Genomic DNA, 54,232 nt, shown 5'->3' on the forward strand with positions numbered 1-54,232 from the left:
ATCTCAACCCGATCGAGATGGCCTTCGCCAAGCTCAAGGCGCACCTGCGAGCCGCCCAGGCACGAACCTTCGACGCCCTCTGGAGGGCCGTCGGAAACATCTGCGAACTCTTCTCGCCAGCCGAATGCCGAAACTTCTTCAAACACGCAGGATATGCGTATGATTAACCGTCCGATGCTCTAAACGAAATCGAACGCGTCGACATCGACCAGCCCCTTATCCGTGATCTTCAGATGCGGGATCACCGGCAAGGTCAGGAAGGCGACCTGCAGGAATGGCTCCGCCAACACGACGCCGAGCCCCTTGGCCGCTGCACGCAGCCCCTCCAGCCCGTGGCGCACTGCCTCGAAGGGCTGGTCGCTCATCAGCCCGGCCACGGGCAGCGCGAGTTCCGCGACGACCTTGCCGCTTGAGGCGACGGTAAAACCGCCGCCGGTCGCGATCAGCCGGTTCGCCGCCGCAGCCATCGAGGCCTCGTCGACGCCGACCACGCAGAGATTGTGGCTGTCATGGCCGACTGAGGAGGCGATCGCGCCGTGCTTCATCCCGAAGCCATTGACGAAGCCGGTCGCGATGCCGCCGGTTCTGCCATGGCGCTCGATCACGCTGACCTTGACGGCGTCCTGCGCGAGATCGGGCAGCGCCTCGCCATCGCGAGAGGGCAGGGCCATGCTCAATCGCTCTGTGATGATGCGGCCGTGAACCACGCCGATCACCGGCGTCTCACCCTCGCGAGCCTTTGCTCTGAAGTCCGCCGACGTCAGAGCCCGGCTTTTGACGCTGCCGAGCCCGACCGGCGCGATCTCCTGCCTGTCGGCGAACAGGGCGTCGCCGACCAGCCTGCCGCCGGCGAAGACCGCTTTGGGCCTGCAGGTCGTGAGATCGTCAAGCAGCACGATATCGGCGCGTTTGCCCGGCCCGATGAAGCCGCGATCGAACAGGCCGAAATTCCGCGCGGCCGACAGCGTGGCGACGCGGTAGGTCGCCAATACATCCGCGCCATGGGCGATGGCCGTGCGGATCATGTAATCGAGATGGCCTTCCTCGGCGATGTCGAGCGGGTTGCGATCGTCGGTGCAGAAGGCGAGGAACGGCGAGGCATCGCGCGAAATCAGCGGGATCAGCGCATGCAGATCCTTCGAGACCGAGCCTTCGCGGATCAGGATTGCCATGCCCTTGGCGAGTTTTTCGCGGGCCTCGTCTTCGGTTGTGGTCTCGTGGTCGGTGCGGATACCGGCGGCGAGATAACCGTTCAGATCCATGCCCCGCACCAGCGGCGCATGACCGTCGATATGGCGATGCGAGAAGGCTTCTAGCTTGGCGAGACAGCCTGGGTCGCGGTTCAGCACGCCGGGAAAATTCATGAACTCCGCCAGCCCGATCACCTTGGGGTGATGCATCAGCGCGACAAGATCGGCGGCTTCGAGCGCCGCGCCATTCGTTTCCAGATGCGTCGCCGGCACGCAGCTCGAAAGCTGGACGCGCAGATCCATTCGCATCGCCTCGGCGCAGCGGAGGAAATAGGCGATACCCTCGACGCCAAGCACATTGGCGATCTCATGGGGATCGCAGATCGCTGTTGTGACGCCATGGGGCAGCACGCAACGCTCGAATTCGAGCGGCGTCACCAGCGAGGACTCGACGTGGAGATGGGTGTCGATGAAGCCCGGAACGGCGATCAGCCCGGCCGCGTCGAACTCGACCTTGCCCGCGTAGCGGCCATGCGTGCCGACGATGGTATCGCCGCAGAGCGCGATATCGGTCTCGATGAGCGCGCCGGTGACGAGATCGAACAGCCTCGCGCCGCGTATGACGAGGTCGGCCGGCTCGTCGCCGCGCCCCTGCGCGATGCGGCGGGCGATGGTGGCGGCGTCGATCATTGCGTTGACTCCGTTCGGTTGAGAGTCGAATCGTGCACGTAGCCCAGAGAATTGTCGACGTGTTGGTCCACCTCGAACAATCTGCGGCGTCGTCCCGGGCAAGCGGCGCAGCCGCGCCGACCCGGGACCCATTCCAGACCATTTGCCGGCATACCGCCGCGTCGCCATTGTCCCGCTCCATGTCGAGCAGCGTTCCGGAATGGGTCCCGGGTCTACGCTGCGCTTCGCCCGGGACGAATTCGCGCTATATTGCAACGATGTGGATCTATCTTCTCGCGAGCAAACGGGGCGGCACGCTCTATGTCGGCGTGACCAATTCGCTGTCTCGACGCGTTGCCGAACACCGGGAGGGGCGCGGGTCGGAGTTTGCCGATCGCCACGGCGCGCTTCGACTCGTTTATGCAGAGAGCTTCGACGATCCCGATGAAGCTATCGCGCAGGAAAAGCGCATCAAGCATTGGCGCAGGCAATGGAAAATCGAGCTGATCGAACGCGCCAACCCCGACTGGAATGATCTATATCCGACGACGCATCTCGACTGAGCGAAAAAAATCCGGAGCCCGCGCATGAAACTCACCTGGTTCGGCCATTCCGCCTATCGCATCGATTATGACGGGGCGTCGCTGCTGATCGATCCCTTCTTTACCGGAAATCCGGCGTTCGAGGGCGATATCGCGGCGATTTCGCAGGGCGTCAGCCATATCGTCGTCACCCACGGCCATGGCGACCATGTCGGCGACACGCTCGCCATCGCCGAAGCGACCGGTGCGACGGTGGTCACCAACTATGATCTCGCCATGCACCTGGCCGCGAAGGGCCTGAAGAGCTTCCAGCCGATGAACACGGGCGGCAGCATCGATCTCGGCCCGTTCAGCGTCGCGCTGGTCCGTGCCGATCATTCGGCCGGCATGGGCGAGGGCGGCGTCAACGTCCCGGTCGGCAACGCCAATGGCGCGATCGTCAAGGCCAGGGGCGAAAAGACGCTCTGGCACATGGGCGACACCGACATCTTCTCCGACATGGCGCTGATCAGCGAGATCCATGACGTCGAGATCTGCATCTGTCCGATCGGCGACCGCTTCACCATGGGCGGAAAGACCGCCGCGCTGGCGATGACGCGCTTCGTCAAGCCGGCCATCGCGATCCCCTGCCATTACGGCACCTTCCCGATCATCGACCAGAACGCCGACGCCTTCGTCGCCGGTCTCGCGGGCAGCCAGATCAAGGCTCTTGTCCCGGCGAAGGGCGAGGCCGTCACCCTTTGATGAGAAGTCATTGCTGACTTGCCCGTTTGCCCGCGCTATAGCGCGGGCAAATCAATTTTCAGGAGCCCGCCATGTCGGTCGATCTCGCCACCGTCAAGCGCGTCGCGCATCTCGCGCGCATCTCCGTTCCGGAGGCGGACCTGCCCAGGCTGCAAGGTGAGCTCAACGCCATCCTCGGCTTCGTCGAGCAGTTGAATGAGGTCGATGTCGATGGTGTCGAGCCGATGACCTCGGTGACGCCGATGGCGATGACGCAGCGGGCCGACATCGTCGACGACGGCGAGATCGCCGATCGCATCGTCGCCAACGCGCCGGCCTCAGAGGACAACTACTTCATGGTGCCGAAGGTGATCGAGTGAGCGGTTGAAGCGCTCATTCGACCGCCTCGGACGCAGCAAACGCGATCCGGGGTCTTCGCCCGTATGCAGAACCGGAATTCTCCCGTGACCGATCTCACCAGCCTGACCCTGACCGAAGCCCGCGACGGGCTGAAGGCCAAGACGTTCTCCTCGACGGAGATCACCAAGGCCCATATCGCCGCCGTCGAGAAGGCGCGCGCGCTCAACGCCTATATCCTTGAGACGCCTGAGCATGCGCTGAAGCAGGCCGAGGCCTCCGATGCGAAACTGGCGAAAGGCGAGGGCGGTCCGCTCGAGGGCCTGCCGCTGGGCATCAAGGACCTGTTCGCCACGAAGGGTATTCGCACCACGGCCTGCTCGAAAATCCTTGGCAATTTCGTGCCGCCTTACGAGTCGACGGTGTCGGGCCAGCTCTGGCGCGACGGTGCGGTCATGCTCGGCAAGCTCAACAATGACGAGTTCGCCATGGGCTCGTCGAACGAGACCTCGGCCTTCGGCAACGTCGTCAATCCGTGGCGCAGGACAGGCTCCAATGTCGGGGCGGGGGGAACGGGTTCGGTCGAGGGCAACCACCTCGTGCCCGGTGGCTCGTCTGGCGGATCGGCCTCGGCTGTCGCCGCGGGCTTGTGCCTCGCCGCGACCGCGACCGATACCGGCGGCTCGATCCGCCAGCCCGCCGCCTTCACCGGCACGGTGGGCATCAAGCCGACTTATGGCCGCTGCTCGCGCTGGGGTATCGTCGCCTTCGCCTCCTCGCTCGACCAGGCCGGGCCGATCGGCAAGACGGTGCGCGACTGCGCCGCGATGCTGCGCTCGATGGCGGGCCACGATCCCAAGGATACCACCTCCGTCGACATGGCGGTGCCGGACTACGAGAAGGCCGTCGGCCGCTCGGTCAAGGGCATGAAGATCGGCATCCCGAAAGAATACCGGCTCGACGGGCTCAATGCCGAGATCGAGACGCTCTGGCAGCAGGGGATCGCCTGGCTGAAGGCGGCCGGGGCCGAGATCGTCGATATCTCGCTGCCGCACACGAAATACGCCCTGCCGGCCTACTATATCGTCGCGCCGGCCGAGGCCTCGTCCAATCTCGCTCGCTATGACGGCGTCCGCTACGGCCTGCGCGAGCAGGGCCGCGATATCGTCGAGATGTATGAGAGGACCCGCGCCGAAGGTTTTGGCGCAGAGGTCAAGCGCCGCATCATGATCGGCACCTATGTGCTCTCGGCCGGCTATTACGACGCCTATTATCTCAAGGCGCAGAAGGTCCGCACCCTGATCAAGCGCGATTTCGACGAGGCCTATGCGGCCGGCATAGACGCCGTGCTGACGCCTGCGACGCCATCGGCCGCCTTCGGCATCGGCGAGAAGGGCTCGGCCGATCCTGTCGAGATGTATCTCAACGACATCTTCACGGTGACGGTGAACATGGCCGGCCTGCCGGGCATCGCCGTGCCGGCCGGGCTGGATGCGCAGGGGCTGCCGCTCGGCCTGCAACTGATTGGCCGGCCCTTCGACGAGGAGACACTGTTTGCGCTCGGGCAGGTCATCGAGGACGCGGCTGGACGCTTCAAGGTCGGTGAGCGCTGGTGGGGCTGACTGGCCGCAACGCAGTCGCGGCCCGGTGATGATCGTCAGCCGCGCTCTGGGTTGGGCCTGTCTGACGTTCCTGTGCTGGGCTCTCGCGGCCGTCGCGGCGTTGCTGGTCGTTCTGGTGATCGTTCAGCATCTGCGTGGTGACGACGCGGCGCAGCCGATGGTGCATCTGGCTGCCGGCGCGATTTCACTGGGTCTGGCCTGGCTTTGTCGCGCGCTGGCGACGCGCCTGATCTAGCGCACTCAATCGCCTCCGCCGCCACCGCAGCCGCCACCCCCGCTATCTCCTCCACCACCGCTGTCGCCGCCGCCATCGCTGCTGCTGCTGTCCGAACTGCTGCTGTCGCTAAGACCGTCGGTGCCGCCATCATAGCTGCTGCTCGAGAAATCGCCGCCGCATTGCGAGCCGGCGTCGCCATTGCGCCTGAGCGCCGCGCAATTGGGGTAGTAGCGATAGCCGCCGGGGATGTTCAGCTTGACGTCGAGCGCGAAGAGCAGAGGCAGCCGCGAGGGCAGATGCGGGTTGATGCTGTCCTCGCGGCAGCAATACCGCCAGATGCGTCGCAGGCCGGAATTGTCCTTCTTGGCTCCCTCCGCCAGCACGACGGCCGGCGTATGGTGCAGGAAGCTGCCGAACGCCTCCTTGCAGAACTCCTGATAGGCTCGGGTGTAGAGGATGAACTCGTGCCAGAGGTCGTCTGCGGCCTGCGAGGGCATCGCGACATAGCGCTGGCCGCAGTTGAGATAGGCCAGGAAGAACTGGCGCAAGGCCTGCGCGACGAGCGCCGTCTCCTTGCGGGTGAAGCCCTTGTGATGGGCCGCCAGTTTGTCGAGCAGGCCTGGCGGCCATGTGTAGCGGCGGATGTATTCGGCGCGCTTCATCCGGCGATAGGCCGGCAGGATCACCAACGCGCCGACGAGGCAGCCGGCGAGCGCCAGGCCGAGAACGACCGAAAGCAATCCCGTCATGAAAACCCCTCCGAAACGGTTGGCCGTCGCGGAGGGATCAGATCACGGGTGCGTGGCCGACGCATCCCCGTGCGGTATGGGTTCGGGCTTCTTCTTTTCAAATAGCCCGGCGAGCCAGCGCACCATCACATAGAACACCGGGGTGAAGATCAGGCCAAACAGCGTCACGCCGATCATGCCCGAGAACACCGCGACGCCGAGCACCTGGCGCATCTCCGCACCGGCGCCGATCGAGATCGTCAGCGGCAGCACGCCGAGAATGAAGGCGAGCGAGGTCATCAGGATCGGCCGCAGCCGGGTCTTTGCCGCTGCAATCGCAGCCTCGCGCCGGGTCATGCCCTCGTCCTCGGCCTGCTTGGCGAACTCGACGATCAGGATCGCGTTCTTCGCGGCGAGGCCGACCAGCACGACGAGGCCGATATCGACCAGCACGTTGCGGTCAAAACCCTTGTAGCCGACGCCGATCATCGCCGCGAGAATACACATCGGCACGATCAGGATGACCGCGAGCGGCAGGGTCCAGCTTTCGTAGAGCGCCGCCAGCAGCAGGAAGACGAACACTACGGCAAGGCCGAAGGCGATGACCGCCGTGTTGCCGGCGAGCTTCTCCTGCAGAGCGATCTCGGTCCATTCGAACCCGAACCCGGCTGGCAGCACCTCGCTCGCGATCTTCTCCACCGCCGCGATGCCCTGACCGGTCGAGTAGCCGCGTGCCATCGACATCTGCACCTCGGCTGCGGGGTAGAGATTGTAGCGCGGCACGCGATAGGCGCCGGTCGTGTCGGAGAAGGTCGCGACGGAGCCGATCGGCACCATCTCGCCGTCGGCATTGCGTGTCTTCAGGGCCGCGACGTCGCGAATGTCGATCCGATAAGGATTATCGGCCTGCGCCGTCACCCGGAAGGTGCGGCCGAGGATGTTGAAATCGTTGACATAGGCCGAACCCATATAGACCGAGAGCGTCTCGAACACCCGGGTCACCGGCACGCCGAGCATTTCGGCCTTGGTCCGATCGATATCGGCGTAGATCTGCGGCGTCTTGGTCGAGAACAGGGTGAAGGGTTGCTGGATGCCGGGAGAGCGCGCGGCGGTGCCAGCCACGGCCCAGGTCGCGCCTTCGAGCGCCGGCAAGCCGCGCCCGCTGCGATCCTGGACATAACCTTTCAGACCGCCGCCGGTGCCGATGCCGGGAACGGCCGGAGGCTCGATCACCAGGGCGAAGGCTTCGCTGATCTGGAAAAGCTGACCACGCAGGTCCGCCAGCAGGCCCTGCGTCGTGAGGCCGGCCTTGGCCCGTTCCTTGAAGTCGGAGAGTGTGACGAACATCACGCCGGCATTGGGCGCCAGAGTGAAAGTCGCCCCGTCAAGGCCGGCGAAGGCGACGATGTGAGCGACGCCGGGCCGTTTCAGGAGCATGTCCGTCGCGCGGCGCATGACCTCGTCGGTTCGCGGCAGGGACGAGCCTGCCGGCAACTGCACGACGGCGATGAAGTAGCCTCGGTCGAGCTGAGGGACCAGACCCGTTGGGATCGAGGCGAGGCGCTGGCCCGCGATCGCGATCAGGGCGGCATAGACCAGCAGCATCAATACGCTGACGCGGATCAGGCGCGAAGTGGCCGCGCCGTAACCGCGCGAGAGCCAGTCGAAGACCTTGTTGAAATATTTGAAGAACCAGCGCAGCGGCGCGCCGAGCGCCGCGAAGAAGCCCTTGGGCTTCTCATGGCTGTGAGGCTTCAGCAGGATCGCCGAGAGCGCCGGCGACAGCGTCAGCGAGACGAAGCAGGAGATGATGGTCGAGGCCGCGATCGTCACGGCGAACTGCTGGTAGAACGTGCCCTGCAGGCCGGTGATGAAGGCGGTCGGAATGAACACCGCGCACAGCACGAGCGCGATCGCGAGCAGGGCGCCGCCGACTTCGTCCATCGTCTTGTGCGCCGCGTCCTTGGCGTTCATGCCCTGCGCCAGATAGCGTTCGACGTTCTCGACCACGACGATCGCGTCATCGACCACGATGCCGATGGCCAGCACCAGTGCGAGCAGCGAGATCGTATTGAAGGAAATCCCGACCGCGCTCATGACGAGGAAGGTGCCGACCAGCGAAACCGGAATCGCGATGATCGGGATAATTGCGGCCCGCCAGGTCTGCAGGAACAGGATGACGACGATGACGACGAGCACGACCGCCTCAAGCAGCGTCTGCACGACGGCGGAGACGGATTCCGCGATGAACTCCGTCGGGTTGTAGACGATCGTATGTTCGACGCCGGACGGGAAATCTTTCGACAGCGTCTGCATCGTCTTGATCAGCGTCTCGGCGGTCGTCAGCGCGTTCGAGCCGGGGCGCTGGAAGACGGCGATCGCGACCGCCTCCTTGTTGTCGAGATAGGAGTTGGACAGATAATCCTGCGCGCCGAGTTCGACTCGGGCGATATCGCGGACACGGACCGTGCCGCCACCCACATCCGAACGGACCACGATGTTGTAGAACTCGTCGATGCTGGTCAGGCGGCCGAGCGTGTTGACGGAAAGCTGGAACGCGCCATCCGATTTCGCGGGCGGCTGATTGATTGCGCCGGCTGCGACCTGCACGTTGGCGGCGCGGATCGCGGTGACGACATCGCCAGCCGTCAGGTTCCGCGCGGCGACCTTGGCCGGGTCGAGCCAGACGCGCATCGAATAGTCGCGTGCGCCGAAAACCTGGACGTTGCCGACGCCGTCGACGCGCGTCAGCACGTCCTTCACGTTGAGCGTCGTGTAGTTCGAGACGTATTGCTGGTCGCGCGAGCCGTCTCGCGACAGCATGTGGATGACCATCAGAAAGTCCGGCGAGGCCTTGCGGACCTGCAGGCCGAGCGTCCGCACATCCTGCGGCAGGCGCGGCTCGGCTGCCGAAACGCGGTTCTGCACCAGCACCTGCGCCTGGTCGACATCCGTGCCGGCCTTGAACACGACGTTGATCGTGACGCGCCCGTCGCCGGTCGACTGCGACGAAATATAGAGCATGTCGTCAACGCCGTTGACCTCCTGCTCGATCGGGGCTGCGACGGTCGAGGCGACGACTTCCGCGGAGGCGCCCGGATAGGTCGCGCTGATCGTCACGGTCGGCGGCGCGATCTCGGGATATTCGGCGATCGGCAGACCGCGCTGCGCGATCGCGCCGGCGATCGTCAGCAGGATCGAGAGAACGGTCGCGAAGATCGGTCGGTCGATGAAGAAATGGGCAAAGCGAAACATGATTGGGTCCTGGCCGGGAGGGCAGGGCGAACGGATAATACCGTCCGCATCCGTTGATGAAAGTGTGGGCTGTCAGGGCCTCGTCAGTTGGTCGTGGCGACCTTGATCTCGCCGGGCTGCGGCGTGACGGTCGCGCCGGGCCGCACCATCGGGCTGGCGAGCCCGTTGATGATGACCTTGTCGTCCTTCGTCAGCCCGCTGGTGATGACGCGAAGGCCCTCGGTGATCTGGCCGAGCGTGACCGGCTTGGGCACGACCTTGTTGTCGGCGCCCACCGTCAGCACGATCTTGCTGGCCTGGTCGGAGACGATCACGGCGTCGGGGACGAGAAGCGCATCGACCTCGCCGGCATAGAGACGCAGCCGCCCGAATGTGCCCGGCGTCAGGAACTGGTCCTTGTTGGCGAACACGGCGCGACCGCGGATCGTGCCGGAGCGGGCATTTAGCGCGTTGTCGACGAAGTCGATCTTGCCCCGGCGCTTCCACTCGCGCTCGTCGGAGAGCCGGACTTCGGCAGGGCTGCCTTCTTCCCGGTTGGTGACCTTGCGCAGGTCGCCGGTCAGGCGCGAATAGCGCAGATAATCGGCTTCCGAGGCGTCGAAGACGAAGTTGATCGGATCGACCGCGACGATGGTCGTCAGCAGCGTCGCGCCCGACTGGCCGCCGGCGATCAGGTTGCCGGGGTCGACGCGCCGGTTCGAGATGCGGCCCGCCAGCGGGGCGCGCACCTGCGTCCATTCCAGATTGAGCTCGGCGGTCTTCAGATTGGCGTCGGCGCCCTGCTGCTGGCCGATCGCGCTGTTGAGGTTGGCGCGGCGCTGGTCGATGTCGCGGGCCGTGATGGTCCGGTTCTGGGTCAAGCCCTCGGCACGCTCGACCTCGTTCTGGGCGAGCTCGACCTGCGCCTTGGCGCGCACCACCTCGGCACGGGCGGCGTCGGCGGACAGCCGATAGGGCCGCGGATCGATGGTGAAGAGCAGATCACCCTTCTTGACCAGGTCGCCATCGCGGAAATGCAGGGAGTCGAGGAAGCCCGAGACGCGCGCGCGCACCTCTACCTGCTCGCTGGCCTCGAAACGCCCGGTGTATTCGTCCCAGTTGGTGACCCGCTTGGCGAGCGGGGCGGCGATCTGGACCGGCGGGGCTGGCGGAGCCCCCTGAGCCAGAACGGCGCCGGATGTCAGAGCGAGTGCGGTCAACTGGACAACGAGCGCCAGACCTGAAGAGCGGCGGCTTGGCATGGGAAACTCCGGATGGCAGGGCCGGCGCAACCTGTGGAGGTTTCCGGGCGTGGCCGCAACAGAAGGGCGACGCTGACGATTGTCAAGATCCATCAGTCGACAGCCCGGCGAAACATAGGCAGATAAGCAACAACGCGGCCAGCAGGTGACAGGATCGCGACGGAGGCGCGCCCTGACGGAGCTTGCCGCCCGCGTTCCGAAATCGTAACCGTCAGGCCAGCCATTCGAGTTTTGGAACACGTCAGATGAACGCGCATGTCCGTCCCGCCGATCCCCGGAAGCTGATCAAGGGCGCCACCGGCGACTGGGAAGTCGTGGTCGGCATGGAAATCCATGCGCAGGTTACCTCCAATGCCAAGCTCTTCTCGGGCGCCTCGACTGGCTTCGGCGCCGAACCCAACGCCCATGTCAGCCTCGTCGACGCCGCCATGCCCGGCATGCTGCCGGTGATCAACGCCGAATGCGTCCGACAGGCTGTCCGCACCGGATTGGGCCTCAACGCGCAGATCAACAACCGTTCGGTTTTCGACCGCAAGAACTACTTCTATCCCGATCTGCCCCAGGGTTACCAGATCAGCCAGTACAAAAGCCCGATCGTCGGCGAAGGCGAGATCGTCATCGATCTCTCTCCGACCGAGCAGATCACGGTCGGTATCGAACGGCTGCATCTGGAGCAGGATGCCGGCAAGTCGATCCACGACCAGCATCCGACGATGAGCTTCGTCGATCTGAATCGCTCGGGCGTGGCGCTGATGGAGATCGTCTCGCGGCCGGATTTGCGCTCGGCCGAGGAGGCGCGCGCTTTCGTCACCAAGCTGCGCACCATCCTGCGCTATCTCGGCACCTGCGATGGCGACATGGAGAAGGGCAATCTGCGCGCAGACGTCAACGTCTCCGTGCGAAAGCCCGGCGCCGAACTTGGCACGCGCTGCGAGATCAAGAACGTCAACTCGATCCGCTTCATCGGCCAGGCCGTCGATGTCGAGGCGCGCCGCCAGATCGGCATCATCGAGGATGGCGGCAAAATCGATCAGGAGACGCGGCTCTACGACCCGGCCAAATCCGAGACCCGCTCGATGCGCTCCAAGGAAGAAGCGCATGACTACCGCTACTTCCCCGATCCAGACCTGCTGCCGCTGGAGTTCAGCGACGCCTTCGTGGCCGAGCTGAAGACGCATCTGCCTGAGTTGCCGGACGCCAAGAAGGCGCGCCTCATCGCCGACTATGGGCTTTCGCCCTATGACGCCTCGGTGCTCGTCGCCGAGCGCGAGCAGGCTGATTATTTCGAGGCTGTTGCCAAGCCTGAAGGAAAGACCGGCCGCGACGGCAAGGCCGCCGCGAACTGGGTCATCAACGAGCTTTTCGGCCGTCTCAACAAGGAAGGCCATAGCGTCGAGACCTCGCCCGTTTCGGCGGCGCAGCTCGGCGGGCTCGTCGACCTGATTGGCGAAGGCGTCATCTCCGGCCGCATCGCCAAGGACCTGTTCGAGATCCTCTGGTCGGAAGGCGGTGATCCGCGCGCCATCGTCGAGGCTCGCGGCATGAAGCAGGTCACCGATACCGGCGCGATCGAGAAGGCTGTGGACGAGCTGATCGCCGCCAATCCCGACAAGGTCGAGCAGGTCAAGCTCAAGCCGAGCATGCTGGGCTGGTTCGTCGGCCAGGCGATGAAGGCGTCCGGCGGCAAGGCCAACCCGCAGGCGCTGAACGAGATCCTGAAAGCCAAGCTGGGCATCGAGTGACGCCAGACGGTCTCATCATCCGCGACGCCGAAGCCGCCGATCTGCCGGCGGTACGAGGCCTGCTGGTCGAGACCTGGCATGCGACCTATGACGGCATCTATGGCTGGCGGCGTGTCGCCGAGATCACCAACGCCTGGCACTCGCTCGATAACCTGACCGCACAGCTCGGCCGCGACAGCGGCGCCTTCCTGATCGCGCTGGTCGGCGACGAGATCATCGCGACATCGTCGGCCCGGCTCGAGCCGGATCGCGCCGCACTGCTGACGCGGCTTTACGTGCTGCCGCAATATCAGGGCGTCGGCGTCGGTCGGACCCTGTTGCAGGTGACGCTGGCCTGTTTTCCGCAGGCTCCGGTGGCGCGACTGGAAGTCGAGAGCCAGAACGAGCCGGCGATCGTCTTCTACGAGCGCATGGGCTTCTTCCTGCAGCGCCAGGCCCGCTTCGACGGGCGCGACGACACGCCCAACACATTGCTGATGGCCAAGCGGCTTTTCGCCGAATGAGCCCGCCCCGATAGCCGCCGGAAAGGCAGACCATGAGCCGCGACCGCGTCACCGAAACTGAGATCACGATCCGTGAGGCGGTTCTCGACGATGTGCCGCGCGTCGCCAGTCTGATCATGCAGGGTGCGGCGCGTCAGGCGAAAACGGCTGACGAGATCGCGACCGAGGTCGTCCATCCTGCTTATCGCGAGGCCTTCGCCGAGATCGCTGCGAGCCCGCACAACGCGCTCTTCGTCGCCGAGCGGAGCGGCGTGGTGGTCGGCACCTATCAGCTTACCCTGATCCCCGGTCTCGCCGCGCGCGGTCGCAAGCGCGGCAAGGTCGAGAGCGTCCACGTCGCGCCGGAGTGCCGGGGGCTGGGCATCGGCGGCGTCATGATGCGCCACGCGGTCGCGGTCGCCAAAGCCAGAGGGGTCGGCCTGCTCGAACTGACCTCCGACAAGGCGCGCACGGACGCGCATCGCTTTTATGTCAATCTCGGCTTTGCGCAGAGCCATGAGGGTTTCAAGCTTTCGCTCGATGGCTGAAAGCACGCGCCTTCACGACATGGCGAGCCGGCTCGGGAAGCAGCCCGGCGCTCTTTCGGGCGGGGCCGGGGCCGCCTACACCTGCCGCCACAGTCCACCGGCGACAGGATGCACACCATGCCCGCGACCCAAACCAAGCCGATCGAGCTTTACTACTGGCCGACGCCAAACGGCTGGAAGATCTCGATCATGCTGGAGGAGTGCGGGCTGCCCTACACCATGATTCCGGTGAACATCGGCAAGGGCGAGCAGTTCAAGCCGGAATTCCTGGCGATTTCGCCCAACAACCGCATGCCCGCGATCGTCGATCCCGAGGGTCCCGACGGCGAGTCGATCTCGGTCTTCGAATCCGGCGCGATCCTCCAGTATCTCGGCCGCAAGACCGGGACATTCTATCCAACGGACGAGCGCGGCCGGGTCGAGGTCGATGAGTGGCTGTTCTGGCAGATGGGCGGCTTTGGCCCGATGCTCGGCCAGACCCACCATTTCCGGCTCTATGCGCCAGAGCCCGTGCCCTATGCCATCGAGCGCTACACCAACGAGTCCAACCGGCTCTACGGCGTACTGAACAAGCGTCTGGCGGGCCGCGACTATATCTGCGGCGCGTATTCCATCGCCGACATGGCCTGCATCGGTTGGTCCAGGGGCTGGGAGCGCCAGGGCCAGGACATCAAGCAGTTCCCCCATGTCGAGCGCTGGCTTGCGACGATGGCGGCCCGCCCGGCGGTGCAGCGCGGGCTGGCGGTGGCGGCCGAACTGCGCTCGCCGCCAGCGCAGCGCACGCCCGAGGAACACGCGATCCTGTTTGGCCAGAAGGCGCGCTGAAACGTCGGATTGTCATGCCCGGGCTTAGCCCGGGCCGTCCGGCAGGCGATCCTCGGGTCAAGCCCGAGGATGACGTCACGTGTATGTCAGTTCGCCCGCGACCACTTCACCGAGCGGCAGATCAACCCGCCGAGCACGCAGCCCGAGGTCGTCAGCGTGTCGCCAGCCAGCGTCATCGTGCCCGAATAGGTCTTGCCGTCTTCCGGGTTGAAGGCGCTGCCGCTCCATTTGCCGGCTCCCGCCGGCTTCATGTCGTAGAAGATGCGCTGGCCGATTTTGGCCGGGCCGTCCGTTTCCTTGAGCCAGGCGAGCGTGCCGCACATCGCTTCGCCGCATTTGGCGAAGCGCACACGCGAGGCGCCGGTGTCGCGCAGCCAGGTGCCGGTGACATCCTGCGCCAGCACGGGCGCGGTCGCCGCCAGGGCCAGGCCGACGCCCGATAGCGCGGCCAAAAAGACCTTCGATCGCATTTGCATCTCAATCCTCCCTTGTCCGACCAGCTATGCTGCATGGTTCAGACATGAACCATATCGCGGAATGCGGCGGCTTCCAAGCTACCGCAGCGACAGCGACAGGACTTGCTTCTGCGAGCCAAGGTGAACGCACCGTCAACGCGTTCCCTTGCATTCGCTTCGTGAGTCTTTGAAAAGAAAACGTTTTTCGCCTCGCGACGATGAATCGATCGTTGATTTAACCAGGCGATTACATCTCGTAGAGCTTCGATTCATCTCGAATTTTAGCGCTGCCTTTAAGGCCTGCGGCCAAATCTCGTCCTCACAAGCCGGGGCCTTGGACGGGTGGCCGGCGATAACGAAACAAGAGGGTGGTTGTCATGGCACGCATGGAAATGAGCGCGATCCCGGCTTCGCTGGTGATCCCGACTGAAGCCTCCGCCGAGGCTTATTATGAACTCGGACTGATGTATGCGGTCGGCCGCAACCAGCCGGTCGATCTCGTCGCGGCCCAGAAATGGTTCAATGTCGCGATGGCCCGTGGCTGCAGCCGCGCCGCCGCTCACCGCCAGGAACTGGCACTCGAGATGACGCGCGATGAGGTCGCCGAAGCTCTTCGCGAGGCCCGCCGCTTCCTGACCCGCCACTGAGGTTCGCCTGAAAAGCCATCCGCCTTGTGGGGCGGGGAGGGTGCCGCTATAAGCGCGCCGAATTCCCCGAGATCCCCAAGGATATACCGATGGCTGTCCAGCGTACCTTTTCCATTCTCAAGCCCGACGCGACCAAGCGCAATCTCACCGGCGCGGTCAACGCGGTCATCGAGAAGGCGGGCCTGCGCATCGTCGCGCAGAAGCGCATCCAGATGACCAAGGCCCAGGCCGAGACCTTCTACGCGGTCCATTCGGCGCGGCCGTTCTTCGGCGAGCTCGTCGAGTTCATGACGTCGGGCCCCGTGGTCGTGCAGGTTCTCGAGGGCGAGAACGCCATCGCGACCTATCGCGAGGTGATGGGCGCCACCAACCCGGCCAATGCGGCCGAGGGTACGATCCGCAAGCTGTTCGCGCAGTCGGTCGGCGAGAACACCGCCCATGGCTCCGATGCGCCGGAAGCCGCCGTGATCGAGATCGCGCAGTTCTTCTCCGGCAACGAGATCGTCGGCTGAGTTTTCCCGGCCAGCGATCATGTCGCCGTTGTGAAGGCGGGCCGCTGCGGCCCGCCTTTTTGATTCACGCAGCCCGGTGGTCGTGCAGGCAATGGCCGTGGTCGGCCAGCGACTCGATCACGCGGCAATCCGCGACGCGGCCGTGCCGGCATTCGCCGATCATGCGCTGCAGTTCCGTGCGCAGCGATTCGAGCTGCGCGATCCGGCGCTCGACCTCGCCGAGATGCCGCTGCGCGATGCTGTCGGCCCGGTCGCAGGAGGCCTGCGGCTCGGCCGCCATCGCCAGCAATTCGCGGATGTCGTCCACCGCGAAGCCGAGATCGCGGGCATGCCGGATGAAGCGCAGCCGCTGGAGATGGGGCGGGCCGTAGCTGCGCCGGTTGCTATGCGTGCGGACGGGCGCGGGCAAGAGCCCGATCTCTTCGTAAAACCGGATCGTCGGAACCTTGACGCCCGTCACCTGCGACAGCGCCCCGATCGGAATCATCTCCACCGCACCGCTCCTTATCCTCTAGTCTCTGGAGGATATAATGCGCGTACGCCGGTGATGGAAGACTGCCGGCCTCGCGAGGGGGCGGCAGTCGTCGTCCGGGACCTCAGAAGCCGAGATCGAAGGCGTAGCTCGCCGAGATGCCGAGCGTGATCGAATCGCGCGAGCCGAACGTCTTCACGATCGGCGATTTCGCGGCATCCCCGACCAGATGCTTGTACTCGACATAGGTCGTGGTCGAGAGTCGTTCGGTCCAGTTGTAGGTCGCCTGCGCGAGCGCGCCGACCGAATGGACGCCGGCATTGTAGCGCTGCAGCAGGCCGCCCGTTCCAGCCGTGCCGGGATAGGTTCCGAAATAGGTCCGCAGATAGTCGGCCCCGACAATGCTCATGCGCGGGCCGGCGCCGAACGACCATTGTCCGACGCGCGCGATGGCATCGAGCTTGAAGTCGGCGACCAGCGCGTCATGGGCGATGAAGCCGCGGCGCAGGTCGACGCGGGCGCGCAGCCAGGATGTCGGGTAGAACTCGGCGAAACCGCCGGCTTCGATGCCAAATTTCGCTTCCGGCAGCCCGATCAGCGCCGGATTTGTGCTGGCCTTGCGCTCCCAGAGCAGGTTGCCGGAGAAGCCGACGCGCCAGCCCTTGCCGGAGAAGAATCCGATCGAGAGCGCGTCGTCCTCGGCCACCCACCAGGTGCTCTTTACGCCCCGGCCGAGCGAGATGATCGGGCGAGGCCGGAAGACGTAGTCGTTGGAGCCGACATAGTCGGGCTGGTAGCGCAGGCCCGCGCCCAAAGTCAGGTTCCAGTTCTGCGCGGATTCAGGCGAGGTCAGTGTCGTATAGTCGGGCGACTGTGCCTGTCCCGGGGACGACAGCATCAGGCAGGCGAACAGGGCAGAGACGAACGCAACGCAACGCATAGTCAAAACTCCGACGCCGGGGCGTCCTTCGGAACACGACATGGCGCAATCTGACTCGTTAGCGTTAATCCCCGGTTGACGCTGGCCGCTTGGCTTGCCGCTGTACACCGATGCTTGCGCGACATGGCGACGCGGCGTGGTCCGGCGCGGCCGCATTCGTTCCGACAATCTCGAATCCATGCCTGCGACGGGCTTCCGGATATCCCGATTTTACTCGTTCTGAACTTGGTCTAAGAAAGTCACATGACCGAGCTTCCGCGCATCCGCCACATGCCGTCCGTCTGCCCGCATGACTGCCCTTCGGCCTGTTCGCTGGAGGTCGAGGTCATCGACGGCAAGAGCATCGGCCGCGTGCGCGGCTCCAAGCGCCAGAGCTACACCGACGGCGTGATCTGCGCCAAGGTTGCGCGCTATTCCGAGCGCATCCACCATCCCGACCGACTGCTGTATCCGATGCGCCGGACCGGCCCGAAGGGCTCAGGGTCTTTCGAGCGCATCTCCTGGGACGAGGCGCTCGACGAGATCGCAAAACGTTTCCTCACCATCGAGGCGCAGCACGGCGCGCAGGCGGTCTGGCCCTATTACTATGCCGGCACGATGGGCCTTGTGATGCGCGACGGCATCAATCGGCTACGCCACGCCAAGGGCTATTCGGGCCAGTATTCGACGATCTGCACGACCATGGCCTGGACCGGCTTCATCGCCGGGACCGGACGTCTGGCGGGCCCCGATCCGCGCGAGATGGCCAAGTCCGACTGCGTCGTGATCTGGGGGACGAACGCCGTCCACACCCAGGTCAATGTGATGAACCACGCCATCAAGGCGCGGAAGGAACGCGGCGCGAAGATCGTCGCGATCGACATCTATCACAACGCGACGCTGGCGCAGGCCGATCTCGCTCTGGTGCTGCGGCCCGGCACCGATGCCGCGCTCGCCTGCGCCGTGATGCACATCCTCTTCCGCGACGGCCATGCCGACCGGGCCTATCTTGCCGCGCATACCGATGCACCCGGCGAGCTGGAGGACCACCTCGCGACGCGCACGCCGGAATGGGCCTCAGCCATCACCGGGCTTGCCGTCGCGCAGATCGAGGAATTCGCGGCGCTCGTCGGCACGCGCAAAAAGAGCTTCTTTCGTCTCGGCTACGGTTTCGCACGCCAGCGCAACGGATCGGTCTCGATGCATGCGGCGCTCTGCGTGCCGACCGTCACCGGCGCCTGGCAGTACGAGGGCGGCGGCGCCTTCCACAGCAACAGCGGCATCTACAAATGGCGCAAAAGCCTGATCGAGGGGCTCGACGCGATCGACCCCAAAGTGCGCCAGCTCGACCAGTCGCAGATCGGCCGCGTCCTGACCGGGGATGCCGAAGCGCTGCGGCAGGGCGGACCGGTCAAGGCGCTCTTCATCCAGAACACCAACCCGGTCTCGGTTGCGCCCGAGCAGGAACGGGTCAAGCAGGGCTTTGCCCGCGACGACCTCTTCATCGTCGTCCACGAGCAGTTCATGACCGAGACGGCGGCGATGGCCGATATCGTGCTGCCGGCGACGCAGTTCATGGAGCATGATGACCTCTATCAGGGCGGCGGCCACCAGCACATCATGTGGGGCGGCAAGCTGGTCGACGCGCCCGGCGAATGCCGCTCGAACCATGAGGTGATCTGCGCGCTGGCCGCGCGGTTGGGCGCGCAGCATCGCGGCTTCGCGATGACGCCGCGCGAGATCGTCGACTGGACCTTGCGCGAGAGCGGGCGCGGCACGCTCGAAGAGCTGATCGCCAACGACTTCCACGATGTGCAGCCGGAGTTTCGCACGGCGCATTATCTCGACGGTTTCGGCTATCGCGACGGCAAGTTCCGCTTCAAACCCGACTGGCCGAAGGTACCCAGCGCCAATGACGGGCCGATGGGTCCGTACCGGGACATGCCGGCGCTGCCCGACTACTGGGACGTGATCGAGCGCAGCGACGACGAGCATCCCTTCCGGCTGGCGACCAGCCCGGCGCGCAGCTTCCTGAACTCGACCTTCAACGAAACTCCGGGCTCGCTGAAGAAAGAGGGTAAGCCGACGCTGATGCTGCATCCCGACGATGCGGCGCGACTCGGCGTTGCGGCCGATGACGAGGTCGTCATCGGCAATCGGCGCGGCAGCGTGCATCTTCACGCCGTCATTTTTGACGGCGTCGTGCCCGGCGTCGCCATCGCCGAATCGATCTGGCCCAATGCCGCCCACAGGCACGGCCGTGGCATCAACACGATCACGGGCGCTGACGCGGTCGCGCCTTTCGGCGGTGCGGCCTTTCACGACAACAAGGTCTGGATCAGGAAGGCGTGACGTAAGGCCTTGCGGCCTTTCATGCTCTTGACGTTTGACCGCCGCTGTGAACCATCGCGCCCATGCGCTGGCGGCATGAATCATAGCCGTGACGCGAGGTTTTCACGAGGCTGACGGGATCATGACGATGCGGCGGATGGGTGCGGCTTTTCTGGCCTGCGGATTTTCTGTGCTGATGGCGACGGCTGTCATCGCCGCGAGCGGCAAGGCCGCGCTGCCCCCGCCGGATCCGACGGCGAAGAACCTGACGCCCTATATGATCCAGCTCAGGGCCTTCGACGCCTGCCTGCATACGCAGTCGCAGCTGATGCAGACGACCCGCGAGGCGGTTCATACGCCCTGCAGCTGCTATGCCAAGGGCACGGTCAACGCCATGACCAAGGACGAGCTCCAGGCCTTCCGCGACACCGGCTATTTCAACGACTCGGCCCGTGAAAAGGGGCTTGGTTTCGTCGATACCTGCAAGCTCAAGCGGCCGGTCTGAGCGCTTCTGTCTCGGGAAAGAAGCGCGCCTTGATCCGCGCCGCATAGGCGGTGAGATTGGGGTGCCCTTCGATGACGCCGCGCACCGGCGATTCGAACAGCGGACACAAGCCGGCCATCAGGAACGCGCCGAGCGCCGCGTCGCTGCCGCAGGGCGTGTCGCCGCCCAGATAAGGCCTGTCGCCGAGGATCGCGGCGATGGCTGAGAAGGCGCGCTGCGCCAGCACCAGCTTCTCGGCATCGCTGTGGCGGCCCATGCCATGGCCCTGCAGATTGCGCCTGACCTTGCGCTTGACCAGTCCGACGATGACCGGCCGCAGCGGCGCGGGCACCGCCTTGAAGAAATGCGCGGGACCACGGGTAAAGTTCGCATCATCCATCCAGCGCTCGTGCACGACGATCCAGTAGAGCTGGTCTTCCAGCATTTTTTCGACCGCCCAGGCGACGCCGCTCTGCTCAGGCGTCAGGCCCTTGTCGAAATCGATGCCGTGTTTCGCCTCGAGGTGGAAACGGATGAAGCTCGAATCGGGGATGGTCTCGCCATCGTCGATGAGCATCGGCAGCTTGCCTTTGGGCGCGCGCCTGAGATTGCCGTTGCGCCGTTCATAGGGCAGACCGGAAAGCTGCATCAGGATATCCGCCTTGGTGCAGAACGGGCTTGGATCGGGGAGGCCGAACGCCGGCCCAAACGCGTACAACGTCATCATTGCGGATTTCCCCTCTTCGCCGGCATTTCTGACGATGCCCGATCCTGCTGCCACGCTGCTGACAGGTTCCGTCAGCAGCGCTAGAGCATGATGGCCTGATAAAAGCCGATTGGGAAACCACGACATGCAGCGCGCCGAACGATTGCTCGACCTGATCCAGGGCTTGCGCCGCCGCCGGCGGCCGGTGACAGCCGACACGCTGGCGGCCGAGCTCAACGTCTCCGTCCGCACGGTCTATCGCGACATCGCTGCCCTGATGCGGCAGGGCGTACCCGTCAGGGGCGAGGCCGGCATCGGCTATGTGCTGGATGCCGGCTTCGACCTGCCGCCGCTGATGCTGTCGCCTGACGAGATCGAGGCCGTGCTGGTCGGCATGCGCTGGCTGACCGAGCGGGCCGATTCGGCGCTGGCGCGCGCCGCCGAGGACGTCGTCAGCAAGGTCGCGGCCGTTCTGCCGACGCATCTGCGGCCGATCCTGCTCGACGGTGCGCTGTTTGCGCCGAGCTATGGCGCCGAGATGCAGGTCGACCAGGTCGACGTCGCGGGCGTGCGCACCGCGATCCGCCAGGGCCGCAAGCTCGAGGTCGGGTATCGCGACGAGGCCGGCCGGGAATCGCAGCGCATGATCTGGCCGATCGGGATGACGTTCTACGAGCGTGTCCGCATCGTCATCGCATGGTGCGAGCTGCGCGAGGCCTTCCGCCATTTCCGGACCGACCGCATCACCGGCCTCGTCCTGCGCGAGGAGCGCTATCCGGCCCGCCGCGCCGAACTGTTCCGGCGCTGGCAGAAGGAGGAGGAGATGAGGGCGGCCGAGCGCAGCTGCGCTTACGAGCCCGGCGCTCAGCCGCGCAGCAGCACGCCGTCGACCAGCGTGGCGCGGCCCGAGGCGACCTCGGCCAGCGCCACCGGATAGAGCATGTGCTCCTGCTCGAGCACGCGCGCGGCGAGGCTCTCCTCGTCGTCATCGGGCAGCACTGGCACCCTGGCCTGCGCGATCACCGGGCCGGCGTCGAGTTCCGGCACGACGAAATGAGCGCTGCAGCCATGCTCGGCGACGCCGGTCGCCAGCGCCTGCCGATGCGTATGCGTGCCTTTGAACAATGGCAGCAGGGACGGATGGATGTTGATCATCCGCCCTTCCCAGCGCCGCACGAACCATGGCGTCAGGATGCGCATGAAGCCGGCGAGCACGATCAGCTCGATCTGATTGATGCGCAGGATATCGTCCATCGCCCGCTCGAAGGCTTCGCGATCCTTGTTGAAGGCGCGGTGGTCGACGATGGCGGTCGCGATGCCGAAGGATTTGGCGCGCTCGATCCCGCCGGCGTCGGGCTTGTTGGCGAGCACCAGCGCGATCTCGGCCGGATAGCCCTCGGCGCGCGCCGCCTCGATCAGCGACATCATGTTGGAGCCGCGGCCCGAGATCAGCACCGCCGTCCGCTTGCGGGCGGGCAGGAGGCTCGTCGCGGGAGTGCTCACAGGGCGAGCTTGCCGCGATAGCTGACCGCGTCGGCGCCGGCCGCCAGCGCGACGACCTCGCCGAGCCGGACCGGCGCCTCGCCCGCCGCCTTCAACGAAGCTTCCGCCTCGTCCGCCTTGGCGGCGTCGGCGGCGACGATCATGCCGATGCCGCAGTTGAAGGTGCGCAGCATCTCGCGCTCGACGACGCCGCCCGTCTTCGCCAGCCAGCCGAACACGGGCGGCACGGGGATGGCCGAAAGGTCGAGCGCGACGCCGAGCCCCTCGGGCAGCACGCGCGGAATATTGTCGGGGAAGCCGCCCCCGGTGATATGGGCCAGCGCCTTGATGGCGTCAGTCGCCTTCAGCGCCCGCAGGAGCGGCTTCACATAGATCCGCGTCGGGATCAGCAGCGCCTCGGCAAGGCTCATGCCGGGCGCGAACGGGGCAGGCGCATCCCAGCCCAGCCCCGACATCGCGACGATGCGCCGGACCAGCGAATAGCCGTTGGAATGTACGCCGGAGGAGGGCAGGCCGAAGACGATGTCGCCCGGTGCAAGGTCGGCGCGCGGCAGGAGTGAGCCGCGTTCGGCCGCGCCGACGGCGAAGCCCGCCAGATCATAGTCCTTCTCGGCATAGAGGCCGGGCATCTCGGCCGTCTCGCCGCCGATCAGCGCGCAGCCGGCCTGCCGGCAGCCATCGGCAATGCCGCGCACGATCTCGACGCCGACCTTCGGGTCGAGCTTGCCCGTGGCGTAGTAGTCGAGGAAGAGCAGCGGCTCGGCACCCTGCACGATCAGGTCGTTGACGCACATCGCCACGAGATCGATCCCGATCGTCGAATGCAGCCCGCTCTCGATCGCGATCTTGACCTTGGTGCCGACGCCGTCATTGGCCGCGACCAGGATCGGATCGCTGAACCCCGCCGCCCTGAGGTCGAAAAGTCCGCCGAAGCCGCCGATCTCGGCGTCCGCGCCGGGCCGCCGCGTGGCGCGCACCAGGGGCTTGATCTGATCGACCATGGCGTTGCCGGCGTCGATGTCGACGCCCGCCTGCGCGTAGGTCAATCCGTTGGCGCCGGGCTTGGTCATGATGAGGGCCTTGTCTGTCGGTTCGGGCGAGCGATAGGCAAGCGCGCCGCGCCTTGCAAGCCGGTACGGCGCTTTCGGCCTTGCCGATCCACCGCTTCGGGCTCTAGTCAATTCTACTCGCCGCGGATTCACGCCTTTCATGACGCTTCCCAACCTGATCACCATCGGCCGGTTGATCCTCGTGCCGCTCGTGATCGTGATGATCGTCAATGCGCGCTGGCAGGCGGCCTTTATCGTCTTCGTGGCGGCGGGCGTTTCGGATGCGGTCGACGGCTTTATCGCCAAGCGCTTCGACATGGCCAGCGAACTCGGCGCCTATCTCGATCCTGTCGCCGACAAGGCGCTGATCGTCTCGATCTACATTACTCTGGCCATGGTCGGCGCGATCCCGTCCTGGCTCGTCATCCTCGTCGTCTCGCGCGACATCATGATCGTCTCGGCGGTGATCCTGTCCTGGGTCATGGAGAACCCGGTCGAGATCGCCCCCTTCGTCGTCAGCAAGCTCAATACGGCGGCCCAGATCGCGCTTGCGGCCCTGGTGCTCGGCTCGAAAGCCTTCGGTGTGGACCCCGGCCCGGCGATGCAGCTCGGCCAGTTGCTGGTCGCGCTGTTGACGATCGGCTCGATGACCGCCTACCTCGCCTTCTGGCTGCGCCACATGGCGGCCTGACGCCGTTCATCCCGGCCGCGCTCTTGGAACCGCAGCCGTGGTCGCCCATTTTGTGGTGTGTGCGCGCGAGTTGCGAGAGGCTTAGGGATCGAATGACACTGCAACGCCAAATCGGCTTCTGGCTGGTCTCGTCGATCGTTTTCGTTCTGCTTCTCGTCCTGCTCCGTGACATCCTGCTGCCCTTCATCGCGGCGCTGGCGCTGGCCTATCTGCTCGATCCGCTGGCGGACCGGCTGGAGCGCATGGGCATGGGGCGATTGGCGGCGACGATTGTGATTCTCGTCGTCTTCCTGTTCGTCTTCGTGCTGGCGCTGGTATTGCTGGTGCCGTTGCTCGGCCAGCAGCTTGCCGGGCTGGTCGAGCGCCTGCCTGGCGACGCGGCCAAGCTGCAGGCGCTGGTGATGGAGCGCGGCGCGCCCTGGCTGGAGAGGCTCGGCGGCGCCAAGCTCGCCACCGAGGCGCAGAGTTCGCTCGGAAACCTCGTCGGCGAGGGCACCAAATGGGCCGGCAGCGTGCTGCAATCGCTCTGGACCGGCGGCACCGCGATCATCGGCGTGTTCTCGCTGCTGGTGCTGACTCCGGTCATCGCCTTCTATCTGCTGGTCGACTGGGACCGCATGGTCGCGACCGTCGATGGCTGGCTGCCGCTCGACCACCGCGAAACGATTCGCGGGCTGCTGCACGAGATGGATGTCGCCATCGCCGGCTTCCTGCGCGGCCAGGCGCTGGTCTGCCTGCTGCTTGGCGGCTTCTATGCGATCGGGTTGAGCCTGCTCGGCGTCAATTTCGGCGCGCTGATCGGCATCATCTCCGGCTTTCTGTCCTTCATCCCCTATGTCGGCTCGCTGACCGGTCTCGTCCTTTCGGTCGGGGTCGCGATCGTGCAGTTCTGGCCGGACTGGACCTGGCCGCTGGCGACGCTCGGCGTTTTCGCCGCCGGGCAGTTCCTCGAGGGCAACATCTTTCAGCCGAAATTCGTCGGCGATTCGATCGGCGTTCATCCGGTCTGGCTGATGTTCGCGCTGCTTGCCTTCGGCACGCTGTTCGGCTTCGTCGGCCTGCTGATCGCGGTGCCGATGGCCGCCGTCATCGGCGTGCTCTGCCGCTTTGCGCTCAGGCAATATCTTGCCAGCAACATCTATCACGGCGGCGATGCGGTGAAGGCTGCACAGATGCGCGCCCGCACCGACGTCGATGGCTGAGCCGGCATGAGCGAGACGCCGACCCGCCCGCGCCAGCTTGCTTTCGATTTGCCGGTCGACAGCCGCCACGGCGTCGAGGATTTCCTGATCGGTCCGTCCAACGAAGTTGCCTATGGTCTCGTCGAGGCCTGGCCGGCCTGGCCCGAGGCTTGGCTGCGGCTGATCGGAGCCGAGGGTGCGGGGAAAACCCATCTCGCCGCGATCTGGGCGAAATCAGCCCACGCCTGGACCGTTCCTGTGGCCGAGGTGACGGAAAGCAGCGTGCCGCATCTGGTCTCGGGCGGCGCGCTCGTCATCGAGGACTGCGATGGCGGCGTTCGCGACGAGCCGGCGCTGTTTCACCTGATGAACGCCATGAAGGCCAAGCGCGGCTTCGTGCTGCTGACCGCGAGAACCGCACCCGATTTCTGGGGCGTCGCGGTGCCCGATCTGCTGTCGCGGCTGCGGCTGGCGCCTCACGCCACGATCGAGCCCCCCGATGACGGCCTGCTGCGCGCCGTGCTGGTCAAGCTCTTCATCGACAGGCAACTCATCGTCGACGCCGGCATCATCGAAATGCTGGCGCAGCGCATGGAGCGCTCGTTTGCGGCCGCGCGCGCGCTGGTCGATCTCCTCGACCGGCTGTCGCTGGAGCGCGGCCGACGCGTCACCCGCCCGCTGGCCGCCGAGGCTCTCGCCGGACTCTTCCCGGAGAGCTGATCAGGCGCGGTCGGGCGTCGGACCGCTGGTCGGCTGCGCGACGAGGCGAGCGTGCATCGCCTCGATAAGAAGCTCATGCGCTCGCGCCGCGATCGCATCGAGCGACGGCGTCTTGACAAACATCGCGGCAGCCGTCTCCGCCAGCTCCTCGCGGCTTGGCAGCACCGGAAGATGCAGTTGCGCCAGTGCGTCATGCGCCTGCTGCTGCATCTCGGCCAGACGGTCGCCGGCGCGATGCTGCAGATCGGCCAGCGCGAGGCGCAGATCCGCCAGCGTCATCGTCGGCAGGTGCAGGTCCGACAGGCTCGGCGTCGCCGCATAGGCTTCCCGGAAGGCGGCGAGCGCGCGTTCCAGCGGCACGGAAGCGGCCAGCCGCTCGGCCGAGCGCTCGATCACGCGCGGCGGCAGCGCCTGCGAGCGATCGATGATCGCCTGCGGCGGCGATTTCAGCTCCCAGACCAGCCCGAGCTTCGACAGGCCCAGGATCAGATACCAGGTCGGATCCCACTGCCACCAGCGGAAGCCTTGGCGGACGCTGTACTGATAAGCATGATGGTTGTTGTGCCAGCCTTCGCCCATGGTGATGATCGCGAGCCACCAGTTGTTGCGGCTCTCGTCGCCGGTGACATAGTCCTTGTCGCCATGCACATGCGCCAGGGAGTTGATGCAGAAGGTCCCGTGATAGACCGCCACCGTCGACCAGAAGAAGCCGACGAACAGCCCGGCCCAGCCATCGATGGCAAAGCAGAGCAGCGCCAGCAGGATGGCGGGCGCGATCTCGAATCGATGCAGCAGCCGCAGCTCCGGGAACTTCGTCAGGTCGGTGATGGTTGAGCTGTCGAAGCGGTTGTGCTGCCGCGAAAAGATCCAGCCGAGATGGGAATAGGCGAAAGAGGTGTGCACCGGCGAATGCACGTCGTGTTCGGTGTCGGCATGACGATGATGATGCCGGTGCTTCGAGGCCCACCACAGCACGCTCTTCTGCGCCGTCGACTGCGCCAGCAAGGCCAGCACGAGCTGGAAGAAGCGGCTGGTCTTGTAGGTCCGGTGCGAGAAATAGCGGTGATAGCCGCCGGTGACCGCAAACATCCGCAGCCAGTAGAGCCCGATCGCCAGCCAGACTGAGGTCCAGGTGACGCCGCTCCAGAGCGCGCCGAGGCAGGCGACGTGCGCCAGCACGAACGGAACCGCCGAGGGGTAGACGATGTCGCCGTCGTCATGATGGGGCGTGCTGTCGGTCAAGAATGCCTCGGTCGCTTCGGTTGGCCGGGTGACATGTAATCAGTCGGACCGATTCACGCATCGGCCATGTCTAGGAAACAGGACGCGCTATTGCTCCGCAAGGGGGCCGCTTGCCGCATGCGCCGATACTGCTCCGGTTTTATGAATCCGTCTCGCCCGTCATCGAACCGTCACGCTAGGATGGCTTCAAGACCAACAAGAAGGAGACCGATGTGTCCAAACCAGCGAGCGGGACGAAAGCCAGACTCATGAATATGGAGCCATCGGAGATCAAGGCGGCCGAGCCCGCTCCCGCCAGCGAAGCGCAGAACCTGCGCGAATCGCCCTTGCGCTTCATGAACCGCGAATTGTCCTGGCTGCAGTTCAACCGGCGCGTCATGGAAGAAGCCTCCAACCGCAATCATCCGCTGCTGGAGCAGCTGCGCTTCCTGTCGATCTCGGCGGCCAATCTCGACGAGTTCTTCATGGTCCGCGTGTCGGGCCTGCGCGAGCAGCTCAAGGCCGGCGTCGTCACCAAGAGCCAGGACGGTCTGAACCCGGCCGAGCAGCTGGCCGAACTCGGCAAGGCGGTCGTGGCCCTGACCAACGACCAGCAGGCCCGTTGGGTCGGGCTCAAGGGCGATCTGCACGAGAACCGCATCCACCTGCTCGATCCTGCCGAAATCGGCCCTCAGGAACGCCTCTGGCTCGAGGATTACTTCCTGCATTATGTCTTCCCGGTGCTGACGCCGCTGGCGATCGACCCGGCGCACCCGTTCCCCTTCATTCCCAATCTCGGCTTCACCCTGGCCTTGGCGCTTGAGCGCATCAGCGACGGGCGCCAGCTCGACGCGCTCATTCGCGTGCCGATCAAGATGGACCGCTTCATCGAGCTGCCCGATCTGGCGCGCGAGGGGCTGCATCGCTTCATCACGCTCGAGGACACGGTCTCGCTGTTCATCGCCAAACTCTTCCCGGGGTATGACGTGAAGGGCACCGGCTCCTTCCGCGTCATCCGCGACTCCGACCTCGACATCGAGGAGGAGGCCGAGGATCTGGTGCGCGTCTTCGAGACAATGCTGAAACAGCGTCGGCGCGGCGTCGTGATCCGGCTCGAGGTCAGCGTCGGCATGCCCGTGCATCTGCGCCGCATGATCGTGCGCGAACTCAAGGTCGACGCCGACGAGATCGTCGATGTCGCCGGCATGATCGGCCTCAACGAGTTGTCGCAGCTCGTCGGCGTCGATCGCCCGGACCTGAAGTTCAAGCCCTACAACGCCCGTTTTCCCGAGCGCATCCGCGAGCACGGCGGCGATTGCTTCGCCGCCATCCGCCAGAAGGACCTGATCGTCCATCACCCCTATGAGAGCTTCGACGTCGTCGTGCAGTTCCTGCAGCAGGCAGCGCGCGATCCCGCCGTCGTGGCGATCAAGCAGACGCTCTACCGGACCTCGTCGAACTCGCCGATCGTCTCGGCGCTCGCCGAAGCCGCCGAGGCCGGCAAATCGGTGACGGCGTTGGTCGAGCTCAAGGCGCGCTTCGACGAAGAGGCCAATATCCGCTGGGCCAAGGATCTGGAGCGCGCCGGCGTGCAGGTCGTCTACGGCTTTATCGAGCTCAAGACCCACGCCAAGCTTTCGATGGTGGTGCGCCGCGAGGCCGGCCAGCTCGTCAGCTACTGCCATATCGCGACGGGCAACTACCACCCGATCACGGCGCGCATCTATACCGACGTGTCTTTCTTCACCGCCGATCCGGTGATGTCGCAGGATGTCGCGCGCATCTTCAATTTCATCACCGGCTATGCCGAACCGGCCGAGCTGGAGAAGATGTCGGTCTCGCCGGTCGGCCTGAAGCCGCGCCTGCTCGCCGACATCGCCGAGGAGATCGCGCACGTCAAAGCCGGTCGCAAGGGCGCGATCTGGGGCAAGTGCAATTCGCTCGTCGACCCCGAGATCATCGACGCGCTCTATGATGCGAGCCAGGCCGGCGTCGAGATCGACTTCGTCGTGCGCGGCATCTGCTGCCTCAGGCCTGGCGTGAAGGGCCTGTCCGAGAACATCCGCGTCAAGTCGATCGTCGGGCGCTTCCTCGAACACACCCGCATCTACGCCTTTGGCGCCGGCCACGGCCTGCCCTCGGTCAAGGCCAAGCTCTACATCTCCTCGGCCGATCTGATGCCGCGCAATCTCGACCGCCGTGTGGAGGCGCTGACCCCGATCCTGAACGCGACGGTGCACCAGCAACTGCTCGAACAGATCATGCTGGCGAACTTTCTCGACAACGAACAGAGCTGGACGATCTTGCCCGATGGTGGATCGCAACGCATTGTCCCGGCGCCGGGCGACGAGTCGTTCAACGCCCACAAATATTTCATGACCAATCCGAGTTTGTCCGGACGTGGAAAATCGCTCTCCAATTCCAGCCCTCGCAGCCTTCCCAAACGGGCGGGCAAGAAAGGCTGACGCTGCGCCGGTGTTCGTGCCCGGGCGGTTGAGCCTGGGCGAGACCATCGCGATCGTCGACATCGGCTCCAACTCGGTGCGTCTCGTGGTCTACGAGATGCTGGCGCGCGCCCCGGCGCAGGTCTTCAACGAGAAGGAGATGGCAGGCCTCGGCCGTCAGGTCGCGACCACCGGCCGGCTCGCCGAGGACACCATGGCCAGAGCGCTCGAGGCGCTGCTGCGTTTCCGCATCCTGTGCGAGGCGATGCAGGTCGGCGCGATCCGCGTCATCGCCACGGCCGCCGCGCGCGAGGCCGCCAATGGCCCGGCTTTTCTGGCGAAGGCCGAAGACGCCATCGGCCAGCCCATCGAACTGATTTCGGGCGGGCGCGAAGCCTACCTCTCGGGGCTGGGCGTGATTTCCGGTATCGATTCACCCCACGGCGTCGTCGGCGATCTCGGCGGCGGCTCGCTCGAACTGATCTCGGTTGATGGCGACAGGGTGGGCGAGGGCATCAGCCTTCCCATTGGCGGGCTCGCGCTGATGGACCGCGCCAAGGGCCAGCTCAAGCTCGCCGAGAAGATCGTCCGCGATCAGCTCGACCATCACCCGCAGATCGCGGCGATGCGCGGCAAGGATTTCTTCGCCGTCGGCGGCACCTGGCGCGCACTGGCGACCCTGCACCAGCGCCAGTCCGGCTATCCGCTCAACGTCATGCACGGCTACACGGTGCCCGCGCGCGACGTCGCCGATTTCGCCCGGCTGGTCGAGCGAGCCGACGGGGCTGTGCTGGAGGCGATCGACGCCGTCTCCTCGGCGCGGCGTCCGCTCCTCGCCTATGGCGCGCTGGTGCTCGACCTGCTGATCAAGCGCGGCCGGCCGCGCGCGGTGGTGATCTCGGCCAATGGCGTGCGCGAGGGCCTGCTGCACGACATGCTGCCCGAGCATGAGCGCCGGGTCGATCCGCTGCTGCGCGGCGCGCAGGACTACAACCAGCTGCGCGCCCGCGAGCCGCGCCATGGCGCCGACCTGATCGCCTGGGTGGAGCGGCTGCTCTCCAGCGCCGGCCTGCCGGAGGAGCCCGGCGGGCGACGCCTGCAGGATGCAGCCTGCCTGCTCTCCGATATCGGCTGGCGCGCCCATCCCGACTATCGCGGCGAGCAGAGCCTCAACGTCATCGCGCACGCGGCCTTCAGCGGCGTCGACCATGTCGGCCGCGCTTTCCTCTCGCTGGTGGTGTTCCACCGCTATGCCGGGGCCAAGGGCGCATCGCCTGCGGCCGATGGCCTGCGGCGTCTGCTCGAACCGCGTCTGCTGGAGCGTGCGCAACTGCTGGCGGCCGCGTTCCGGGTCGCTTATCTGCTGTCGGCCGGCATGCCCGGCATTCTGCCCCGAGCGACGTTGACCTGCATCGACAGCCGGCTCGTGCTGCGGCTTGATGACGGGCTGCACGCTTTGTCGAGCGAACGCGTCACGGGCCGCCTCAAGCAGCTTGCGAAGCTGCTCGGCCGCGAGCACGAGATCAGGCTGGGTTGATCAGCCGACCGAAACCCGGCCTCTGACGATCCGCAGGCTCAGAGCGCCGTTCTTGAGCGCGATCGCCTTGTCGCCGAACACCTCGCGCCGCCAGCCCTTGAGCGCGGGCACGTCGGCCTCGTCGTCGAAAGCGATCGCCTCCAGATCGTCGGAGGACGCGATGATCTTGGGCGCGACGCGTTCCGCGTCGGCGACGGCCTTGAGCAGCACCTTGAGCAGATCGAGCACCGCGCCATTGGCGGCACGGCCGCGTTCGCGCTCAAGCCGCGGCAGCGTCTTGGGATCGAGCGCCAGCCCGCGCGCGATCGCGGCCAGCACTTCGCCGCCCGCCCGCGAGCGCTCGAAGCCGTTGGGGACCGAACGCAGTTCCGCCAGCGCCTCGACCGAGACCGGTCCGCGCTGGACGATGTCCATCATCGCATCGTCCTTGAGCACGCGCTGGCGCGGCACGTCGCGCGTCTGCGCCTCGCGCTCGCGCCAGGCGGCGACCTCCATCAGCAGTGCCAGCTCCTTTGGCTTGCGGATGCGGCCTTTCAAGCGCATCCACGCGTTCTCGGGCTTGACCTCGTAGGTGCCGGGCGAATTCAGCACCGCCATTTCCTCGGCGACCCAGGCTTCGCGGCCGCTCGCCTTGATGTCCGCGTCGAGCGCCAGATAGATGTCGCGCAGATGCGTGACGTCCGCCTCGGCATAGGTCAACTGCGCCTCGTTGAGCGGGCGGCGCGACCAGTCGGTGAAGCGCGAGGACTTGTCGATGCGCGCCTTGGCGAGATCGTTGGCGAGCTGCTCGTAGCCGACGCTGTCACCATAACCGCAGACCATGGCGGCGACCTGCGTGTCGAACAGCGGCGTCGGCAGCAGCCGTCCCAGCATCCAGACGATCTCCAGATCCTGCCTCGCGGCATGGAAGACCTTGACCACGGCCTCGTCGGCCATCAGCGCGAAGAACGGCATCAGGTCGAGATCGGGCGCGAGCGGATCGACCATCACCGCCTCGTCGGGGGAGGCGAGCTGGATCAGGCAGAGTTTGGGATAATAGGTCGTCTCCCGCAGGAACTCGGTGTCGACCGTGACGAAGGGATGCGTGGCCAGCCGCGCGCAGGCGTCGGCGAGGTCGCTGGTGGTTGTGATGAGGCTCATGAGGGCGGCTCTTAGCAGACACAGTAGCGCCATGTCGCGGGCGTTCTTGACAATCCGCGTTGCGGCGTGTGCTTACCGCGCAAACGGTCCGTGCAACTGCTGCAGCCGGCCGCGACATCCTGAAGAGACCAAGCCCCGTGACCCTCCACCGTTATCGTTCCCACACCTGCGGCGCCCTTCGCGACAGCGATATCGGCTCGCAGGTCCGCATCTCCGGCTGGTGCCACCGCATCCGCGACCATGGCGGCGTGCTCTTCATCGATTTGCGCGACCATTACGGTATGACCCAGGTCGTGATCGACCCGGATTCGCCGGCTTTCGCCGATGCCGAGAAGGTGCGTTCGGAGTGGGTCGTCCGCATCGACGGCAAGGTCAAGGCGCGCCTTGCCGGCACCGAGAACGCCAATCTGGCGACTGGCGCTGTCGAGGTCTTCGCGACGGCCATGGAAGTGCTCGGCCCCTCGGGCGAACTGCCCGTGCCGGTCTTCGGCGATCTCGAATACCCCGAGGACACGCGGTTGAAATACCGCTTCCTCGATCTGCGTCGCGAAAAACTGCACAACAACATCATGCTGCGCGGCAAGGTCATCGACTCGCTGCGCACCCGCATGAAGAACGGTGGTTTCAACGAGTTCCAGACGCCGATCCTGACGGCCTCCAGCCCAGAAGGCGCGCGCGACTTCCTGGTGCCGAGCCGCCTGCATCCCGGCAAGTTCTACGCGCTGCCGCAGGCGCCCCAGCAGTACAAGCAACTCCTGATGATGGCCGGGTTCGACCGCTACTTCCAGATCGCGCCCTGCTTTCGCGACGAGGACCCACGCGCCGATCGCCTGCCGGGCGAGTTCTACCAGCTCGACGTCGAGATGAGCTTCGTCGAGCAGGAGGACGTCTTCGCCGCGATGGAGCCGGTGATCTCGGGCGTCTTCGAGGAGTTCGGCAACGGCAAGTCGGTCACGAAGAACTGGCCGCGCATCCCCTATGCCGAGTCGATCCGCAAATACGGCTCCGACAAGCCCGATCTGCGCAACCCGCTCGTGATGCAGGACGTCTCCGAGCATTTCCGCGGCTCGGGCTTCAAGGTGTTCTCCCGCATCCTCGATGACGAAAAGAACCGTGTCTGGGCGATTCCAGGCCCGAAAGGCGGCTCGCGCGCTTTCTGCGACCGGATGAACAGCTGGGCGCAGGGCGAAGGCCAGCCGGGGCTTGGCTATCTTATCGTAGGCCCGGAATTGGAGCTAACCGACGACGCTTTCACTAACAGCGGGATCGCGATTGGAACTGGCGAGCAGTGGGCGGTCGAAGGAAGGGCCTTTGTTTGCAAAGGCCCGATTGCCAACAATGTCGGCGTTGTTCGAGCTGATCGCATCGTTCGCCAACTTGGCCTCAAAGAGGGCGACGCCTGCTTCTTCGCCGCTGGCAACCCCGACAAATTCTACAAATTCGCCGGCAACGCCCGCAACAAGGTCGGTTCCGAACTCGGGCTGATCGACGAGAACGCGTTTGCCTTCGCCTGGATCGTCGATTTTCCGATGTACGAGTACAACGAGGACGACAAGCGGGTCGATTTCTCGCACAACCCGTTCTCGATGCCCCAGGGCGGTCTCGACTCGCTGAAGAACGACGATCCGCTGTCGATCAAGGCGTTCCAGTACGACATCGCCTGCAACGGCTATGAGCTTGCCTCCGGCGGCATCCGCAACCACCGCCCCGAGGCGATGGTGAAGGCCTTCGAGATCGCGGGCTATGGCGAGGAAACAGTGATCGAGCGTTTCGGCGGCATGTATCGCGCCTTCCAGTACGGCGCGCCGCCCCATGGCGGCATGGCGGCGGGCGTCGACCGCATCATCATGCTGCTGGCGGGCGCGACGAACCTGCGCGAGGTTGCGCTGTTCCCGATGAACCAGCAGGCCGTCGATCTTCTGATGGGCGCGCCGTCCGAAGCCTCTCCCAAGCAGCTTCGCGAGGCGCATCTGCGCGTCAACCTGCCAGACAAGAACGGCTGACCGACAATGACGCGCTCGATCGTCGCGACGCCGCTCGCGCTCGCCTGCCTGCTGGCTCTGCCACTCGGGGCCTGCGTCTCCGGCCCAGCCAACCCGACAGCGGGGAGGGCATCCGAACTGGCGAGCCTGGTCTCCCGCTCCATCGCGTGCCGGGCAGGCGCGCCCCGCCGCGACACGCTCGACCGCTTCCTCGCGGCCGAAGCCCAGCGCGGCGCGACGCCTGACCATCTCGCCAGCGCGCGCTCGACCTACATCACCGTCTCCGAAGCCGAGACGATCAATCAGGATATCCGCCCGCAGGCCTGCTCGCCGCAGGAGCGCACCACGCTGCGCGAGGGAATGGCGCGGGTCCGGGCCGGCAATTTCGGCGCGCTCTGACGAAGACCAGCCGGCATGCGCTTCGCCAGACCTGCCGTCGCCGCCCTGTCCCTGCTTGGACTCGCTGCATGCACGACGGTTGCAGCTCTGCCGGGCACACCGGAATTCGCGGCGGCCCAGGTCTCGCGCGGTTATGATTGCGGCCTGCGCGTCGAGCGCGGCCGCGTACTGGCGAAGCTGCCCTCCGACGAGCGTCAGCGCTTCCTCGCCGCCTCCTCGCGTTTCGCCGTGAAGGCCTACAAGGCCCCGCGCCGTTGCGACTCCGGAGAGCGCCTCGCCGTACAGCGCGAGCTCGGCCTGCTGACGCGGCGCTAGGTTTTTGCTTGCCGCAAGCCCGCCTTGCCGCCAAACAGCCATCATGCCGCCGGCCTTCCAAGACGTCGTCACCGCGATCGTCGTGACCCATGACAGCGCCCATGTCCTGCCCGAGTGCCTTGCGGCGCTCGCAGCCGAGGGCGTGCCCGCGATCGTGGTCGACAACGCCAGCGAGGACGACACGCATTCCATCGTGGCGGCGCTCGGCGCGCAGTTGCTGCCCAACGACCTGAACGAGGGCTATGGCCGCGCCAACAACCGCGGCGTCGAGGCCTGTGCCACGCCCTACGCCCTGATCCTCAATCCTGATCTTGAGGTCGAGCCGGGCGCTGTCTCAGGCTTGCTTGCGGCAGCCGAGCGCTATCCCGACGCCGGCCTGCTGGCTCCGCGCATCGTCGAGCTCTCGGGGCGCGTCTTCCTGCAGGCCCGCTCCCTGCTTTCGCCGCCGCATTTCAATCATTCCGGCAGCGCCGCGATTCCCGATGGCGATGCCTGCCTGCCCTTTCTGTCGGGGGCGTGCCTGCTGGTCCGACGCGATCTTTTCCTGGCGCTGGGCGGGTTCGATCCCGCGATCTTCCTGTTCTACGAGGATGACGATCTCTGTCGCCGCATGCGGGACGCCGGTCACAGCCTGATCCACGTCGATTCCGCTCAAGTGCGCCATGGCCGCGGCCGCTCCAGCGCGCCGTCGCTGGCGCGGCGTTTCATCGCGCGCTGGCATCTTGCCTGGTCGGAGGCCTATGTCTCCGGCAAATATGGGCTGCCTGCGCCCGGCCGGTTCAAGATGGTCGAAAACACTGTGAAAGCAGTCGGTTACGGCCTGATCCTGAATCATGACAAGATGTTCGCGCATGCCGGCTCCGTCGCCGGCGCGCTGGCTTGGCGGCGCGGGGAGACGGCGCTGGCGCGCCAAGGGTTGGAGGGCGGGCCTTGAAGCCGTTCAACCCACCAAATGTGGCCCAGGCCCTGGCTGGCGAGCACAATAATTTCGGCCTGCTGCGGCTCTTGCTGGCGCTGGCGGTCGTGTTCTCCCATGCCTTCAGTGTCGCGACGGGCCGTGTCGACGACGAGCCGCTGGCGCTGGCGACCGGCTTCACGCTGGGCGAGCACGCGGTCAACGGCTTCTTCGCGATCTCCGGCTTTCTGGTGACGATGAGCTATGAGCGGCGCGGCTGGCGCGATTATCTGATCGCCCGCACCCTGCGGATCGTACCAGGCCTGATCGCAGCAACGCTGCTGGTCTCGCTGTTGATCGGCGGAATGATGACGCGCCTCGATATCGCGGCCTACCTCACCGATGCCCGACTCTGGCGCTTCGTCACCGGCACGCTCACGACCTTCAAGAGTGCGGCGGCCTTGCCCGGCGTCTTCGAGCACAACCCGCTGCCGTTCGCGATGGGTACGGTCTGGACGCTGAAATACGAGAGCTTGTGCTATCTCGGGTTGCTGGTTGCGGGGCTCGCCGGCCTGACACGGCGGCGGGAGCTTGCGCTCTGCCTCTGGGCCATGCTCGTCGCGGCGACGGCCTTGCGCGGGTTCGTCGCGCCCGACGGTCCCAAAGGGCTGGAAACCGCGCTGCGCCTGCCGCTGATCTTCATGACCGGCGGCCTGATCTATCTCTGGCGCGAATGCGTGCCGATTTCGCTGGTCGGCGTGGCCGCGCTTGGGCTGGCGCTCATGTTCCTCGCGCACACGCCGCTCTATCAGGTCGTGCTGTTCACCGGCACGGCCTGGGCCTCGCTGGTTTTTGCGCTGACGCCGGCCCTGACGCGCTGGCGCACCGAGCCACCCGGCGACATCTCCTATGGCGTCTATCTCTACGGCTGGCCGGTGCAGCAGGTATTCTATGCGCTCTTTCCGGCGACCGGCGCGCTGGTGCTGCTCTGGCCGGCGCTGGCCGCGACCCTGCTGGTCGGCGTGCTCTCCTGGCTGCTGGTCGAGAAACCGGCGCTGAACCTCAAGCGTCGCCTGCTGGCCGGCGATTGAGCCGGTCGGTCAGTTCGTCGATCCGCCCGGACATCAGCAGCGGCAACAACTCCGTGACGGTCGCTTGCGGCAAATCCCACCAGCGCGCAGCCAGCAGGGCCGCGACCTGCGCCTCGCTGAAGCGCAGCCGCACGACGCGAGCCGGATTGCCGGCGACGATCGCGTAAGCGGGCACGTCGCGCGTCACCACGGCGCGCGCCGCAACCACCGCGCCATGGCCGATCGTGATGCCAGACAGGATCATGGCCTGCGAGCCGAGCCAGACATCATGGCCGATCAGCACGTCGCCGCGCGTCGCATCGCAGCCCGGCAGCCCGGCGGCGGCGGGCCACAGGCCGGCCATGGCGGGGAAGGGATAGGTCGTCGCCCAGTCGAGCCGGTGGTTGCCGCCGAGCAGGATCTCGACACGATCGGCGATCGAGCCATAGCGCCCGATCCGAAGCCTCGCGCCGCTTTCGGGAAAGCGCACCTTCGGCCGGCCATAGCTGTAGGCCCCGACCACGATCTGGCCTGGCCGCTTCGCGATCAGATGCGCCAGATGCAGCCGCGTCTGGTTGTCGGGGTTGAGATGGCGGCGCAGCCAGCCGCGCGGAGCGGGCGGCAGGCCGGCCCACCACGCCGCCAGTCTGGTCGGCCGCCACGCTTCGTCCTGGGCCGCCAGCGCTGGCGGCAAGGCTTGCGCTGGCGGCAAGGCTTGCGCTTGCGGCAAGACGACGTCGTTCACTCCGAGCTGGCCTTGAGGTCGATCTTGTCGAAGATCTCGGTCGGGTCCGTCAGCGTGATCACGTCGGCGAGGCCGAGGCCGGTGGCGGATTTCGCCGTCGCCTGAACGCTCAGTGTGCCCGGCTTGGCGACGAAACGCGAAATCGCCGCCGTCAGCGTCTTGGCGGCGTCGGACGGGCCGAGAATCGCAGCCAGCCCCAGGCTCGCCATCATCGCGAATTGCTGGCGCAGCTCCTCGGGCTTGCGCTTGGCCTTGCGCGCCTCGTTCTCGAGCAGTTTCTCGAACAGCCCCAGATTCTGCAGCTTCGCCTCGACGCTGCGCGCTGTCGCGCCCAGCGCTGCCACCTGCGCCAGCGCGAGATCGCTGGAGAACAAGTCCTTGGTGACGTTGCCGAGCGTGCCCTTGGCGTCCAGTTTGGCCATGCCCGCCCCGCCGAGCGAGATCGCGCGGATGGCGAGTTCGTTGCGCGCGGCTTCCCAGGCGAGGTCGACCTTGGCCGAGAGGTCGAGCATCTTGTAGCCCATCGCAAGGAGATCGCGCGCCGCCGGGTTGCCGGCGCCCTCGACGACGGGCGCAAGCAGATTGTCGATCGTCAGGCTGATACTCGTCGGCACGCCGTTGATCTGCTCGCCGGATTTCAGCTCGAAGACGCCGAGTCCGATCTTGAGCGGTGGCGGCGTCGGCAGACCGCGTTTGGCCTCCTGCGGCGCATCGACCGAGACGCCGGCAAAGCGCATCGTCCCGATCGTCGGGATGAACTTGCGGAAATCGAGCGTGTCGAGATCGGCATCGGGTTTCGCCAGCAGCGCCTTGAGTTCGGCGACGACCGGCCCGATCGAGAAGCCCGAGTAGCTGATCGAATCGATCAGGCCCTTGGCGCCGCCGCCGGTAAACTGGAAGCCCTCCATCGCGAAGCCGGATTTCGCCGGCGTATCCTCGCCGAAGGCGATCCGCGCGATCTTCATGTCGACGGTTTCGGGCTTGGCGCCGGGCTTGGGCGGCGCGGTGACGCTCATCACCATGTCGCGCGCCTCGCCGCTGCCATAGGAGAAGTTGTCGATCAGCGTGAGCAGCGACAGGCCCATGCGCCGGTCTTCTTCGGTCTTCAGGGAAGGCGGCTTGGCGCCGGGCTCCTTGGCGGCCTTGGCCTGAGCCTCCGACATCGCCATGAGGCGCGTAAACACTTCGCCGAGCGGCTCGTCCCCGACCTTGGCCGCAAAGCCGCGCCCCGTCGTCTTGCCCAGCGAAAGCTTGCCGGCCGCGCCCATGTCGAGCGTGTAGCCGTCCTGCTCGAACCGGCCGAAGATGGGTTGCATCGTCTCGGTGACGCCGGGTTGCGCCTTCTCGGTCAGCACACGGGCCATGTGCTTCAGGTCGAGCGCCTCGAAGCTCGTGCGGAGCAGTTGCCCGTTGATCGCCGTGGGGCCTGAACCGGCGCCGCCTGCTATGGCCTTGGCCGCGTCGCCGAGCGCTCCACCTGCCGACGGTGCGGGTTTCGCCGCGCCCGGGCTGGCCGGAAGCGTAGCCGCGATCGTGCCGCTCGCCGCCGAACCGCGACCGACCTTGCCGTCCTTCACATCCGAGAAGCGGACGTCGCGATAGCGCGTGACCTGCTTTTGCGCGCCGATCGCCTGCTCGAAGGTGATTTCCGCCGCGCTGATCTCGCCGGCGTTCAGCTTGGACATGCGCGAGACCGCGCTCTCGCCGGTGCTGCCATTGAGCAGGGTCGCGAAAGCCTCGCGCTCCAGCGTCGAGCCTTTCACCTCGATTTTCGGCGAACTGATCACCAGGCCGCCGAAATCGAGCTTGAACCCGTCGAGCTGGAAATCGGCGGCGGAAGCCTGCTGCGCCAGCAGGATGAAGCCGGCGGCAAGCGTCGCGCCGCCGCGCTGCGTCAGACGTCGAAGGACCGAAGCGGCCATGGCACTCTCCCGTTTGAGGCGCAGACCCTGCCGCAAGGCGAGGCGGAAGGGAAGACGAGGTCGGGTCTCCGATCGCGGAAAGACTTGACCAAAGCCGGACGAAGGCCGGTATCTGTCTGAAATTCGCCATCTCCGTCGTGGATTGATGGTCGCCTTGTCCACGGAGCACCCTGCCATGCGGGCCGCCTTGTCGCTTTTCACTGCCTGTCTCGCCTGGGTCATGCTGGTGTTTTCGCCACCTCCGGTGCTCGCGCAAGCCGCAGCGCCCGCAGCCGGCCTCGAATCGCTGACGATCGTCAGCGGCGACAAGCGCCATACCTTCCAGGTCGAGGTGATGCGCACGCCCGACCAGCGCGCCAAGGGGCTGATGCACCGCAACTATATGCCCGCCGACCGCGGCATGCTGTTCGATTTCGCCCGCACCGAGCCGGTGGCGATGTGGATGCAGAACACCTTCATCACGCTGGACATGGTGTTCATTCGCGCCGACGGCACGATCTCGCGCATCGCCCAGCGCACCGAGCCGCTCTCGACCCGCACGATTCCCTCCGGCGAGCCGGTGCTCTCCGTGCTGGAGATCAATGGCGGCGTCGCCGAGCAGCTGGGTATCAAGGCGGGCGACAAGGTCGAGCACGCGCTATTCCGGCACTGACCGGGATGTCGCTCCGGAAACGGGCTTTTGCTTGCGGCGCAAGGCTGCGCCGTGATAGCTGACCGCGACGGCAGGGAATGGCCATTCGGGGTATAGCGCAGCCCGGTAGCGCATCTGCTTTGGGAGCAGAGGGTCCCAGGTTCGAATCCTGGTGCCCCGACCATTCCAGCCGGCAACGATATCCCGTCATGAGGCGGGCTGGTGCAACATCGGGTGACGGGCAAGCCAGATCATGACCGCGCGCATCTATCGTCCGGCCCGCACGGCCATGCAGTCGGGCACCGCCAAGGCGGAACGCTGGCTGCTCGAATACGAGCCGGAGAACCCGCGCGAGATCGAACCGCTGATGGGCTGGACCTCATCGGGCGACATGAAGAGCCAGCTCAAGCTCTGGTTCGACAGCGAGGCCGAGGCTATCGCCTACGCCACCCGCAACGGCATTCCCTATCGCATCGAGCAGCCGCACGAGGCCAGGCGTCGCGGCATGGCCTATGCCGACAATTTCAAGTTCAGCCGCGTCGGCCAATGGACGCATTGACGATCACGCGCCGCGCTTCAGGCGGTGCGCGAGCTTCCCGGACAGGCGAGGGCGCTCTTCCCTCGCTCACGGGCCCGTAGCTCAGATGGATAGAGCAGCAGCCTTCTAAGCTGCTGGTCGCTGGTTCGAATCCAGCCGGGCTCGCCATATTTTACTGGGGTTTTCGGCATTTCCGATCCTCATGTCAGTTGGAAGCCGACTGCTGGTTTCCAACTCGGTTTCATTATTCGTTCCCGGCGCGGCGCTTCTGGCGCCCCGCGAGGCGGGCTTTGTCGAACTCGATGACAGCGTCATGGTCGACCGGCGCATAGGTCTTGTGCAGCGCGTTCGACGTCTGGATGCTGTTCGCCAACTTGGCCGAGAGCAGTCCCGGGTTCGACACTCCGCTGGCGTTGGCCTCGCCGCTGCCCGACCGCCTCATGTCGCGAAGCTGCCGGTTGTCGTTCTGGTCGCGGATCCCAGCGAACGCCTTGGCGAGCTCGTGATCCTTGAACGGCTTCCCATCCGCCTTCCGGAAAATGTAGCCGTCCGGCAGATGCTCAACACCCTGCCAGACCGCCTCGCATAGCCGCTGCGTGCGCGGCCCGACGGTGCCGATGGCCGCCCGCCCGGTCTTGATGCGGCCATCCTCCGTCCTGTCGAAGAACAGCGCCTTGCGGCCGCCCTGCGTCCGATTGGCGACGTGCTTACCGGTGAGCAGTCTGACGTCGCCAGGCGAGAACAGCGTGTCCCAAGTCACCGCGATGATGCAGGCCAGTTGATACTGCTTCGCGCGAATCGCGCGCTTGACCAGGATGACCGCTTCGCCCTCAGTATAGGTCTGCCAGCGCGGTGCCGGCGCCATGTTCCTCATACCGAGCGACGGGTCGTCGCCCTTGGCGACCTTCAGCGCCCGCATGATCTTCCAGAGCTTGCGCCAGAACTTGAGCGTCTTGTGAGCGACGCCGACGCCGTGGTCATCGACGAGTTCCTTCCGCCATTCAGAAATGAGCTCGAAGGTCATGGTGTCAGGGTCCGCTTCCGCCCAAGCATCGCGTACGCGATACCATGCCGGCCAGAGCACCTTCGTCCTGGTGCTGTGCGGAATCGTCCGCCATTCCTCCGTGCGGATCCAGCGCTGGAATGCTTCGCCGATCGAGCGCGGCGGATACCGGCGCGCGGCCTCGGCGACCTCGCGCGACGCATCCTTGGACACGGGCGCCGGCTCTTCGTTATTCAGCACCTTCAGCCATGCCTCATAGAGGCCCAGCGCCACCTTCCTGCTGCGGTCGTCATCCCGGCCGAGCGGCTTGGGCAGGAAGCCCAAGGCCTGCATGGCTTTGGTCGGCTGCCAGTAGCGGTTGCCGCCCTTGACCGGGGAATAAGGGATCTTCACGCCGTGCCCCACTTGCGCTGTCTCCGCTCTGCCGCCAACGCCTGAGCGTTGCGCGCAGTCGGAGCGGTCGTCAAATCGGGAAAGAGGTGAGGCGCGCGCGCGCGGCGCCACCTCTCGACCGCTTCAGGATCGAAGCGACCGGTCATTGGGTCTGGTGGTGGGAACCCCCTTTTCAGATATTCGCCGAGACGCTCGTTGAACGCCTTCGCGCTCTCCCAGCCGAGTGCCGAGGCGACCTCGGCCGGCGTCAGGTCGGAGATGAGATGCGCGCGCGGCATGCTTACGCCTCCTCTGCGGGCGCGAGGCCATGGCGGCGCAATTCTGCGACCAGAATGGCCTGAAGCGACTTCGACCAGCCCCTGACGAACCCAGGCGAAGCCGTCTTGCTGGCGCGACGCACGCGGCTGAAATCGACAGCGACATGCAGGCGCTCGGCTGATGCAACTGCCGCACTGCGCGTCGTGAAGTAGGCGTAGGGGATGCTCATGCCTGTCGCAGCGTGGGACAGCCGCCATTCGCGCGCCTTCTCCTTGTGGACTGCAATCTCTCCCACCAGCACGCATTCGGTGGTGATCCACCCGGAGACATGCGCCATCTCGAAAGTCTGGCCCATGCTTACGGCTCCTCGCGGCGAGGAAAGAGCGAGCTTCTGAAATCCCAAAGATGCTGCGCGCAGCGTTCGACGGCCTCTGCTTCACGCTCACGCGCCTTCGACGGCCTGCCGACGGCGCGTATGTCTGCAGCGATGGCGTCGCAGAGGTGTGCCGCGTCGCCAAAGGCGGCGATCATGCCATACCGAGCATCGCCGGTAGGCGCGGTGCGATCGGCGACGTCCATCATGAACTTGAGGTGCTTCGCGAGTGCCGGACCCATGACCTCAGCCCTCCGCGTCGATGTTGCGGCGGGCGAGGGTGCGGTCCTCGACCTCGGAAAACATGTCGTCTTGGCCGAGGCGGCGGCTCCGGGTCTTACCGGCGTTGATCTGGCGCATGGGAGCGTCCCATTGGTTATGGCAGCGCTGGCAGAGAGCCCGGCACCGCGCCGGGTCTGCGTGCGTCTCATCCCAGTCCATGTGCGCGATCGTCAGCACGACGCGTCCGCCCGTCCTCGGGTGAGGCTGGCCGTTGGCAGCCCGGCAGTCCGGGTTCTGCGGCGTGCCCTCGCAGGCATTGCCAGCGCGATCGAGCAAGCTGGCGCGAAAGGCAGTCCATTCCGGCGACCGGATTGAGCCACCGGGATAACGCTTCATCTTCTCAGCGGAGATCGGCATGAAAGCTCTCCGGCAACATGTCGACGCGGTGCGCGGGGCGCTCGCCTGATTGAAGGGCGTCGACGAGTTCGGACGCGACGGAATTGCTCTCGCGCGGCTGGCGGAACACGCGGGCAGAAGCCGGGCCGTGCTTCGCCTTGACGTGCTGGAAGAGCGCGTTGGCGTCGGGGACGGCCTTGCGGCAGTGGGGGCAGCGGGTCGGTTCAGCCATAGTAGAACCTCACGCGCTTGCCGGTCGGGTCGAGCGCGACGCAGCCACGGCTCAGCGGACCGAAGCTGTCCTGCTCTCCCATGTAGAAGCCGATGTTGGTGAAGCCGCGCTTCGCCAGCGCAGGCTCGAGGATATCGATCTCACCCTTGCGGTATTCGCCGAAGTCGAAGGCAGCGATCTCCGCGTCGCCAAGGAACGACATCAGGTCGCGGGCTTCATCCTCCTCCTGCTCCCGCAGCCGTCGGCGCTCCTCGGATGCCCGGAAGCGCTCAGCCTCGCCGGACGGGATTCGTACGGCAGCCTTGGCGACCTCGACCGTGTCGCGAGGATCGAAGCCCTTCTTCTCCAGCCATTCGTCCTTACTCCATCCCCCGTACCCGGGGTGATCGTTCGCCGGATCGCCGAGATCGTAGCGGACGACGGTCGTGCCAGTTGCCCGGTCAATGCAGAACTCGTCTTCGTCGTCCTGATCCCAGACGAAACGGGCGACGACGTCGGGCGCGGTGCCGGTCTCGCTCATGCCGCGTGCCTTTCATCGTCACCCCCGAACGAGACGGTGCCGGGATTCTTGAAGCGAACCGGCAGGGCGTCGTTCGGTACGCGATGGAGCCCACGCGCCATCGGGTGTTTCGGCGCGCCGGCAGCGGTTAGACCAATCGACCAGAGCTTGAGCGTGCTCAGGCGCGGCCCGTCCGGATCGTTGATGGTGTCGAAGAGGCTCTCGATCCAGAGATCGGTATCGCCGCCGAGCGCGCCGGCAGGGCAGCCCCACGCGACCATGGCTGCGTCGTTCGTGATGAGGTCTTTCGCGATCCGCTGATGGTTGCGGTGGATCTCGTCGCGGATCCACCAGTCCTGGCGCTCATCCCAGCCACGGCAGGGAACAGATCGCGACGCCGATAAAGGCCCGCAGCCGGTATCAAGCCCGGCCTCGTCGACGAGTGCCAGCGCCCCCTGAATGGCTGGGGGCTAGTTGCCTGCCGCTCCCCGGTCTCGGGCAGGACAGCGAACTCAGGAGGCCGGCGCGCACGGCGACTGCAACAGCGGGCCTCAAGCGCGACAATTCGGGCGCATCGCCCAGTCAATGAAAGTAGCCGCATGCCGGTTCTCGCCAACGCCCGGCATGAAGCTTTCGCACAGGCGATTGTTAAGGGCATTCCGGCCAGCGTCGCCTATAAGTCCTCAGGATATAAGGCTTCTTCGAAAGCCGCCGAAGCGTGCTCATCGCGGTTGCTAAGTGATGCTAAGGTCGCAGCACGGGTCTCTGAGCTGCAAAGCAGGGCCGCGAAGCGCGCGGCCGTCACCGTCGAGACGATCGCCGCAGAACTGGAAGAGGCTCGCATCCTGGCCATCGCGGAGAAGCAGACCAGTGCTGCGGTGTCCGCATCCATGGGCAAGGCGAAGCTGTTCGGCCTGATCGTCGAAAAGCACAAGCACTCGGGATCGATCGGCACCTACGACCTTTCCAAGGTATCGGATGACCAGCTCGACAGCCTTGAGGCGATCCTTGGTCCGCTTGCCGACCTTGGGGGAGATCAGAGCGGAGAGGGCGAGACGCAACACTGAACACGAGCGGGATCGCCTGGCTCGCGACATCGAAGTGATCCGCAGCCGGTGCAGGACGCTGTACGGCTTCATCGAAGAGTTCTGGTCCATCCTCGAGCCCAAGGCTCCGTTCGTTGGCGGATGGGCGCTGCGTGCCATGTGCGCGCACCTTGAGGCCGTGACCCGCCGCGAGTTCCAATATCTCCTGATGACCGTGCCGCCAGGCATGATGAAGTCGCTCACCGTCGCGGTGTTCTGGCCGGCATGGGAATGGGCGACGGTCGACGCCTCACTGAGATACCTCACCAGCTCATATTCGGAGGCGAACGTCCTCCGCGACAACCAGAAGATGCGCCGTCTCGTCGACAGCGAGAAATATCAGGCGCTCTATGGTGCCGACGTCCAATTCGCCCGCGACCAAAACGCGAAGGGCAAGTTTGAGAACACCAAGACCGGTGGACGTGAAGGTCGCGCTTTCGGGTCAATGACCGGCGGCCGTGGTGATCGCGTCATCATCGACGATCCCCATTCCGTCGACAGCGCTGAGAGCGACGTCCAGCGCGCGAACGTTGTGACCACATTTCGCGAGGCGATACCGGATCGCCTCAACGACATGCAGAAGTCGGCGATCGTCATCATCATGCAGAGGCTGCATGATCGTGACGTGGCGGGAACGATCCTCAGCCTGGGATTGCCTTACGTCCACCTCAACCTCCCGATGGAATTTGAGCCAGAGCGGCGGTGCCGCACCAAGATCGGATTCGAAGATCCCCGCCAGATCGAAGGCGAACTGCTCTTCCCCGAGCGCTTCCCGCGCGCAGAGGTCGAAGGGCTGAAAGTCTCCAAGGGCTCCTACGCCTACGCCGGTCAGTATCAGCAGCGCCCGACGCCGCGCGAGGGTGGGCTGTTCAAGCGAGCATGGTTCGAAGACAAGACCATCCGCCAAGCACCCCCCGGGACGCGTTGGGTGCGCCATTGGGACTTGGCCTCGACGAAAAGCGCCACTGCGGCGCGCACAGCCGGCGTGAAGCTCGGACGGGCGCCGGATGGCTCCTTCATTGTCGGGCACGTCGTCAAGGAACAGATTGAGGGCCCAGAGGTCCGTAAGCTCATCAAGGCCACGGCCGAGACCGACGGCAAAGACGTCGTGATCAGCCTGCCGCAAGACCCTGGGCAAGCTGGCAAGGTCCAGTCCCGCGACATGATCGCGATGCTGGCCGGATGGCGAGTCTATGCCGAGCCTGAGACGGGCAAGAAGGAAGTGCGAGCGGAGCCGTTTTCGGTCCAGTGCGAGGCCGGCAACGTCTATCTCGTCACTGGCACATGGAACGACGACTATCTCGACGAACTCTGCCTGTTTCCGGGCGGCTCGTTCAAGGACCAGGTGGATGCCAGTTCCGGCGCGTTCGGGCGGCTTGCTCAAGGCCGCGCCCGCGTCGTCATCACCGATGAAATGCTCGCCCGTTCGGGCATGAGGTAATCTGCTCCATGACGCTGCTGTCTGCCATCGCTCGCCGGCTCGGCTGGGGGCGGGGGACGGTTGCGGCAGAACCGGAGAAACCCGCCGCGAGCAAACGCCGCAAACCCGCGATCTCGGATCAGATGCTGGCGGCATCCGCACAGCAGCCAGCAAAGGATCAGGTTAATCCGTTCGTCCTGCCGCAGCACCCGCCCAGCGTCATGCCTCGCGGCACGCAGATGGCGATGGACGATGCAACCGGGCAGGCGATGCAGTGGGCCGCGCTGGCCGCACAGCAATATTCGGAAGGCCTCGCCTTCCTCGGCTACCCGGCCCTGGCGCAGCTCGCGCAACGTCCGGAATATCGCAAGATTTCCGAGACGATCGCGACGGAGATGACCCGGAAGTGGATCGTCATCCAAGCGTCGGGCGACAAGGACAAGACGGGTAAGGTCAACAAGATCACGGAGGCGTTCAAGCGCCTCAACGTCCAGGAGGTGTTTCGCGAGGCTGCGCTGCAGGATGGCTTCTTCGGCCGCTCGCACGTCTACATCGATCTTGGCACCAGTGAGGACCGCACCGAACTGACCACGCCGATCGGCGACGGTCACAACGACATCAGCAAGGCGAAGGTCGGCAAAGGCGCATTGAAGCGCCTGCGAAACGTCGAGGCGGTGTGGTGCTCGACATCGAACTACAACGCCATGGACCCGTTGGCGCCTGACTTCTACCGGCCGTCCGCCTGGTATGTGCAGGGCAAGGAAATCCATGCGTCGCGTCTGCTGACCTTCGTCGGGCGACCGGTACCGGACCTGCTGAAACCGGCCTATGCGTTCGGCGGCCTATCGCTGTCGCAGATGGCGAAGCCCTACGTCGACAACTGGATCCGCACTCGCCAGAGCGTATCGGACTTGCTGCATTCGTTCTCGACCAACGGGATCAAGACCAACCTCGTCGACCAGCAGAACGCCGATGACGGCGCGGCGCTCTTCAAGCGCATCGCCTTCTTCACGAACCTGCGGGACAACAAGGGCGTCATGGTCCTCGACAAGGGCGGGGGCGCAGATGACCCTGCTGAGGAATTCTTCAACGTCTCGACCCCGCTCGGGACGCTCGACAAGCTCCAGGCGCAGTCTCAGGAGCAGATGTGCTCGGTCGCGAGCATTCCGCTGGTCAAGTTCACCGGCATCACGCCATCGGGCCTCAATGCTTCTTCGGACGGAGAAATCCGGGTCTTCTACGATTGGGTGCACGCCTATCAGGAACTGCTCTTCACCGAGAATCTGACCCGTATCCTGGGCTTCGTGCAGCTGTCGGAATTCGGCGAGGTCGATCCCGACATAACCTTCAAATACGAGCCGTTGTGGTCGCTCGACGAGAAGGCCACCGCCGAGGTCCGCAAAATCGAGGCCGAGACGGATACGATCTACACCGATGCTGGTGTGCTTGGACCCGACGAGGTGCGCAAGCGCATCGCGACCTCCGAGGATACGCCCTACGCTGGCATCGCCCTTGACGACGTGCCGCTTCCGTCACCCGGCGAGGGCGACGCGCCCGACCCGGGTGACAGCGAGACCCGGAGGTTCAAGGCGGCGGCATGAGTGGGCGGCAGCGGATAACGAGCCCGCAATTCGCGCTCGACCGGGCCGAGTCCAGTGCTAAGTCGGTCTTCATCCGGGCGCGCAAGGCCGAGACGCAATATGCGCGGCAGTTGCGCAAGGTCGCGCGTCACATCGGCGATCTCGTCATGGGGCTGTTCGACGCCGACAATCCCGCCTCGGTATCAGTGATCGACGGCGCACTGCGGCGCTATTCGGGCGCGATCGGACCATGGGCGCAGTCGGTCGGCGGCAGGATGGTGGCTGAGGTCGCGGCGCGCGACCGCAAGGCGTGGGCCCAGGTATCGAGGGAGATGGGGACCGCCCTCCACCGCGAGATCGACAACGCGCCGACCGGTGCAGTGTTGAAGCAGAGACTGGCCGAACAAGTCAGGCTGATCACCTCGCTGCCAAGCGAGGCCGCCGACCGTGTCCATCAGATCACACTGGAGGGCGTCACGACGGGAACGCGTGCCGGAGAGATCGCCGCGGAGATCATGCGCACTGGCGAGGTCACGAAGAGCCGCGCCGAACTGATCGCGCGGACGGAGGTCTCTCGCACGGCGACCGAACTGACCAGAGCTCGCGCCGAGCATGTCGGCTCGACGCAGTTTATCTGGCGCACGGCTGGGGACAGCGACGTCCGCCCGTCGCACCGAGCCCTAAACGGAAAGGCATTCTCGTGGAGCGATCCGCCGGAATGCGATCCCGGCTATCACGCGCTGCCTGGCGCGATCTGGAATTGCCGATGCTACGCGGAACCGATCATCCCTGATCCGTGATGTCGTCATCCTCAAGCCAGCGCTTGGCGATCTCGACGCTCTCGGCGTCGCCCCCGGCGATCTTGCGGAAGTCGGCCACCATCTCGGTGATCATCTGGGCGGCGTCGGCCTCGATCGTCTCGTCCTCGGCGATGTTCGGGAACGTCTCGACGAAGCTGGCGCGGGCCAACTCCTTCAGGTCCGCGATCAACTCTGACGGGGGCGTCTTGGGCAGCTTCATGCCGCTCCAGAGATAGCCGATCCGTTCAAATCCGCAACATGAGGCCGCTATGCTGATCGCGCTCGACAAGGCGATGTCGCCGCGCGTGAAGCCGGACCTTCGTGCGCTCTATGTGAGCCGCGGCGTCAAGAATGCCGATGACTTGCTCGCATGGGCGAAGGCGCAGGGCTTTACCGACACGCTGGCGGCTGACGACCTGCATGTCACGATCGCCTATAGCAAGACGCCGGTCGACTGGTTCGCCGCACCTGACGACTTCGACACCATCCGCGTTCCGGGGGCCGCTGATCAGAAGGATGGGGCGCGATCGGTTGAGGCGCTGGGCGACAAGGGCGCGGTGGTCCTGCGCTTCGAATCCACCGATCTGGAAAGCCGCTGGCAGGCATTTTGCGAAGCCGGGGCATCATGGGATTTCGAGGGGTATAAGCCCCACATCACCATCACGTATGAGCCTGGCGACGTCGATCTGACGAAGGTCGACCCCTACGCCGGCATCATCGAACTCGGGCCCGAGCGGTTCGAGGAAATCGACGAGGATAGGGATCCAGCAGTCACCGCCGACAGCGCACTCGCCTTCGACCGCAACACCGTCCGCACTATCGACCGTGACGGCCGTCTGCACGTCGCCACGACCAACATCAGCAAGGCGGCGGTCAATCCCTACCTCGGCCGCGAGATCCCAGACTTCGAGGCGATGGGGCTCGACCCTGACCGCACCTACAAGCTCTTCCGCGACCCGGAGGAGCTGGCGAAAGCCGCGCCGACCTTCAACAACCTGCCACTGCTCTCGCGGCATGTACCGGTCTCAGCCGACGACCATCAGCCTGACCTCGTGGTCGGCTCGACGGGTTCGGAAGCGGAGTTCACCGCACCGTATCTGCGCAACAGCCTCGTGATCTGGGCACGCCACGCCATCGCAGGCGTCCAGGATCGGACCAAGCAGGAACTCAGTTCAGCCTACCGCTACCGCGCCGATATGACGCCAGGATCGTTCGAGGGTGCCGCCTTCGACGGTGTCATGCGCGACATCGTCGGAAACCATGTGGCGATCGTGCCCGAGGGTCGCGCCGGACCCGATGTCGTTGTCGGCGACGCGAAACCCCCGTTCCTCCGTGGAGAATTCATCATGTCTCAGAAGCCCGCCGTCCTGACCCGCAAGGCCATCTTCGCCCAGGGCGCTATGCTCGCGGCGATCGGCCCCAAGCTCGCGCAGGACGCCCAGATCGACCTGTCGCCCGTCTTCGCCGGCATCACCGCCAAGAACTTCAAGGCGAAGTCCGCCGACATGATCGCCGGCATCAAGGGCGCGACGAAGGGCAAGCTGGCCCAGGACGCCTCAATCGAAGACGTTGCCGCGCTGCTCGCCACGATCGACGCGATCGACGTGCCCGAGGGCGCTGACATCGACCCGAATTCGGGCCTGCCCGTCCCGGCCATGAAGCTCGACGACAAGACCATGGATTCCGGAACCGAGGCCATCAAGGCCTTCCTCACCGGCAAGCTGAGCGACGAGGACATCGCCAAGGTCTGCTCGATGATCGACGCCCCCGCCGCCATGGATGCGGACGAAGATGACGACAAGGACAAGCCTGCCAAGGACGAGGATTTCAAGGACATGATCAAGAAGCCGGCGATGGATGCCGCTATCGCCGTCGCGGTCAAGGCCGCGACCGAAGGGGCGGCGAAGACGCAGAGCGAGATCCGCGACGCCGAGCGCGCCGTGCGTCCCTATGTGGGCGATCTCGCCATGGCTCACGACAGTGCCGAGGCGGTCTATGCCACCGCGCTGACCACGCTGGGCGTCAAGGTCGAGGGTATCCATGCCTCCGCGCTGCCGGCCATCCTGGCCGCCCAGCCTATCCCTGGAGCCAAGACGACCGTCGTCAACCGCGTCGCCATGGACTCGGCGGCCACCAAGTCTTTCCACGAACGCTTCCCCGGCACCGCCTCCATCGGCCGCGCCTGAGCCTCACCTTCACCGAACATCCGGCGCTGAGCCAAAAGGAGATTTGACATGGCTGGTGGATTCCAGAATGCCGTGAACGTCCAGCCGGCTCCGGCCGTCGCTGGCGATTTCTCGGATCACAACCCCCGCGTTTCGGTCATCGCCGGCCCCGGCGGCCTCGTCGCCGGCGCTGCCGGCGTCACCATCGGCCGCTTCGCTTGGTGGAAGCCCAACGCGATCGACCCGAACGGCACGCCGACGATCGTCGATAGCTTCGGCGCTGGCCCGGTCACCGGCTTCGTGCATCGCGCCCAGCAGGGCCTGATCACGGATTATCTCGCCAACGCCGGGATGAAAATCCCGCAGGGCTTCCCGATCACCCTGTTCAGCTCGGGCGGCTTCTGGGCCAAGAACGACGGCCTCACCGCTGCGCTCGTCGGGCAGAAGGCCTATGCCAACTTCTCGGATGGCAAAGTCAGCTTCGCCGCCACCGGCGCTGCGCTGACCGCATCGGCGACCGGCTCTATCGCAGCTGGCACGACCACGACTGTCACCGGCTCGATCGCGGACAACCGTCTGACGGTCACGGCAGTCGGCGCTGGCGCTCTGGTCGTCGGCGGCCTGCTATCGGGCACCAACGTCGCGACCGGCACCCGCATCGTCTCGCAGGTCTCCGGCACCACGGGAGGCATCGGCGTCTATATCGTCTCGATCGCCAACCAGACGGTCGCCTCGACCACGATCACGCAGACCTATGGCGTGTTCACTGCGGCGTCGGCGCTGTCGGGTCTCTTCCAGGTCGGCTCCGTCCTGTCGGGCTCCGGCGTCACCGCTGGGACCACCATCGTCGGGCTGGGCACCGGCACCGGCGGCCTCGGCACCTACATCGTCGACACCACGCAGACCGCGTCCTCGACGACGATCACCGGCACCACCAACGTCGAAACGAAGTTCGTCGCGATGTCGGCCGGTCTGCCGGGCGAGCTCGTCAAGATGACATCGCATCTGCTGGGCTGATCCCCTTCCACCTCTCGGCATTACGCCACAAGCGGAGACCACGTCATGAACCTTCAAGAAGCGGCCTCCGCATGGAAAGCCGATGCCACGCAGTTTGAGCAGCTCGGCGCCATCCTCCCCGGCGTGAAGTCCTACGTCCCCGACGAGTTCAAGCACGACTTCGGGCTCGCCATGGACGCCGCGCAGCCCGGACTGGTCACCGACCCGAACTCGGCAGTGCCGGCCTTCCTCACCACCATGATCGACCCCCAGGTCTTCAAGGTGCTGTTCGCCCCGAACAACGCGGCCGTGATCTTCGGTGAGAACCGCAAGGGCACCTGGCTCGACGAGACGGCGATGTTCCCCGTCGTTGAGCACACGGGCGAGGTCTCCAGCTATGGCGATTTCAACGAGAACGGCCGCGCCGGCGCCAACACCAACTGGCCGCAGCGCCAGAGCTACCTCTTCCAGACGATGAAGGAGTACGGCGACCGCGAACTGGAGCGTGCGGGTCTCTCCAAGATCAACTGGGTCTCCGAGATCGACGTCGCCGCGGCGACCGTGCTGAACAAGTTTTCCAACCTGACCTACTTCTTCGGGGTGGCCGGGCTGCAGAACTATGGCCTGCTCAACGATCCGAACCTCTCGGCAGCGCTCACCCCCGCCACCAAGGCGGCGACCGGCGTGAAGTGGATCAACGCCGGCGCGATCGTGGCGACCGCCAACGAGATCTATGCCGACATTCAAGCGATCTTCCTGCAGCTCGTCTCGCAGTCCGGCGGCCTGATCGACCAGAACAGCAAGATGGTGTTGGCGATGTCGCCGGGATCGAGCGTGGCGCTGACCGCGACGAACTCGTTCAACGTCAACGTCGCCGACCTGCTCAAGAAGAACTTCCCCAACCTGCGCATCGAAACCGCTGTCCAGTACGGTGTGGTTTCGGCATCCAACCCGCAGGGCGTGGCCGCCGGCAACTTCGTGCAGCTCATCGCGGAATCGGTCGAGGGCCAGGACACCGGTTATTGCGCTTTCAACGAGAAGATGCGGACGCATCCGATCGTGCGCGGCTCGTCTTCGGTGAAGCAGAAGATCACCGCCGGCACATGGGGCGCGATCATCCGGATGCCGATGGCGATCGCCTCGATGGTCGGCGTCTGAGCATCACAGCTTCCCGTATGTGAACCGGCCGCTCAGGGGCGGCCGGGCGACCACAGGAGGCCAGCGATGGCCAAGAAATCCAAAGCGACGGCGAAGGCCGCCGAGAATGCGACCGTGACGGTCAATTGCGGCGTGGAAGGCGGCCTCATGCTCCGCAACTTCACGATGCATGATGATGGCGATGGCAGCGAGCCCCGCGCCGTCGCGACGGGCGTGATGTCGCTCGCCTACGGGGACAACCCCAATCTCGACGCCGCTTTCATCGCGGCATGGCTCAATCAGAACGCCGATTCCGACGTCGTGAAAAACGGCCTCGTCTCCGTTCTCTCCGAAGGAAATTCCTGATGGCCGGCTCCACCGTCACCGTAGCGTGCAAAATCCCCAACGGCCTTTTCCTGCGGGTCTTCGACTTCGCCGAGCATTCCGAGCCTGTGATGGGCGGCGGCACGCAGACCGTGAAGCGCGCCGTCCAAAAGGGCGCCCAGATCAAGGTCAATGGCCCGGCCGTGCCCTTTGGCAAGATCCCGGACTTCCACCAGGCCGGCGGCTATGCGCTCACCCCTGGGATCGACAAGGACTTCTTCGACAAGTGGATGGAGCAGAACGCCGACCTCGATGCAGTTCGCAATCGCCTCATATTCGCCAACGAGAAGGCAGAGGCCACGATCAGGCGCGCCGAAGATGGCGTCGGCATCCTCTCCGGTCTTCATCCGATCAATCCTGACAAGGACGCCCGGATCCCGCGTGGCAACCCCAACCTGTCGCCGCTGACGAAGGCCGACGTCGGTTGATCTGAGACTGGTCTGATCGGGAGACGATATAGTGACCGTGACCTCTCTATCCTTCCGGGTGATGTTTCCGGAGTTCACGGACTCGGTGAAGTTCCCCGACGCCCAGATCAATGCGTGGCTCGACCAGGCACCGAACCAGTTGAACACAAACCGGCTCGGCAAGTCCTACGATCTCGCCGTGATGCTCTTCATCGCGCACAACATCGTCCTG

General features: G+C 65.5%; 59 protein-coding genes, 2 tRNA genes and 1 pseudogene (1 of these 62 cut by a window edge). 39 read left to right on the forward strand and 23 right to left on the reverse strand.

The window, feature by feature from the left end; all coding sequences use genetic code 11:
• Positions 1-167 (forward strand): annotated as a pseudogene (locus AC1DZY_RS21920) (IS630 family transposase); the annotation flags it as partial.
• A 12-nt stretch (positions 168-179) separates the two neighbouring features.
• Here AC1DZY_RS21920 and ade read toward each other — a convergent pair.
• Positions 180-1,880 carry an adenine deaminase gene (gene ade, locus AC1DZY_RS21925; RefSeq protein WP_476822278.1) on the reverse strand — a complete coding sequence of 567 codons (1,701 nt, stop codon included), beginning with the start codon at positions 1,878-1,880 and terminating at the stop codon, positions 180-182.
• Between the two features lie 257 nt (positions 1,881-2,137).
• Here ade and AC1DZY_RS21930 point away from each other — a divergent pair, with 257 nt between their 5' ends.
• From AC1DZY_RS21930 to AC1DZY_RS21950, 5 genes are all read left to right on the forward strand, one after another.
• Positions 2,138-2,422: a GIY-YIG nuclease family protein gene (locus AC1DZY_RS21930; protein WP_476822279.1), complete on the forward strand. Its 285-nt coding sequence runs from the start codon at positions 2,138-2,140 to the stop codon at positions 2,420-2,422.
• 24 nt (positions 2,423-2,446) lie between these two features.
• Positions 2,447-3,145 (forward strand): metal-dependent hydrolase, encoded by a 699-nt coding sequence (locus AC1DZY_RS21935; RefSeq protein WP_476822280.1) that lies wholly within the window; start codon positions 2,447-2,449, stop codon positions 3,143-3,145.
• 71 nt (positions 3,146-3,216) lie between these two features.
• Complete coding sequence (gene gatC, locus AC1DZY_RS21940) at positions 3,217-3,504, forward strand: Asp-tRNA(Asn)/Glu-tRNA(Gln) amidotransferase subunit GatC (RefSeq protein ID WP_476822281.1); 288 nt, start codon at positions 3,217-3,219, stop codon at positions 3,502-3,504.
• Between the two features lie 84 nt (positions 3,505-3,588).
• Complete coding sequence (gatA, locus tag AC1DZY_RS21945) at positions 3,589-5,103, forward strand: Asp-tRNA(Asn)/Glu-tRNA(Gln) amidotransferase subunit GatA (RefSeq protein ID WP_476822282.1); 1,515 nt, start codon at positions 3,589-3,591, stop codon at positions 5,101-5,103.
• 28 nt (positions 5,104-5,131) lie between these two features.
• Positions 5,132-5,338, forward strand: a complete 207-nt coding sequence (locus tag AC1DZY_RS21950) for a hypothetical protein (protein ID WP_476822283.1) — start codon at positions 5,132-5,134, stop codon at positions 5,336-5,338.
• Between the two features lie 5 nt (positions 5,339-5,343).
• Here the strand turns inward: AC1DZY_RS21950 and AC1DZY_RS21955 are convergent, their stop codons facing one another.
• The 3 genes from AC1DZY_RS21955 to AC1DZY_RS21965 form a co-directional block, all read right to left on the reverse strand.
• Positions 5,344-6,069 carry a glycine-rich domain-containing protein gene (locus tag AC1DZY_RS21955; protein ID WP_476822284.1) on the reverse strand — a complete coding sequence of 242 codons (726 nt, stop codon included), beginning with the start codon at positions 6,067-6,069 and terminating at the stop codon, positions 5,344-5,346.
• Between the two features lie 42 nt (positions 6,070-6,111).
• Positions 6,112-9,303 (reverse strand): efflux RND transporter permease subunit, encoded by a 3,192-nt coding sequence (locus AC1DZY_RS21960; RefSeq protein ID WP_476822285.1) that lies wholly within the window; start codon positions 9,301-9,303, stop codon positions 6,112-6,114.
• 83 nt (positions 9,304-9,386) lie between these two features.
• Entirely contained in the window at positions 9,387-10,544 is a 1,158-nt protein-coding gene (locus tag AC1DZY_RS21965) for an efflux RND transporter periplasmic adaptor subunit (RefSeq protein ID WP_476822286.1), read from the reverse strand.
• Positions 10,545-10,789: 245 nt separating this feature from the next.
• On the opposite strand from AC1DZY_RS21965, the gene gatB reads away from it, so the two are divergent.
• From gatB to AC1DZY_RS21985, 4 genes are all read left to right on the forward strand, one after another.
• A complete protein-coding gene (gatB, locus tag AC1DZY_RS21970) occupies positions 10,790-12,286 on the forward strand; it encodes an Asp-tRNA(Asn)/Glu-tRNA(Gln) amidotransferase subunit GatB (protein WP_476822287.1) in 1,497 nt (498 codons plus the stop codon).
• Entirely contained in the window at positions 12,283-12,789 is a 507-nt protein-coding gene (locus tag AC1DZY_RS21975) for an N-acetyltransferase family protein (RefSeq protein ID WP_476822288.1), read from the forward strand. The genes gatB and AC1DZY_RS21975 overlap by 4 nt, the downstream gene beginning before the upstream one ends.
• Positions 12,790-12,821: 32 nt before the next feature.
• The gene (locus AC1DZY_RS21980; RefSeq protein WP_476822289.1) at positions 12,822-13,316 is read left to right on the forward strand and encodes an N-acetyltransferase family protein; all 495 of its coding nucleotides are present in this window, start codon (positions 12,822-12,824) and stop codon (positions 13,314-13,316) included.
• Positions 13,317-13,433: 117 nt separating this feature from the next.
• Complete coding sequence (locus AC1DZY_RS21985) at positions 13,434-14,141, forward strand: glutathione S-transferase N-terminal domain-containing protein (RefSeq protein WP_476822290.1); 708 nt, start codon at positions 13,434-13,436, stop codon at positions 14,139-14,141.
• 86 nt (positions 14,142-14,227) lie between these two features.
• On the opposite strand, the gene AC1DZY_RS21990 is transcribed toward AC1DZY_RS21985, so the two are convergent.
• Complete coding sequence (locus AC1DZY_RS21990; RefSeq protein ID WP_476822366.1) at positions 14,228-14,611, reverse strand: DUF2147 domain-containing protein; 384 nt, start codon at positions 14,609-14,611, stop codon at positions 14,228-14,230.
• 362 nt (positions 14,612-14,973) lie between these two features.
• On the opposite strand from AC1DZY_RS21990, the gene AC1DZY_RS21995 reads away from it, so the two are divergent.
• Positions 14,974-15,243: an SEL1-like repeat protein gene (locus AC1DZY_RS21995; RefSeq protein ID WP_476822291.1), complete on the forward strand. Its 270-nt coding sequence runs from the start codon at positions 14,974-14,976 to the stop codon at positions 15,241-15,243.
• 89 nt (positions 15,244-15,332) lie between these two features.
• Complete coding sequence (gene ndk, locus AC1DZY_RS22000) at positions 15,333-15,755, forward strand: nucleoside-diphosphate kinase (protein WP_476822292.1); 423 nt, start codon at positions 15,333-15,335, stop codon at positions 15,753-15,755.
• Positions 15,756-15,819: 64 nt separating this feature from the next.
• On the opposite strand, the gene AC1DZY_RS22005 is transcribed toward ndk, so the two are convergent.
• Together AC1DZY_RS22005 and AC1DZY_RS22010 are read right to left on the reverse strand one after the other, a co-directional pair.
• Positions 15,820-16,242: a MerR family transcriptional regulator gene (locus AC1DZY_RS22005; RefSeq protein ID WP_476822367.1), complete on the reverse strand. Its 423-nt coding sequence runs from the start codon at positions 16,240-16,242 to the stop codon at positions 15,820-15,822.
• A 109-nt stretch (positions 16,243-16,351) separates the two neighbouring features.
• The gene (locus AC1DZY_RS22010; protein ID WP_476822293.1) at positions 16,352-17,167 is read right to left on the reverse strand and encodes a MipA/OmpV family protein; all 816 of its coding nucleotides are present in this window, start codon (positions 17,165-17,167) and stop codon (positions 16,352-16,354) included.
• Positions 17,168-17,410: 243 nt separating this feature from the next.
• On the opposite strand from AC1DZY_RS22010, the gene AC1DZY_RS22015 reads away from it, so the two are divergent.
• Together AC1DZY_RS22015 and AC1DZY_RS22020 are read left to right on the forward strand one after the other, a co-directional pair.
• A complete protein-coding gene (locus AC1DZY_RS22015) occupies positions 17,411-19,498 on the forward strand; it encodes a molybdopterin-containing oxidoreductase family protein (RefSeq protein WP_476822294.1) in 2,088 nt (695 codons plus the stop codon).
• A gap of 175 nt (positions 19,499-19,673) precedes the next feature.
• Positions 19,674-19,982: a hypothetical protein gene (locus AC1DZY_RS22020; protein WP_476822295.1), complete on the forward strand. Its 309-nt coding sequence runs from the start codon at positions 19,674-19,676 to the stop codon at positions 19,980-19,982.
• Here the strand turns inward: AC1DZY_RS22020 and AC1DZY_RS22025 are convergent.
• Complete coding sequence (locus tag AC1DZY_RS22025) at positions 19,966-20,688, reverse strand: glutathione S-transferase family protein (RefSeq protein ID WP_476822296.1); 723 nt, start codon at positions 20,686-20,688, stop codon at positions 19,966-19,968. The genes AC1DZY_RS22020 and AC1DZY_RS22025 overlap by 17 nt on opposite strands.
• 124 nt (positions 20,689-20,812) lie before the next feature.
• Between AC1DZY_RS22025 and AC1DZY_RS22030 the strand changes: the two genes are divergently transcribed.
• Positions 20,813-21,604 (forward strand): helix-turn-helix transcriptional regulator, encoded by a 792-nt coding sequence (locus tag AC1DZY_RS22030; protein ID WP_476822297.1) that lies wholly within the window; start codon positions 20,813-20,815, stop codon positions 21,602-21,604.
• Here the strand turns inward: AC1DZY_RS22030 and purN are convergent.
• Both purN and purM read right to left on the reverse strand, forming a co-directional pair.
• Positions 21,532-22,095 (reverse strand): phosphoribosylglycinamide formyltransferase, encoded by a 564-nt coding sequence (gene purN, locus AC1DZY_RS22035; RefSeq protein WP_476822368.1) that lies wholly within the window; start codon positions 22,093-22,095, stop codon positions 21,532-21,534. The genes AC1DZY_RS22030 and purN overlap by 73 nt on opposite strands.
• Before the next feature lie 71 nt (positions 22,096-22,166).
• Positions 22,167-23,240, reverse strand: coding sequence for a phosphoribosylformylglycinamidine cyclo-ligase (gene purM / locus AC1DZY_RS22040; protein WP_476822298.1), 1,074 nt, complete (start codon positions 23,238-23,240; stop codon positions 22,167-22,169).
• Between the two features lie 139 nt (positions 23,241-23,379).
• Between purM and AC1DZY_RS22045 the strand changes: the two genes are divergently transcribed.
• The 3 genes from AC1DZY_RS22045 to AC1DZY_RS22055 all read left to right on the forward strand — a co-directional run bounded on the left by AC1DZY_RS22045 (position 23,380) and on the right by AC1DZY_RS22055 (position 25,811).
• Entirely contained in the window at positions 23,380-23,910 is a 531-nt protein-coding gene (locus tag AC1DZY_RS22045) for a CDP-alcohol phosphatidyltransferase family protein (protein ID WP_476822299.1), read from the forward strand.
• A 92-nt stretch (positions 23,911-24,002) separates the two neighbouring features.
• Positions 24,003-25,112, forward strand: a complete 1,110-nt coding sequence (locus tag AC1DZY_RS22050; RefSeq protein ID WP_476822300.1) for an AI-2E family transporter — start codon at positions 24,003-24,005, stop codon at positions 25,110-25,112.
• 6 nt (positions 25,113-25,118) lie between these two features.
• Positions 25,119-25,811, forward strand: a complete 693-nt coding sequence (locus AC1DZY_RS22055; protein ID WP_476822301.1) for a P-loop NTPase family protein — start codon at positions 25,119-25,121, stop codon at positions 25,809-25,811.
• Here AC1DZY_RS22055 and AC1DZY_RS22060 read toward each other — a convergent pair whose 3' ends face one another.
• Positions 25,812-27,053 carry an acyl-CoA desaturase gene (locus AC1DZY_RS22060; protein ID WP_476822302.1) on the reverse strand — a complete coding sequence of 414 codons (1,242 nt, stop codon included), beginning with the start codon at positions 27,051-27,053 and terminating at the stop codon, positions 25,812-25,814.
• Positions 27,054-27,307: 254 nt separating this feature from the next.
• Here AC1DZY_RS22060 and AC1DZY_RS22065 point away from each other — a divergent pair, with 254 nt between their 5' ends.
• Both AC1DZY_RS22065 and ppx read left to right on the forward strand, forming a co-directional pair.
• Complete coding sequence (locus AC1DZY_RS22065) at positions 27,308-29,497, forward strand: RNA degradosome polyphosphate kinase (protein ID WP_476822369.1); 2,190 nt, start codon at positions 27,308-27,310, stop codon at positions 29,495-29,497.
• Positions 29,498-29,507: 10 nt separating this feature from the next.
• Complete coding sequence (ppx, locus tag AC1DZY_RS22070) at positions 29,508-31,013, forward strand: exopolyphosphatase (RefSeq protein ID WP_476822303.1); 1,506 nt, start codon at positions 29,508-29,510, stop codon at positions 31,011-31,013.
• Here the strand turns inward: ppx and rnd are convergent, their stop codons facing one another.
• Positions 31,014-32,153 (reverse strand): ribonuclease D, encoded by a 1,140-nt coding sequence (rnd, locus tag AC1DZY_RS22075; protein WP_476822304.1) that lies wholly within the window; start codon positions 32,151-32,153, stop codon positions 31,014-31,016.
• 137 nt (positions 32,154-32,290) lie between these two features.
• On the opposite strand from rnd, the gene aspS reads away from it, so the two are divergent.
• Genes aspS through AC1DZY_RS22100 form a run of 5 tightly spaced genes read left to right on the forward strand, consistent with a single transcriptional unit; the run spans position 32,291 to position 36,835 of the window.
• Positions 32,291-34,156 (forward strand): aspartate--tRNA ligase, encoded by a 1,866-nt coding sequence (gene aspS / locus AC1DZY_RS22080; RefSeq protein ID WP_476822305.1) that lies wholly within the window; start codon positions 32,291-32,293, stop codon positions 34,154-34,156.
• 6 nt (positions 34,157-34,162) lie between these two features.
• Positions 34,163-34,534, forward strand: a complete 372-nt coding sequence (locus tag AC1DZY_RS22085) for a hypothetical protein (protein ID WP_476822306.1) — start codon at positions 34,163-34,165, stop codon at positions 34,532-34,534.
• A gap of 15 nt (positions 34,535-34,549) precedes the next feature.
• Positions 34,550-34,849 (forward strand): hypothetical protein, encoded by a 300-nt coding sequence (locus tag AC1DZY_RS22090; RefSeq protein ID WP_476822307.1) that lies wholly within the window; start codon positions 34,550-34,552, stop codon positions 34,847-34,849.
• A gap of 43 nt (positions 34,850-34,892) precedes the next feature.
• Positions 34,893-35,783 (forward strand): glycosyltransferase family 2 protein, encoded by an 891-nt coding sequence (locus AC1DZY_RS22095; protein ID WP_476822308.1) that lies wholly within the window; start codon positions 34,893-34,895, stop codon positions 35,781-35,783.
• Positions 35,780-36,835, forward strand: coding sequence for an acyltransferase family protein (locus AC1DZY_RS22100; protein ID WP_476822309.1), 1,056 nt, complete (start codon positions 35,780-35,782; stop codon positions 36,833-36,835). The genes AC1DZY_RS22095 and AC1DZY_RS22100 overlap by 4 nt, the downstream gene beginning before the upstream one ends.
• Here the strand turns inward: AC1DZY_RS22100 and AC1DZY_RS22105 are convergent.
• Entirely contained in the window at positions 36,807-37,415 is a 609-nt protein-coding gene (locus AC1DZY_RS22105; protein WP_476822370.1) for a CatB-related O-acetyltransferase, read from the reverse strand. The two genes, AC1DZY_RS22100 and AC1DZY_RS22105, sit on opposite strands and share 29 nt — an antisense overlap.
• Positions 37,416-37,555: 140 nt before the next feature.
• Positions 37,556-39,481, reverse strand: a complete 1,926-nt coding sequence (locus AC1DZY_RS22110) for a hypothetical protein (protein WP_476822310.1) — start codon at positions 39,479-39,481, stop codon at positions 37,556-37,558.
• A gap of 175 nt (positions 39,482-39,656) precedes the next feature.
• Here AC1DZY_RS22110 and AC1DZY_RS22115 point away from each other — a divergent pair, with 175 nt between their 5' ends.
• The 4 genes from AC1DZY_RS22115 to AC1DZY_RS22130 all read left to right on the forward strand — a co-directional run bounded on the left by AC1DZY_RS22115 (position 39,657) and on the right by AC1DZY_RS22130 (position 40,818).
• Positions 39,657-40,133, forward strand: coding sequence for a DUF192 domain-containing protein (locus tag AC1DZY_RS22115; RefSeq protein WP_476822311.1), 477 nt, complete (start codon positions 39,657-39,659; stop codon positions 40,131-40,133).
• 86 nt (positions 40,134-40,219) lie between these two features.
• Positions 40,220-40,296 (forward strand) — tRNA-Pro (locus tag AC1DZY_RS22120).
• Positions 40,297-40,365: 69 nt separating this feature from the next.
• Positions 40,366-40,671, forward strand: coding sequence for an ETC complex I subunit (locus tag AC1DZY_RS22125; RefSeq protein WP_476822312.1), 306 nt, complete (start codon positions 40,366-40,368; stop codon positions 40,669-40,671).
• A 70-nt stretch (positions 40,672-40,741) separates the two neighbouring features.
• Positions 40,742-40,818 (forward strand) — tRNA-Arg (locus AC1DZY_RS22130).
• Between the two features lie 76 nt (positions 40,819-40,894).
• On the opposite strand, the gene AC1DZY_RS22135 is transcribed toward AC1DZY_RS22130, so the two are convergent.
• The 8 genes from AC1DZY_RS22135 to AC1DZY_RS22170 are packed head-to-tail and all read right to left on the reverse strand — an operon-like array spanning position 40,895 to position 44,307.
• The gene (locus AC1DZY_RS22135) at positions 40,895-42,058 is read right to left on the reverse strand and encodes a hypothetical protein (RefSeq protein WP_476822313.1); all 1,164 of its coding nucleotides are present in this window, start codon (positions 42,056-42,058) and stop codon (positions 40,895-40,897) included.
• On the reverse strand, positions 42,043-42,324 hold the full coding sequence (locus tag AC1DZY_RS22140) for a hypothetical protein (RefSeq protein WP_476822314.1): 282 nt from the start codon (positions 42,322-42,324) through the stop codon (positions 42,043-42,045). The genes AC1DZY_RS22135 and AC1DZY_RS22140 overlap by 16 nt, the downstream gene beginning before the upstream one ends.
• A gap of 2 nt (positions 42,325-42,326) precedes the next feature.
• Positions 42,327-42,659 (reverse strand): hypothetical protein, encoded by a 333-nt coding sequence (locus AC1DZY_RS22145; RefSeq protein ID WP_476822315.1) that lies wholly within the window; start codon positions 42,657-42,659, stop codon positions 42,327-42,329.
• A 2-nt stretch (positions 42,660-42,661) separates the two neighbouring features.
• Positions 42,662-42,919 carry a hypothetical protein gene (locus tag AC1DZY_RS22150; protein WP_476822316.1) on the reverse strand — a complete coding sequence of 86 codons (258 nt, stop codon included), beginning with the start codon at positions 42,917-42,919 and terminating at the stop codon, positions 42,662-42,664.
• Positions 42,920-42,923: 4 nt separating this feature from the next.
• The gene (locus tag AC1DZY_RS22155) at positions 42,924-43,316 is read right to left on the reverse strand and encodes a hypothetical protein (protein ID WP_476822317.1); all 393 of its coding nucleotides are present in this window, start codon (positions 43,314-43,316) and stop codon (positions 42,924-42,926) included.
• Positions 43,300-43,527: a hypothetical protein gene (locus AC1DZY_RS22160; protein WP_476822318.1), complete on the reverse strand. Its 228-nt coding sequence runs from the start codon at positions 43,525-43,527 to the stop codon at positions 43,300-43,302. The genes AC1DZY_RS22155 and AC1DZY_RS22160 overlap by 17 nt, the downstream gene beginning before the upstream one ends.
• On the reverse strand, positions 43,520-44,047 hold the full coding sequence (locus tag AC1DZY_RS22165; protein WP_476822319.1) for a hypothetical protein: 528 nt from the start codon (positions 44,045-44,047) through the stop codon (positions 43,520-43,522). Before AC1DZY_RS22165 ends, AC1DZY_RS22160 begins: the two co-directional genes overlap by 8 nt.
• Complete coding sequence (locus AC1DZY_RS22170; protein ID WP_476822320.1) at positions 44,044-44,307, reverse strand: hypothetical protein; 264 nt, start codon at positions 44,305-44,307, stop codon at positions 44,044-44,046. The genes AC1DZY_RS22165 and AC1DZY_RS22170 overlap by 4 nt, the downstream gene beginning before the upstream one ends.
• Before the next feature lie 318 nt (positions 44,308-44,625).
• Between AC1DZY_RS22170 and AC1DZY_RS22175 the strand changes: the two genes are divergently transcribed.
• The 4 genes from AC1DZY_RS22175 to AC1DZY_RS22190 are packed head-to-tail and all read left to right on the forward strand — an operon-like array spanning position 44,626 to position 48,911.
• Positions 44,626-45,093, forward strand: coding sequence for a terminase small subunit (locus AC1DZY_RS22175; protein ID WP_476822321.1), 468 nt, complete (start codon positions 44,626-44,628; stop codon positions 45,091-45,093).
• Complete coding sequence (gene terL / locus AC1DZY_RS22180; RefSeq protein WP_476822322.1) at positions 45,035-46,552, forward strand: phage terminase large subunit; 1,518 nt, start codon at positions 45,035-45,037, stop codon at positions 46,550-46,552. The genes AC1DZY_RS22175 and terL overlap by 59 nt, the downstream gene beginning before the upstream one ends.
• 8 nt (positions 46,553-46,560) lie before the next feature.
• Positions 46,561-48,132, forward strand: a complete 1,572-nt coding sequence (locus AC1DZY_RS22185) for a DUF1073 domain-containing protein (RefSeq protein WP_476822323.1) — start codon at positions 46,561-46,563, stop codon at positions 48,130-48,132.
• Positions 48,129-48,911: a phage head morphogenesis protein gene (locus AC1DZY_RS22190; RefSeq protein ID WP_476822324.1), complete on the forward strand. Its 783-nt coding sequence runs from the start codon at positions 48,129-48,131 to the stop codon at positions 48,909-48,911. The genes AC1DZY_RS22185 and AC1DZY_RS22190 overlap by 4 nt, the downstream gene beginning before the upstream one ends.
• On the opposite strand, the gene AC1DZY_RS22195 is transcribed toward AC1DZY_RS22190, so the two are convergent.
• Positions 48,895-49,131, reverse strand: coding sequence for a hypothetical protein (locus AC1DZY_RS22195; protein WP_476822325.1), 237 nt, complete (start codon positions 49,129-49,131; stop codon positions 48,895-48,897). The genes AC1DZY_RS22190 and AC1DZY_RS22195 overlap by 17 nt on opposite strands.
• Before the next feature lie 49 nt (positions 49,132-49,180).
• Here AC1DZY_RS22195 and AC1DZY_RS22200 point away from each other — a divergent pair, with 49 nt between their 5' ends.
• From AC1DZY_RS22200 to AC1DZY_RS22225, 6 genes are all read left to right on the forward strand, one after another.
• The gene (locus AC1DZY_RS22200) at positions 49,181-51,097 is read left to right on the forward strand and encodes a DUF2213 domain-containing protein (protein WP_476822326.1); all 1,917 of its coding nucleotides are present in this window, start codon (positions 49,181-49,183) and stop codon (positions 51,095-51,097) included.
• A gap of 48 nt (positions 51,098-51,145) precedes the next feature.
• The gene (locus AC1DZY_RS22205; protein WP_476822327.1) at positions 51,146-52,093 is read left to right on the forward strand and encodes a gp53 minor capsid family protein; all 948 of its coding nucleotides are present in this window, start codon (positions 51,146-51,148) and stop codon (positions 52,091-52,093) included.
• A gap of 45 nt (positions 52,094-52,138) precedes the next feature.
• On the forward strand, positions 52,139-53,230 hold the full coding sequence (locus tag AC1DZY_RS22210) for a hypothetical protein (protein WP_476822328.1): 1,092 nt from the start codon (positions 52,139-52,141) through the stop codon (positions 53,228-53,230).
• Between the two features lie 66 nt (positions 53,231-53,296).
• Positions 53,297-53,575, forward strand: coding sequence for a hypothetical protein (locus AC1DZY_RS22215; protein WP_476822329.1), 279 nt, complete (start codon positions 53,297-53,299; stop codon positions 53,573-53,575).
• On the forward strand, positions 53,575-54,021 hold the full coding sequence (locus AC1DZY_RS22220) for a hypothetical protein (protein ID WP_476822330.1): 447 nt from the start codon (positions 53,575-53,577) through the stop codon (positions 54,019-54,021). Before AC1DZY_RS22215 ends, AC1DZY_RS22220 begins: the two co-directional genes overlap by 1 nt.
• Before the next feature lie 31 nt (positions 54,022-54,052).
• Positions 54,053-54,232 carry the 5' end (the start) of a DUF4054 domain-containing protein gene (locus AC1DZY_RS22225; protein WP_476822331.1) on the forward strand. Its footprint extends 231 nt past the window's final position, so only the first 180 of its 411 coding nucleotides appear in the window; it begins with the start codon at positions 54,053-54,055; its stop codon lies off the right edge, out of view.

This window comes from Allobosea sp. P2_A10 (genome assembly GCF_056405115.1).

Bases quoted from the DNA above. Each gene is read 5' to 3' on its own strand.
- ade (WP_476822278.1), bottom strand. From the start codon at position 1,880: ATGATCGACGCCGCCACCATCGCCCGCCGCATCGCGCAGGGGCGCGGC.
- AC1DZY_RS21930 (WP_476822279.1), top strand. From the start codon at position 2,138: ATGTGGATCTATCTTCTCGCGAGCAAACGGGGCGGCACGCTCTATGTC.
- AC1DZY_RS21935 (WP_476822280.1), top strand. From the start codon at position 2,447: ATGAAACTCACCTGGTTCGGCCATTCCGCCTATCGCATCGATTATGAC.
- gatC (WP_476822281.1), top strand. From the start codon at position 3,217: ATGTCGGTCGATCTCGCCACCGTCAAGCGCGTCGCGCATCTCGCGCGC.
- AC1DZY_RS21950 (WP_476822283.1), top strand. From the start codon at position 5,132: ATGATCGTCAGCCGCGCTCTGGGTTGGGCCTGTCTGACGTTCCTGTGC.
- AC1DZY_RS21955 (WP_476822284.1), bottom strand. From the start codon at position 6,069: ATGACGGGATTGCTTTCGGTCGTTCTCGGCCTGGCGCTCGCCGGCTGC.
- AC1DZY_RS21960 (WP_476822285.1), bottom strand. From the start codon at position 9,303: ATGTTTCGCTTTGCCCATTTCTTCATCGACCGACCGATCTTCGCGACC.
- AC1DZY_RS21965 (WP_476822286.1), bottom strand. From the start codon at position 10,544: ATGCCAAGCCGCCGCTCTTCAGGTCTGGCGCTCGTTGTCCAGTTGACC.
- gatB (WP_476822287.1), top strand. From the start codon at position 10,790: ATGAACGCGCATGTCCGTCCCGCCGATCCCCGGAAGCTGATCAAGGGC.
- AC1DZY_RS21980 (WP_476822289.1), top strand. From the start codon at position 12,822: ATGAGCCGCGACCGCGTCACCGAAACTGAGATCACGATCCGTGAGGCG.
- AC1DZY_RS21985 (WP_476822290.1), top strand. From the start codon at position 13,434: ATGCCCGCGACCCAAACCAAGCCGATCGAGCTTTACTACTGGCCGACG.
- AC1DZY_RS21990 (WP_476822366.1), bottom strand. From the start codon at position 14,611: ATGCGATCGAAGGTCTTTTTGGCCGCGCTATCGGGCGTCGGCCTGGCC.
- AC1DZY_RS21995 (WP_476822291.1), top strand. From the start codon at position 14,974: ATGGCACGCATGGAAATGAGCGCGATCCCGGCTTCGCTGGTGATCCCG.
- ndk (WP_476822292.1), top strand. From the start codon at position 15,333: ATGGCTGTCCAGCGTACCTTTTCCATTCTCAAGCCCGACGCGACCAAG.
- AC1DZY_RS22005 (WP_476822367.1), bottom strand. From the start codon at position 16,242: ATGATTCCGATCGGGGCGCTGTCGCAGGTGACGGGCGTCAAGGTTCCG.
- AC1DZY_RS22010 (WP_476822293.1), bottom strand. From the start codon at position 17,167: ATGCGTTGCGTTGCGTTCGTCTCTGCCCTGTTCGCCTGCCTGATGCTG.
- AC1DZY_RS22015 (WP_476822294.1), top strand. From the start codon at position 17,411: ATGACCGAGCTTCCGCGCATCCGCCACATGCCGTCCGTCTGCCCGCAT.
- AC1DZY_RS22020 (WP_476822295.1), top strand. From the start codon at position 19,674: ATGGCGACGGCTGTCATCGCCGCGAGCGGCAAGGCCGCGCTGCCCCCG.
- AC1DZY_RS22025 (WP_476822296.1), bottom strand. From the start codon at position 20,688: ATGATGACGTTGTACGCGTTTGGGCCGGCGTTCGGCCTCCCCGATCCA.
- AC1DZY_RS22030 (WP_476822297.1), top strand. From the start codon at position 20,813: ATGCAGCGCGCCGAACGATTGCTCGACCTGATCCAGGGCTTGCGCCGC.
- purN (WP_476822368.1), bottom strand. From the start codon at position 22,095: ATGATGTCGCTGATCGAGGCGGCGCGCGCCGAGGGCTATCCGGCCGAG.
- purM (WP_476822298.1), bottom strand. From the start codon at position 23,240: ATGACCAAGCCCGGCGCCAACGGATTGACCTACGCGCAGGCGGGCGTC.
- AC1DZY_RS22045 (WP_476822299.1), top strand. From the start codon at position 23,380: ATGACGCTTCCCAACCTGATCACCATCGGCCGGTTGATCCTCGTGCCG.
- AC1DZY_RS22050 (WP_476822300.1), top strand. From the start codon at position 24,003: ATGACACTGCAACGCCAAATCGGCTTCTGGCTGGTCTCGTCGATCGTT.
- AC1DZY_RS22055 (WP_476822301.1), top strand. From the start codon at position 25,119: ATGAGCGAGACGCCGACCCGCCCGCGCCAGCTTGCTTTCGATTTGCCG.
- AC1DZY_RS22065 (WP_476822369.1), top strand. From the start codon at position 27,308: ATGGAGCCATCGGAGATCAAGGCGGCCGAGCCCGCTCCCGCCAGCGAA.
- rnd (WP_476822304.1), bottom strand. From the start codon at position 32,153: ATGAGCCTCATCACAACCACCAGCGACCTCGCCGACGCCTGCGCGCGG.
- AC1DZY_RS22085 (WP_476822306.1), top strand. From the start codon at position 34,163: ATGACGCGCTCGATCGTCGCGACGCCGCTCGCGCTCGCCTGCCTGCTG.
- AC1DZY_RS22090 (WP_476822307.1), top strand. From the start codon at position 34,550: ATGCGCTTCGCCAGACCTGCCGTCGCCGCCCTGTCCCTGCTTGGACTC.
- AC1DZY_RS22095 (WP_476822308.1), top strand. From the start codon at position 34,893: ATGCCGCCGGCCTTCCAAGACGTCGTCACCGCGATCGTCGTGACCCAT.
- AC1DZY_RS22110 (WP_476822310.1), bottom strand. From the start codon at position 39,481: ATGGCCGCTTCGGTCCTTCGACGTCTGACGCAGCGCGGCGGCGCGACG.
- AC1DZY_RS22115 (WP_476822311.1), top strand. From the start codon at position 39,657: ATGCGGGCCGCCTTGTCGCTTTTCACTGCCTGTCTCGCCTGGGTCATG.
- AC1DZY_RS22125 (WP_476822312.1), top strand. From the start codon at position 40,366: ATGACCGCGCGCATCTATCGTCCGGCCCGCACGGCCATGCAGTCGGGC.
- AC1DZY_RS22140 (WP_476822314.1), bottom strand. From the start codon at position 42,324: ATGCCGCGCGCGCATCTCATCTCCGACCTGACGCCGGCCGAGGTCGCC.
- AC1DZY_RS22145 (WP_476822315.1), bottom strand. From the start codon at position 42,659: ATGGGCCAGACTTTCGAGATGGCGCATGTCTCCGGGTGGATCACCACC.
- AC1DZY_RS22150 (WP_476822316.1), bottom strand. From the start codon at position 42,919: ATGGGTCCGGCACTCGCGAAGCACCTCAAGTTCATGATGGACGTCGCC.
- AC1DZY_RS22155 (WP_476822317.1), bottom strand. From the start codon at position 43,316: ATGCCGATCTCCGCTGAGAAGATGAAGCGTTATCCCGGTGGCTCAATC.
- AC1DZY_RS22160 (WP_476822318.1), bottom strand. From the start codon at position 43,527: ATGGCTGAACCGACCCGCTGCCCCCACTGCCGCAAGGCCGTCCCCGAC.
- AC1DZY_RS22165 (WP_476822319.1), bottom strand. From the start codon at position 44,047: ATGAGCGAGACCGGCACCGCGCCCGACGTCGTCGCCCGTTTCGTCTGG.
- AC1DZY_RS22170 (WP_476822320.1), bottom strand. From the start codon at position 44,307: ATGGTCGCGTGGGGCTGCCCTGCCGGCGCGCTCGGCGGCGATACCGAT.
- AC1DZY_RS22175 (WP_476822321.1), top strand. From the start codon at position 44,626: ATGCCGGTTCTCGCCAACGCCCGGCATGAAGCTTTCGCACAGGCGATT.
- AC1DZY_RS22185 (WP_476822323.1), top strand. From the start codon at position 46,561: ATGACGCTGCTGTCTGCCATCGCTCGCCGGCTCGGCTGGGGGCGGGGG.
- AC1DZY_RS22190 (WP_476822324.1), top strand. From the start codon at position 48,129: ATGAGTGGGCGGCAGCGGATAACGAGCCCGCAATTCGCGCTCGACCGG.
- AC1DZY_RS22195 (WP_476822325.1), bottom strand. From the start codon at position 49,131: ATGAAGCTGCCCAAGACGCCCCCGTCAGAGTTGATCGCGGACCTGAAG.
- AC1DZY_RS22200 (WP_476822326.1), top strand. From the start codon at position 49,181: ATGCTGATCGCGCTCGACAAGGCGATGTCGCCGCGCGTGAAGCCGGAC.
- AC1DZY_RS22205 (WP_476822327.1), top strand. From the start codon at position 51,146: ATGGCTGGTGGATTCCAGAATGCCGTGAACGTCCAGCCGGCTCCGGCC.
- AC1DZY_RS22210 (WP_476822328.1), top strand. From the start codon at position 52,139: ATGAACCTTCAAGAAGCGGCCTCCGCATGGAAAGCCGATGCCACGCAG.
- AC1DZY_RS22215 (WP_476822329.1), top strand. From the start codon at position 53,297: ATGGCCAAGAAATCCAAAGCGACGGCGAAGGCCGCCGAGAATGCGACC.
- AC1DZY_RS22220 (WP_476822330.1), top strand. From the start codon at position 53,575: ATGGCCGGCTCCACCGTCACCGTAGCGTGCAAAATCCCCAACGGCCTT.